Origin of the sequence: Actinoplanes sp. NPDC023714 (assembly GCF_040639855.1) — a bacterium.
Classification (GTDB): Bacteria; Actinomycetota; Actinomycetes; order Mycobacteriales; family Micromonosporaceae; genus Actinoplanes.
This window is the reverse complement of the sequence record NZ_JBFAAR010000007.1, coordinates 344159-400853: the sequence shown is the minus strand read 5'-3', so window position 1 is coordinate 400853 and position 56695 is coordinate 344159. Positions and strand designations below refer to the sequence as shown.

General features: G+C 71.5%; 49 protein-coding genes (1 of these 49 only partly in view). 23 read left to right on the top strand and 26 right to left on the bottom strand.

Going from position 1 to position 56695, the window contains the following annotated elements:
- Positions 1–500, bottom strand: the start of a protein-coding gene (ppdK, locus tag AB0G10_RS29835; protein WP_360928933.1) for a pyruvate, phosphate dikinase. It extends 2179 nt beyond the left edge of the window; only the first 500 of its 2679 coding nucleotides appear in the window; it begins with the start codon at positions 498–500; the stop codon falls past the left edge of the window.
- Positions 501–725: 225 nt separating this feature from the next.
- Here ppdK and AB0G10_RS29830 point away from each other — a divergent pair, with 225 nt between their 5' ends.
- Together AB0G10_RS29830 and AB0G10_RS29825 are read left to right on the top strand one after the other, a co-directional pair.
- Entirely contained in the window at positions 726–1247 is a 522-nt protein-coding gene (locus tag AB0G10_RS29830) for a hypothetical protein (protein ID WP_360928930.1), read from the top strand.
- On the top strand, positions 1244–2350 hold the full coding sequence (locus AB0G10_RS29825) for an MAB_1171c family putative transporter (protein ID WP_360928927.1): 1107 nt from the start codon (positions 1244–1246) through the stop codon (positions 2348–2350). Before AB0G10_RS29830 ends, AB0G10_RS29825 begins: the two co-directional genes overlap by 4 nt.
- Here the strand turns inward: AB0G10_RS29825 and AB0G10_RS29820 are convergent.
- Both AB0G10_RS29820 and AB0G10_RS29815 read right to left on the bottom strand, forming a co-directional pair.
- Positions 2301–2708: a helix-turn-helix domain-containing protein gene (locus tag AB0G10_RS29820; RefSeq protein ID WP_360928924.1), complete on the bottom strand. Its 408-nt coding sequence runs from the start codon at positions 2706–2708 to the stop codon at positions 2301–2303. The genes AB0G10_RS29825 and AB0G10_RS29820 overlap by 50 nt on opposite strands.
- A gap of 337 nt (positions 2709–3045) precedes the next feature.
- Positions 3046–3744, bottom strand: coding sequence for a hypothetical protein (locus tag AB0G10_RS29815; protein WP_360928921.1), 699 nt, complete (start codon positions 3742–3744; stop codon positions 3046–3048).
- Between the two features lie 193 nt (positions 3745–3937).
- On the opposite strand from AB0G10_RS29815, the gene AB0G10_RS29810 reads away from it, so the two are divergent.
- The 4 genes from AB0G10_RS29810 to AB0G10_RS29795 all read left to right on the top strand — a co-directional run bounded on the left by AB0G10_RS29810 (position 3938) and on the right by AB0G10_RS29795 (position 9408).
- Entirely contained in the window at positions 3938–5383 is a 1446-nt protein-coding gene (locus tag AB0G10_RS29810) for an FAD-linked oxidase C-terminal domain-containing protein (RefSeq protein WP_360928917.1), read from the top strand.
- Positions 5384–6526 (top strand): FAD-binding oxidoreductase, encoded by a 1143-nt coding sequence (locus AB0G10_RS29805; protein ID WP_360928914.1) that lies wholly within the window; start codon positions 5384–5386, stop codon positions 6524–6526.
- A 19-nt stretch (positions 6527–6545) separates the two neighbouring features.
- A complete protein-coding gene (locus AB0G10_RS29800; RefSeq protein ID WP_360928911.1) occupies positions 6546–7919 on the top strand; it encodes a heterodisulfide reductase-related iron-sulfur binding cluster in 1374 nt (457 codons plus the stop codon).
- Between the two features lie 352 nt (positions 7920–8271).
- The gene (locus tag AB0G10_RS29795; protein ID WP_360928908.1) at positions 8272–9408 is read left to right on the top strand and encodes a cellulose binding domain-containing protein; all 1137 of its coding nucleotides are present in this window, start codon (positions 8272–8274) and stop codon (positions 9406–9408) included.
- On the opposite strand, the gene AB0G10_RS29790 is transcribed toward AB0G10_RS29795, so the two are convergent.
- Positions 9394–9528, bottom strand: coding sequence for a hypothetical protein (locus tag AB0G10_RS29790; protein WP_360928905.1), 135 nt, complete (start codon positions 9526–9528; stop codon positions 9394–9396). The genes AB0G10_RS29795 and AB0G10_RS29790 overlap by 15 nt on opposite strands.
- A gap of 69 nt (positions 9529–9597) precedes the next feature.
- Here AB0G10_RS29790 and AB0G10_RS29785 point away from each other — a divergent pair, with 69 nt between their 5' ends.
- Positions 9598–10491 carry an IclR family transcriptional regulator C-terminal domain-containing protein gene (locus AB0G10_RS29785; RefSeq protein WP_360928902.1) on the top strand — a complete coding sequence of 298 codons (894 nt, stop codon included), beginning with the start codon at positions 9598–9600 and terminating at the stop codon, positions 10489–10491.
- Here the strand turns inward: AB0G10_RS29785 and AB0G10_RS29780 are convergent.
- From AB0G10_RS29780 to AB0G10_RS29770, 3 genes are read right to left on the bottom strand one after another with little or no spacing between them, the layout of a single operon-like run.
- On the bottom strand, positions 10478–11131 hold the full coding sequence (locus AB0G10_RS29780) for an iron-sulfur cluster assembly protein (protein ID WP_360928899.1): 654 nt from the start codon (positions 11129–11131) through the stop codon (positions 10478–10480). The two genes, AB0G10_RS29785 and AB0G10_RS29780, sit on opposite strands and share 14 nt — an antisense overlap.
- Complete coding sequence (locus AB0G10_RS29775; protein ID WP_360928896.1) at positions 11128–12150, bottom strand: amidohydrolase family protein; 1023 nt, start codon at positions 12148–12150, stop codon at positions 11128–11130. Before AB0G10_RS29775 ends, AB0G10_RS29780 begins: the two co-directional genes overlap by 4 nt.
- A 15-nt stretch (positions 12151–12165) precedes the next feature.
- Positions 12166–13155: an NAD(P)-dependent alcohol dehydrogenase gene (locus tag AB0G10_RS29770; RefSeq protein WP_360928893.1), complete on the bottom strand. Its 990-nt coding sequence runs from the start codon at positions 13153–13155 to the stop codon at positions 12166–12168.
- 105 nt (positions 13156–13260) lie between these two features.
- Between AB0G10_RS29770 and AB0G10_RS29765 the strand changes: the two genes are divergently transcribed.
- Genes AB0G10_RS29765 through AB0G10_RS29745 form a run of 5 tightly spaced genes read left to right on the top strand, consistent with a single transcriptional unit; the run spans position 13261 to position 16316 of the window.
- Positions 13261–13692, top strand: coding sequence for a DUF1801 domain-containing protein (locus AB0G10_RS29765; RefSeq protein WP_360928890.1), 432 nt, complete (start codon positions 13261–13263; stop codon positions 13690–13692).
- 29 nt (positions 13693–13721) lie between these two features.
- Complete coding sequence (locus tag AB0G10_RS29760) at positions 13722–14015, top strand: hypothetical protein (RefSeq protein ID WP_127553147.1); 294 nt, start codon at positions 13722–13724, stop codon at positions 14013–14015.
- 38 nt (positions 14016–14053) lie between these two features.
- The gene (smpB, locus tag AB0G10_RS29755) at positions 14054–14533 is read left to right on the top strand and encodes an SsrA-binding protein SmpB (RefSeq protein ID WP_360928887.1); all 480 of its coding nucleotides are present in this window, start codon (positions 14054–14056) and stop codon (positions 14531–14533) included.
- Positions 14534–14542: 9 nt separating this feature from the next.
- A complete protein-coding gene (locus tag AB0G10_RS29750) occupies positions 14543–15562 on the top strand; it encodes an LLM class flavin-dependent oxidoreductase (protein ID WP_360928884.1) in 1020 nt (339 codons plus the stop codon).
- Positions 15563–15572: 10 nt separating this feature from the next.
- Positions 15573–16316, top strand: coding sequence for an alanyl-tRNA editing protein (locus AB0G10_RS29745; protein ID WP_360928881.1), 744 nt, complete (start codon positions 15573–15575; stop codon positions 16314–16316).
- 54 nt (positions 16317–16370) lie between these two features.
- Here AB0G10_RS29745 and AB0G10_RS29740 read toward each other — a convergent pair whose 3' ends face one another.
- The 5 genes from AB0G10_RS29740 to AB0G10_RS29720 all read right to left on the bottom strand — a co-directional run bounded on the left by AB0G10_RS29740 (position 16371) and on the right by AB0G10_RS29720 (position 22372).
- Positions 16371–17498, bottom strand: a complete 1128-nt coding sequence (locus AB0G10_RS29740) for a substrate-binding domain-containing protein (RefSeq protein ID WP_360928878.1) — start codon at positions 17496–17498, stop codon at positions 16371–16373.
- A 187-nt stretch (positions 17499–17685) separates the two neighbouring features.
- Positions 17686–18600: a carbohydrate ABC transporter permease gene (locus tag AB0G10_RS29735; protein ID WP_360928875.1), complete on the bottom strand. Its 915-nt coding sequence runs from the start codon at positions 18598–18600 to the stop codon at positions 17686–17688.
- On the bottom strand, positions 18597–19526 hold the full coding sequence (locus AB0G10_RS29730; protein ID WP_360928872.1) for a sugar ABC transporter permease: 930 nt from the start codon (positions 19524–19526) through the stop codon (positions 18597–18599). The genes AB0G10_RS29735 and AB0G10_RS29730 overlap by 4 nt, the downstream gene beginning before the upstream one ends.
- Complete coding sequence (locus tag AB0G10_RS29725; protein ID WP_360928869.1) at positions 19523–20872, bottom strand: extracellular solute-binding protein; 1350 nt, start codon at positions 20870–20872, stop codon at positions 19523–19525. The genes AB0G10_RS29730 and AB0G10_RS29725 overlap by 4 nt, the downstream gene beginning before the upstream one ends.
- Positions 20873–20944: 72 nt before the next feature.
- Positions 20945–22372: an NAD-dependent succinate-semialdehyde dehydrogenase gene (locus tag AB0G10_RS29720; RefSeq protein ID WP_360928866.1), complete on the bottom strand. Its 1428-nt coding sequence runs from the start codon at positions 22370–22372 to the stop codon at positions 20945–20947.
- 71 nt (positions 22373–22443) lie between these two features.
- Between AB0G10_RS29720 and AB0G10_RS29715 the strand changes: the two genes are divergently transcribed.
- Positions 22444–23895 carry an alpha-amylase family glycosyl hydrolase gene (locus AB0G10_RS29715; protein WP_360928863.1) on the top strand — a complete coding sequence of 484 codons (1452 nt, stop codon included), beginning with the start codon at positions 22444–22446 and terminating at the stop codon, positions 23893–23895.
- Here AB0G10_RS29715 and AB0G10_RS29710 read toward each other — a convergent pair.
- Complete coding sequence (locus AB0G10_RS29710; protein WP_360928860.1) at positions 23854–24330, bottom strand: NUDIX domain-containing protein; 477 nt, start codon at positions 24328–24330, stop codon at positions 23854–23856. The genes AB0G10_RS29715 and AB0G10_RS29710 overlap by 42 nt on opposite strands.
- 43 nt (positions 24331–24373) lie before the next feature.
- Here AB0G10_RS29710 and AB0G10_RS29705 point away from each other — a divergent pair, with 43 nt between their 5' ends.
- Positions 24374–24994: an L-threonylcarbamoyladenylate synthase gene (locus AB0G10_RS29705; RefSeq protein WP_360928857.1), complete on the top strand. Its 621-nt coding sequence runs from the start codon at positions 24374–24376 to the stop codon at positions 24992–24994.
- Here AB0G10_RS29705 and AB0G10_RS29700 read toward each other — a convergent pair.
- The 4 genes from AB0G10_RS29700 to AB0G10_RS29685 all read right to left on the bottom strand — a co-directional run bounded on the left by AB0G10_RS29700 (position 24983) and on the right by AB0G10_RS29685 (position 33157).
- Entirely contained in the window at positions 24983–26188 is a 1206-nt protein-coding gene (locus tag AB0G10_RS29700; protein ID WP_360928854.1) for an SGNH/GDSL hydrolase family protein, read from the bottom strand. The genes AB0G10_RS29705 and AB0G10_RS29700 overlap by 12 nt on opposite strands.
- Positions 26189–26381: 193 nt before the next feature.
- Positions 26382–27485, bottom strand: coding sequence for a lytic polysaccharide monooxygenase (locus AB0G10_RS29695; RefSeq protein WP_360929014.1), 1104 nt, complete (start codon positions 27483–27485; stop codon positions 26382–26384).
- Between the two features lie 18 nt (positions 27486–27503).
- On the bottom strand, positions 27504–30425 hold the full coding sequence (locus tag AB0G10_RS29690; protein ID WP_360928851.1) for a glycoside hydrolase family 48 protein: 2922 nt from the start codon (positions 30423–30425) through the stop codon (positions 27504–27506).
- A 68-nt stretch (positions 30426–30493) separates the two neighbouring features.
- The gene (locus tag AB0G10_RS29685) at positions 30494–33157 is read right to left on the bottom strand and encodes a cellulose binding domain-containing protein (protein ID WP_360928848.1); all 2664 of its coding nucleotides are present in this window, start codon (positions 33155–33157) and stop codon (positions 30494–30496) included.
- 352 nt (positions 33158–33509) lie between these two features.
- Here AB0G10_RS29685 and AB0G10_RS29680 point away from each other — a divergent pair, with 352 nt between their 5' ends.
- From AB0G10_RS29680 to AB0G10_RS29665, 4 genes are all read left to right on the top strand, one after another.
- The gene (locus AB0G10_RS29680) at positions 33510–34862 is read left to right on the top strand and encodes a UDP-glucose/GDP-mannose dehydrogenase family protein (protein ID WP_360928845.1); all 1353 of its coding nucleotides are present in this window, start codon (positions 33510–33512) and stop codon (positions 34860–34862) included.
- A 359-nt stretch (positions 34863–35221) separates the two neighbouring features.
- Positions 35222–36589 carry an ABC transporter substrate-binding protein gene (locus AB0G10_RS29675; RefSeq protein ID WP_360928842.1) on the top strand — a complete coding sequence of 456 codons (1368 nt, stop codon included), beginning with the start codon at positions 35222–35224 and terminating at the stop codon, positions 36587–36589.
- Positions 36590–36683: 94 nt separating this feature from the next.
- Positions 36684–37661 (top strand): sugar ABC transporter permease, encoded by a 978-nt coding sequence (locus AB0G10_RS29670; protein WP_360928839.1) that lies wholly within the window; start codon positions 36684–36686, stop codon positions 37659–37661.
- Entirely contained in the window at positions 37661–38569 is a 909-nt protein-coding gene (locus AB0G10_RS29665) for a carbohydrate ABC transporter permease (protein WP_360928836.1), read from the top strand. The genes AB0G10_RS29670 and AB0G10_RS29665 overlap by 1 nt, the downstream gene beginning before the upstream one ends.
- Before the next feature lie 119 nt (positions 38570–38688).
- Here AB0G10_RS29665 and AB0G10_RS29660 read toward each other — a convergent pair whose 3' ends face one another.
- Together AB0G10_RS29660 and AB0G10_RS29655 are read right to left on the bottom strand one after the other, a co-directional pair.
- Positions 38689–40143 carry a DHA2 family efflux MFS transporter permease subunit gene (locus tag AB0G10_RS29660; protein WP_360928833.1) on the bottom strand — a complete coding sequence of 485 codons (1455 nt, stop codon included), beginning with the start codon at positions 40141–40143 and terminating at the stop codon, positions 38689–38691.
- Complete coding sequence (locus AB0G10_RS29655; RefSeq protein WP_360928830.1) at positions 40140–40754, bottom strand: NAD(P)H-dependent oxidoreductase; 615 nt, start codon at positions 40752–40754, stop codon at positions 40140–40142. The genes AB0G10_RS29660 and AB0G10_RS29655 overlap by 4 nt, the downstream gene beginning before the upstream one ends.
- Before the next feature lie 48 nt (positions 40755–40802).
- Between AB0G10_RS29655 and AB0G10_RS29650 the strand changes: the two genes are divergently transcribed.
- Positions 40803–40931 (top strand): hypothetical protein, encoded by a 129-nt coding sequence (locus tag AB0G10_RS29650; protein ID WP_360928827.1) that lies wholly within the window; start codon positions 40803–40805, stop codon positions 40929–40931.
- On the opposite strand, the gene AB0G10_RS29645 is transcribed toward AB0G10_RS29650, so the two are convergent.
- From AB0G10_RS29645 to AB0G10_RS29625, 5 genes are all read right to left on the bottom strand, one after another.
- Positions 40932–41603: an ABC transporter ATP-binding protein gene (locus tag AB0G10_RS29645; protein WP_360928824.1), complete on the bottom strand. Its 672-nt coding sequence runs from the start codon at positions 41601–41603 to the stop codon at positions 40932–40934.
- Positions 41600–42541, bottom strand: coding sequence for an ABC transporter ATP-binding protein (locus AB0G10_RS29640; RefSeq protein WP_360928821.1), 942 nt, complete (start codon positions 42539–42541; stop codon positions 41600–41602). The genes AB0G10_RS29645 and AB0G10_RS29640 overlap by 4 nt, the downstream gene beginning before the upstream one ends.
- The gene (locus AB0G10_RS29635) at positions 42538–45189 is read right to left on the bottom strand and encodes an FtsX-like permease family protein (protein ID WP_360928819.1); all 2652 of its coding nucleotides are present in this window, start codon (positions 45187–45189) and stop codon (positions 42538–42540) included. The genes AB0G10_RS29640 and AB0G10_RS29635 overlap by 4 nt, the downstream gene beginning before the upstream one ends.
- Complete coding sequence (locus AB0G10_RS29630) at positions 45186–48119, bottom strand: FtsX-like permease family protein (protein ID WP_360928816.1); 2934 nt, start codon at positions 48117–48119, stop codon at positions 45186–45188. Before AB0G10_RS29630 ends, AB0G10_RS29635 begins: the two co-directional genes overlap by 4 nt.
- A gap of 96 nt (positions 48120–48215) precedes the next feature.
- The gene (locus AB0G10_RS29625) at positions 48216–50117 is read right to left on the bottom strand and encodes a hypothetical protein (RefSeq protein WP_360928813.1); all 1902 of its coding nucleotides are present in this window, start codon (positions 50115–50117) and stop codon (positions 48216–48218) included.
- A 57-nt stretch (positions 50118–50174) separates the two neighbouring features.
- Between AB0G10_RS29625 and AB0G10_RS29620 the strand changes: the two genes are divergently transcribed.
- Both AB0G10_RS29620 and AB0G10_RS29615 read left to right on the top strand, forming a co-directional pair.
- Positions 50175–50948 (top strand): ABC transporter ATP-binding protein, encoded by a 774-nt coding sequence (locus AB0G10_RS29620; protein WP_360928810.1) that lies wholly within the window; start codon positions 50175–50177, stop codon positions 50946–50948.
- Entirely contained in the window at positions 50945–53035 is a 2091-nt protein-coding gene (locus AB0G10_RS29615) for a hypothetical protein (RefSeq protein ID WP_360928807.1), read from the top strand. Before AB0G10_RS29620 ends, AB0G10_RS29615 begins: the two co-directional genes overlap by 4 nt.
- Before the next feature lie 152 nt (positions 53036–53187).
- On the opposite strand, the gene AB0G10_RS29610 is transcribed toward AB0G10_RS29615, so the two are convergent.
- Entirely contained in the window at positions 53188–54612 is a 1425-nt protein-coding gene (locus AB0G10_RS29610) for a hypothetical protein (RefSeq protein ID WP_360928804.1), read from the bottom strand.
- An 87-nt stretch (positions 54613–54699) separates the two neighbouring features.
- Here AB0G10_RS29610 and AB0G10_RS29605 point away from each other — a divergent pair, with 87 nt between their 5' ends.
- Together AB0G10_RS29605 and AB0G10_RS29600 are read left to right on the top strand one after the other, a co-directional pair.
- Positions 54700–55842 carry a HAMP domain-containing sensor histidine kinase gene (locus AB0G10_RS29605; protein ID WP_360928801.1) on the top strand — a complete coding sequence of 381 codons (1143 nt, stop codon included), beginning with the start codon at positions 54700–54702 and terminating at the stop codon, positions 55840–55842.
- Complete coding sequence (locus tag AB0G10_RS29600) at positions 55839–56495, top strand: response regulator transcription factor (RefSeq protein WP_360928798.1); 657 nt, start codon at positions 55839–55841, stop codon at positions 56493–56495. Before AB0G10_RS29605 ends, AB0G10_RS29600 begins: the two co-directional genes overlap by 4 nt.
- On the opposite strand, the gene AB0G10_RS29595 is transcribed toward AB0G10_RS29600, so the two are convergent.
- The coding region (locus tag AB0G10_RS29595) for a hypothetical protein (protein WP_360928795.1) at positions 56480–56695 on the bottom strand (216 nt) is incomplete at its 5' end. The two genes, AB0G10_RS29600 and AB0G10_RS29595, sit on opposite strands and share 16 nt — an antisense overlap.

Genomic DNA, 56695 nt, shown 5'->3' with positions numbered 1-56695 from the left:
TCGTCCTGGACGCCCTTCGCCACCTTCGCCTCGTGCAGCGCGTCCTCGAACTCGTGGCCCGGCACCTCGCAGACGGTCTTGCCGAACATCTGGATGAGGCGGCGGTAGGAGTCCCAGGCGAACCGGTCGTTGCCGCCGGCCTGCCGGGACAGCCCGTCCACCGACTCGTCGTTGAGCCCGACGTTGAGGACCGTCTCCATCATGCCGGGCATCGAGAACTTGGCGCCCGAGCGGACCGAGACGAGCAGCGGGTCGGCCGGGTCGCCGAGACGCCGGCCCATGTCCCGTTCCAGGGTGGCGAGGTGCTCGTCGATCTCGGCGCCGAGACCGTCGACGTGCGTGCCGCTCTTGAGGAATTCCTGGCACGCCTCAGTGGTGATGGTGAATCCGGGCGGGACGGGCAGGCCGAGGTTCGTCATCTCCGCGAGATTGGCGCCCTTGCCACCGAGAAGGTCTTTGAGGTCCTTGTTTCCCTCATGGAAGTCGTAGACGAACTTCATGCCGCACCCACCTCCGGTTAAGAATCCGCGGCCGAAGTGGTTCCTGCCCCGGGATTCGTAAGGCTAAGCACGCCGAGAGTGAATAGTTAACAGTCCCGTGGCTTTTTCCACACCCCCGCGAAGAACCCTGATCGGATCACGCTCTCTCCGCGCAGATACGCGCAAGCCGGGCCGGCGACCAAGGTCGGTTACGCGGACCGCGCGGTGCGAGGTAGCGTTCCCCCAATGGGGCCGGCGACACTGAAGCAACGGTTGCGGGGCATCCGGGTGCCCGATCCGTTCGACCTCGATCTGTTCTGCGCCGAGGTGGCCGCCTCGCGCGGGCGCCCGCTGCACCGGCAGCCCCTCGCGGGCCTGGGCCCGGGCACGCCCTGCGGCCTCTATCTCGGCCTGCCCACGGCCGACTACGTCTTCTACGACCCGGAGACCTCGCCGCTGCACGCCGAGCACATCGTGCTGCACGAGATCGCCCACATGCTCTGCGGCCACGGGCAGAAGACCGGCAACCCCGACCTGGCCGCCCAGCTCTTCCCCGACCTCGACCCCTCGATGATCAGTCGCATGCTGGGCCGCGCCGCGTACTCCACCGACCAGGAGCGCGAGGCCGAGATGCTGGCCTCGATGATCCGTACGACGCGGGGGCCGTCGACGGCGCACGACCCGGACGCGGGCCGGATGTTCGGCAACGCGACGCTCGGCACCGCCGTGAACCGGATAGCCGACGCGCTGGGCGCGACGGGCACGTGATCGCCTCCGCCGCCGTCACCGTGCTGCTCTGGGTGACCGTGCTGGCCCGGCTGCCCAACCTCCGGCGCACCGATTCACCCGGAATGGGACGGCAGCGGCTGCTCTGGGCGAACCTGCTCTTCTGCGCCCTCGCCGCGAGCATCGCGCTGCCGGCGCTCGCCGGTGACCGGCCGGTGCCGGCCGCCGCCCACCTGTGCGCCCTGGTCGCCGCCCAGTTGCTGCTCAGCTTCGTCTGCCTGGTGACCGGAACCGGGCGGCCGTGGGTGCAGTGGTCGCTCACCGGCGCCATGATGACCGTCATGGTGGTCTCCGCCGTGCCGGAGACGCCGGATGATCCGTTCCGGTCACCCGCGGCGACCGAGGTGACTTACTGGGCGGTCTTCCACGGATACCTCGCGTTCCTCATGCTGCTGAACGCCCGGGCCTGCACGATCATCGGCCGGGCCGCGCCCGCCGGGTACGTCCGCCGCGGGATCCTGACGATGGGCAACGGCATCCTGCTGATCGCGCTCTACGCCCTGGTCAAGACGCTGCTGATCGGCGCGTGGGCGCTCTTCCCGGTACGGCTGGATCTGACCGCCTGGGAGCCGTGGCTCGTGACGGCGCGGACCGCCGGCGCGCTGCTCTACCTCTTCGGCGGCGCGGTGCCGGCCGCCGCGCTGCTCGGGCCGGTGCTCGCGGCGTACCGGTCGCTGATCGTGCTGCGTCCGCTGTGGAGCGCCATGCGGACCGCGTTCCCCGAGGTGGTGCTGATGCCGCCGGCCCGGGCCGCGCTCCCGCTGACCGGGGTGGGCGGCGTCCGGCTGCGCCTCTACCGCCGGGTCATCGAGATCCGGGACGGCCTGCTGGCGCTGCGCCCCTACCTCCCGGCCGGCTGCCCCGAGCGGGTCGGGGACCCGGCCGTCGAGGCGCAGCGGATCCTGGTGGCGCTCCGCCAGCGGGAGACCGGACTGCCGCCGGACGGGACGCCGGGCCGCTGGGCGCCGGTCGGGCCGAGCATGGACGACGAGGTGGCCTGGCTGTCGCAGGTGAGCAGGGCGTACCGGAAGGGCCTCAGCCGTCCGGATGCTCGGACTCCCAGACCTTCCGGATCGCCTCGGTGATGGCCTTCCGCCCGTCCGGGGAGACGTCGGCGGCGCGCAGCGCGATCTCGGTGACCCCGGCCCCGCTCAGCGACCGCAGCAGCTCCAGCTGAGCGTCGACGCGGCGGGTCACCTCGTCGTCGATGAAGTACGCCACCGGGACGCCGAAGTAGTGGGCCAGCGCTGTCAGATGCTGAACGGTCGGGTTGTCCCGGCGGCCGGTGCGCAGCTGCCAGATGTAGGTGTGCGAGATCGCCACGCCCTGGCCGGTCCGGATCGCCTCGGCCACGGTCATGTAGCTCGGCTCCGGGCGGCTCGTGGCGCGGAAGAGCCGGTCCAGCTTCCCCGCGATCGAGAAGACCCCTTCTGCACCGGACACTCCGCACCACTCCCCCGCCGGCCCACTGTTGGACCTTCCGACACAACGCACCTCATGACCGACCATGAGCAGCAGTGACGTCCCCGGAGGAACCAGGAACGACTGATGCACATCCCCCGATGCAGGCCGGCCATAAACTGAGGTTGATGGGCCGACCAGAAGCTTAGGCCATCACCGAACCATGCTCAAGAAAGTTCACCGGGTCGGTTGAGTCCGCATCGGACAGTCGGCCGACGGCGCCGGGAAGATCCGGAAAATAAGGGCGCCGCTGTGAATTCCACGGGGGAAGAACTCACAACGGCGCATGGCGAACGATAGACCACTGCGGTGCTCGTGTCTATCCCACCCGCTGGACGACCGAGCCGACCAGCTTCTGCCAGTCCGCCTCGAAGTTCGGCGAGGCGCTCGCGTTGTCCAGGCGATAGATCGCGTACGTGTCCACGAGCACCACGTTGCGACTGGTCAGCACGGCCACCGCGGTGTCCGCCGTGCCGGGGTGGGCGGCCTCGTACTTCTTGTGCCGCACGATCACGAACCCGGACCAGCCGCCCTCGTCGAGATCGCGCACCTCGACGGTCTCGGCGTACGCCGGCTCGTTGCGGTCCGCCGTCACGGTGGCCGGCACCTCGGCCGACTTCGGGCACTGGTCGGCCACGGTCCGCAGCAGCGACTGCCCGGCCTGCGCCGACGCGGCGTCCGGGTAGACGAGCGCGGTCTGGTGCAGCGTCTGCGCGCCGGTCTGCCCCTCGTCGGCGAGCGACGCCGAAACGAGCTCGGCGCCGGGCGGGATCTCCGGCGGCGTCGTGGTGCCGCCGCAGAAGCTGACCAGCTGCGCCGGCGCGGCGCTCTCCTCGGGCGCGGCCCAGGTCGGCCCGACCTCGGAGGCCTGGAGGAACGCGCCGCGCATGGTGGTCACGCTGACCAGGCCGCCGTCCGGGCCGGGATCCGGCTCGCCGGACGAGCTGCAACCGGCCACGACGGCGAGAGCGCACGCGGCGGCGAGAAGGACACGGGGAGCCCGGCCAGTCACGAACATCGGGCCATCTTGACAGACCGTAGCCGCCAAGCGAAAAGCATCGACGCTGAGTGATCCCCTGAACACCGCTCGCCGCCGTGGCCGGCGCGCGCCGATCTCACGCCTCGGGCGCACCCGTCGCGCCCGGCCTTAATCACCGTTAGCGTGACGGGAGGGCGGTGTCATCGGCGACCGGCCGCCCGGGAGGCCCACCATGGGAATCGATGTGCTCGCCGCGCGCCTGCGGGCGCGGATCGGCGCCGAGCGGGTGCTCACCGACCGGCAGCAGCTGCGGACGTACGAATGCGACGGCCTGGCCCACTACAAGGTCGTCCCCGCCCTGGTGGTGCTCGCCGGCACCGAGGACCACGTCGCCACGGCGGTTCGCGAGTGCGCCGCCGCCCGGGTGCCGTTCGTGGCGCGCGGATCCGGGACCGGGCTGAGCGGTGGCGCCCTCCCGCACGCCGACGGTGTGCTGATCGTGACGTCGCAGCTGCGCGAGATCGCCGACCTGCGCCCCGAGGACGAGCGGGCCGTGGTCCAGCCCGGAGTGATCAACCTGCAGGTCACCAAGGCCGCGACGCCGCACGGCTACTACTACGCGCCCGACCCGTCCAGCCAGCAGATCTGCTCGATCGGCGGCAACGTCGCGGAGAACTCCGGCGGCGCGCACTGCCTCAAGTACGGCTTCACCACCAACCACGTGACCGGGCTGCGGGTGGTCGCCCCGGACGGCGAGGTGGTCCGGCTGGGCGGTCTGGCGCCGGACACCCCCGGGTACGACCTGCTCGGCGCGTTCGTCGGCTCCGAGGGGACGCTCGGGGTCGCCACCGAGGTGACGGTGAAGCTGACCCGGCTGCCGGAGACGGTCCGCACGCTGCTGGCCGCCTTCGGCTCGACCGACCACGCCGGCGCGGCCACCTCGGCGATCATCGCGGCCGGGGTGGTGCCGGCCGCGATCGAGATGATGGACGCGCTCTCCATCGAGGCGGCCGAGTCGGCGGTGCACTGCGACTACCCGGCCGGCGCCGGCGCCGTGCTGATCGTCGAGCTGGACGGACCGGCCGCCGAGGTGGAGGCGCAGTTCGGCGAGGTGACCCGGCTCTGCGAGGAGGCCGGCGCGTTCGAGCTGCGGGTGGCCGCCGACGACGCGGAACGGCAGCTGATCTGGCGGGGCCGCAAGTCGGCGTTCGCGGCGGTCGGCCGGATCAGCCCGGACTACATCGTGCAGGACGGGGTGATCCCGCGGACCGCGCTGCCCGTGGTGCTGCGCCGGATCAACGAGGTGGCCGGCGAGCACGGGGTGCGGGTCGCGAACGTCTTCCACGCGGGCGACGGCAACCTGCACCCGCTCGTGCTCTTCGACGACGCGGTGCCGGGCGAGGCCGAGCGCGCCGCGACGGTGTCCGGGGCGATCCTCGACCTCTGCATCGAGTACGGCGGTTCGATCACCGGGGAGCACGGGGTCGGCGTGGACAAGGCCCGGTACATGCCGCGGATGTTCAGCGACACCGACCTGGAGACGATGCACCTGGTCCGGTGCGCGTTCGACCCGGCCAACCTGGCTAACCCCGGCAAGGTCTTCCCGACGCCCCGGCTCTGCGGTGAGCGGCCGGGCGGTCGTACCCATGAGGCTTTTCCGGGTGTGGAGGTGTTCTGAGTGTCGGCTCTGGACGATCTCGCGGTGAAGGCCGGCGACGACGACGTGGTCGGTGGCGTCCCGGCCCGGCTCGTCGCGGCGCCGGCGAGCACCGAGGAGGCAGCCGCCCTGATCGCCGCCTCGGCCGGCCTCACCGTGGTGATCCGCGGCGGCGGCACGAAACTGGACTGGGGCACGCCGCCCCGCGACCTCGACCTGATCATCGACACCCGCCGGCTCAGCGGGGTGGTCGAGCACGCGGCCGGTGACCTGATCACCGTGGTCCGGGCCGGGACGCCGATGGCCGAGCTGCACGCGCTGCCCGGCCAGCAGCTCGCGCTCGACGCCCCGGCCGCGGCGACGGCGGGCGGGACGGTCGCCGCGAACGCGAGCGGCCCGCGCCGGCTGCGCTACGGGACGGCCCGGGACCTGCTCATCGGGATCACCGTGGTCCGCCCGGACGGCCGGGTCGCGAAGGCGGGCGGCAAGGTCGTGAAGAACGTGGCCGGCTACGACCTGGGCAAGCTCTACACCGGTTCCTTCGGAACCCTGGGGCTGATCACCGAGTGCGTCTTCCGCCTGCACCCGGTTCCGGCAGCGACATCATTCGTACGGGCGGTAGCGCCACCGGGGGCGGCCGCCCGCATCCTCGCCGGGCAGTTCGCGGCGAGCGGGCTCGAGGTGCACGCCGCGCCCGGCGCCGACCCGGAGCTCGCGGTGCTGCTCGAAGGCACCGCCGCCGGCGTCCGGGACCGGGCCCTCGAGATCGCCCGGCTGCTCGACGGCGAGGTGTCCGCCGAGCCGCCGCCGTGGTGGGGCGCCACCCCGCCCGGCTCGGTCCTGGTCAAGCTGACCGGCGTGCTGTCGCAGGTGCCGGCCCTGGTCGCGACGGCCGTGGGCGCGGGCGCGACGGTCACCGGCTCGGCCGGCGCCGGGGTCCTCTACGCGGGCTTCACGTGCGATCCGCACGGCCGGGTCGAGCTGCTCCGGGCCGCCGCGGTCCGGGCCGGCGGGCACGCCGTGGTGCTGACCGCGCCGGACGACGTCCGGGACACCCTGGACATCTGGGGCCCGGTGCCGGGGCTCGCCCTGATGCGCCGGGTGAAGGACCAGTTCGATCCCGCGCACCGGTTCGCGCCGGGGCGCTTCGCCGGTGGAATCTGATCATCGAAGGGCGCTTGCTATGGCCGATGTGGACGCCACTCACGGGACCGGCAATCCGCCCGACGCCCTGCGCGCCGCGGAGAACGGTGGCCGGACCGCCTTCGACGACGACCGGCCGCCGAGTGCCGGCCTCGTGTCGGACTGCGTGCACTGCGGGTTCTGCCTGACGACCTGCCCGACGTACACGCTCTGGGGCGAGGAGATGGACTCGCCGCGCGGCCGCATCCACCTGATCGGCCAGGGCCTCTCCGGCGAACCGCTCAGCGACTCGATGGTCGGCCACTTCGACAACTGCCTCGGCTGCATGGCGTGCGTGACCGCCTGCCCGTCCGGCGTGAAGTACGACCGCCTCATCGAGGACACCCGCGCCCAGATCGAGCGCCGGCACCCGCGCACGGGACGCGACCGCGCCCTGCGATCCGCGATCTTCGCGCTCTTCCCCTACCCGCGCCGGCTCCGTCTGCTGCGATGGCCGCTCACCGCGTACCAGAGAAGTGGCCTGCAGCGACTCGTAGGCCGCACCGGCCTCCTGGAACGACTGGCACCCACCCTCGCCACCCTGGAAAGCCTCGCGCCCCGCCTGCGCCCGGTGCCTCCGCCGCCGCGCCGCGTCGCGGCACGCGGCGCGAAGAGGGCCGTCGTGGGCATGCTGACCGGCTGCGTGCAATCCGCGTTCTTCCCCGAGGTCAATGCCGCAACGGTACGAGTCCTCGCGGCCGAAGGATGCGACGTCCTCATCCCCGCGGGTCAGGGGTGCTGCGGCGCGCTCAGCACCCACAACGGCCGGCGCGCCGAGGCCCAGCGCTTCGCCCGCCGGCTGATCACCGTCTTCGAGTCGACCGGCATGGACTACTTCGTGGTCAACGCGGCCGGCTGCGGCTCCTCCCTGAAGGAGTACGGCGACCTGCTCGCCGACGACCCGGCCTACGCCTCCCGGGCCGCCGCCTTCGCGGCCAAGGTCCGCGACCTGGCCGAACTCCTCGTCGAACTCGGCCCGGTCGCCACCCGCCACCCCCTCCCGGTCGCGGTCGCCTACCACGACGCCTGCCACCTCGGCCACGCCCAGGGGATCACGGCGCAGCCGCGCGCCCTGCTCGCTGGCATCCCCGGCCTCTCCACGCTCCCGATCAGCGAGCCGGAGATCTGCTGTGGCTCGGCCGGCGTCTGGAACGTCCTCAACCCCGCCCCCGCCGCCGAACTCGGCGACCGCAAGGCGTCGGCGGTCCTCGCCACCGGCGCATCCCTCCTGGTCACCGCCAATCCCGGCTGCCTCATGCAGGTGGCGGCGGCGGTCCGGCGGCGCGGGGGGTCGATAGCGCTGGCGCATACGGCGGAGGTCCTCGACGCCTCGATCCGGGGTCTGCCCGTGTCCTCCCTGCTGGGGCGTTCCTAGGTCTTCGGGGCTGGTTGCCGGCGCGGGGCCGCGGGCGGTCCCGGCCGTAGCGCGGCGTCGGCCGTAGCGCGGCGTCGGCTGTACCAGGGAGCGGCAAAACGGGCGCGCACCCGACCTTGGCGTACAGCCACGGGCGGTGGCCGCACCGGAGAGCGACAAATCGGGCACGCACACGACCCCGGCGTACAGCCACGCCCCGCGGCTGCACAGGAGAGCGACAAAACGGGCACAAACACGACCCCGGCGTGCAGCCGGGGGTCGGGCTTAGCCCTCCCCGGCGCCGGGGTTTTTCTCGACGCATTGATGTGGGTTAATGGGAGCGCTCCCAACTCTCCCCGATTGGAGATCCCCCATGCATTCACGGAGACTGGTGGTCCTCGCCAGTGCCACCGCTGTGCTCGCCGGCGGGCTCGCGGCCGTCGCCACGCGCGCCGACGCGGCTGCCGGGTGTTCGGTGAAGTATGCCGTGTCCAGTCAGTGGCCCGGCGGCTTCGGCGCGAACGTCGAGGTCACGAACCTCGGCGATCCGCTCGCGTCGTGGTCGCTGACCTGGTCGTTCGGGGCCGGACAGACGATCACGCAGCTGTGGGGCGGGACCGTCGCGCAGTCCGGGGCCGCGGTCACCGTCAAGAATGCCGCCTGGAACGGTTCCGTCGCCACCGGCGGGTCCGCCTCGTTCGGCTTCAACGGGTCGTGGACCGGGTCGAACCCGGCGCCGGCGGGCTTCGCGCTCAACGGCGTGGCCTGCACCGGCGGGGTGACCCCGTCCGGATCGCCGAGCGGCAGCGCGAGCCCCAGCACGTCACCGAGCACGAGTCCCAGCCCGAGCACGAGTCCCAGCGCGAGCACCAGCCCCAGCCCGAGCACCAGCAATCCGCCGACCGGCGGGCCCACGAAGATCATGGCGCTCGGTGACTCGATCACCGGCTCGCCCGGCTGCTGGCGCGCCCTGCTCTGGCAGAAGCTGCCGGCCGCCGCGGTGGACTTCGTCGGCACGCTGCCGGCCCAGGGGTGCGGCTTCGCCTACGACGGGGAGAACGAGGGGCACGGCGGGTATCTCGCCACCAACGTCGCCAGTCAGAATCTGCTGCCGGGCTGGCTCGCGGCCACCGACCCGGACGTCGTGATGATGCACTTCGGCACGAACGACGCGTGGAGCAACCTGTCCACCGCGACGATCCTGAACGCGTACACCACCCTGGTCGGCCAGATGCGCGCCAGCAACCCGAACATGAGGATCCTGGTCGCCCAGATCATCCCGCTGAACCCGCCCACCTGCACGGACTGCGGGCAGCGCGTGGTCAACCTGAACGCGGCGATCCCCGGGTGGGCCGCCGGCCTCTCCACCGCCGCGTCCCCGATCACGGTCGTCGACCAGTGGACCGGCTTCGACACGGCGACGGACACCTACGACGGCGTGCACCCGAACAGCGCGGGCGATGCCAAGATCGCGAACAGGTGGTACCCGTACGTGTCAGCCCTTCTCTGATCCTCCGGGCCGGACCGCCATCTCTCCCGGCTCGGACCAGTCCGCTTGATCGATGGACTGGCTGACGATGCGAGGGGTGGCGGCCGGCTTGATCAGGAACTCGGCGGTTATGAAGATCATCGTTGATCAGCTTTCGCGCTATCCGGTCGGACGGTTCCCCGCGGCCGGGAACCGCAGCACGCTGGGGGCATGACCGGCAGGAACACCGGCGTTCTGCAGTCCGTCGAGCGGGCGATGCGCGTCCTCGACCACGTCGCCGCGGCGGGCGGGCCGGTCGCGGCCCGGGAGGTGGCCCGCGATCTGGGTCTGACGCTGCCCACCACCTACCACCTTCTCACCACGCTGGTGACCGGCGGCTATCTCGTCCACCTCCCGGAGCGGCGGGCCTACGCGCTCGGCCACCGCCTCGACGATCTGGCCCGGGCGCTGCACCGGCAGATCGCGGTGCCGCCCGGGGTGTGCCGGGTCGCCGCCGTGGTGCACCGGGAGGCGCACGCGGCGGCCTACTACGCGAGCCTCCGCAACGCCGAGATGATCGTGGCGCACGTCGACGAATGCCCGGAGCACCCGCGGATCCGTACCCTCGGGGTGGGTTTTCACGAAGCTCCTCATGCGACCGCCTTCGGCAAGCTGATGCTCGCCACGCTGGCGCCGGCCGACCGCGATGCGGTGCTGGACCGGACCGGGACTCCCGCCGTCACCGCCTCCACGGTGACCGATAGGGATCTCTTGGAAAGGCAACTTCATCAGGTACGGGGTACCGGCCTCGCCGTCGAGGTGAACGAGTTCCAGCCGGAGCTGTCCTGCATGGCCGCGCCGGTGAACGACGCGGCCGGCCGGTTCGTCGGCGCCGTCGCGGTCTCCCTGCCGACGGCCCGGATGCGCGCGGACCGCTGGTCGGTGGAGCGCGTCGTCCGGCTCGGCGCGGTGCGGGCGAGCCGGGCCGTGGCGCTCGAGACCGCAACCCGGACCGGCCGGGCCGCAGCGCTCGAGACCGCGACCCGGACCGGCCGGGCCGTGGCTCCGGAGACCGCGGCGCGATCCGGCCGGACCACGGGAAACGGCCGGCTCAGGAACGGCTGACGCCATATCTCGTCGCCAGCAGGCCCCGGCAGAGCTCGGCGTTCCCGTCGACGCTCACGCGTACCGTGCGGGCCGAGCGCAACCACCCACCCAGATCCTCCGCCGCGATCGGCGCGCCCCGGTCGTCGCAGATCGCGTGATCACTGACCAGGCCGAGACGCTCCCGGCGCCGGGCCACCGCCGCGGCCGCGTCCGGCGCGAGCCGGGACGCCTCGGCCAGGGTGAGCCCGCCGAGACGGTCGCCGGCGAGCGGCATCAGCTGCCGGGCGAGCCGCTCCTGCGCCGCCGTGTGCGCCTTGCGGTCGAACGCCGAGCGCAGTTCCGCCAGATCGCCGTCCTGACCATCCGTCTGAAAGTGATCAGCGAAGGCGGCCGCTGAGTTGATCTCCGAGGCGGCGAAGTGGTCCACCAGGGTCACGGTGACCGGGCCCGCGCCCGGGATCGCGGCGAGCGCGTCCCGGGCGTCGGCGACCATGAGCCAGGCGAAGTTCGGCGCGCAGAAGTACGTCGGCAGCCGCAGCTCCACCCGGATCCCGTCGTCACCGGCGTCGAGCGCCGCCACGAAGCCCAGGTCGGTGATCGGCTGATCGAGCTCCGGATCACGGACGTCCGCCAGCGCCCGCCAGGCGAGATCCCTCATGCCGCGGTCCCGGACGCGATCGCCGGCCCGGAGTCGACCGGCTCGTCCGGCACGTCGAATTCGCCGGGCACCTTGATGTCGTAGAGGCGGGCGGCGTTCAGGCCCAATATCTTCCGTTTGATCTGCGGGGTGAGGACGCCGTACTCGCCCTGCATGTCGTCCGGGATCTGGAACGCGGCGAACTTCTCGATCAGCCATTTCGGCTGCCAGATCGCATAGTCGCTGCCGAACAGGATGCGGTTCTCGTCGAGCCAGTAGAGCAGCTCGCCGATGATCTGCGCGAAATATCGGGGACGGCTGTGGATGAACGGCATGGCGACGGCGAGGCCCCCGTACACATTGGGCTCCTGAGTCGCTATCCAGCAGAAGTCCTCGAGACGCGGGAGCCCGACATGTTCGACGATGAAGTTGAGCCCCGGGAATGCGGTGGCGGCGTCGTCCACGTCGGCCACGTCGAAGGCGTCCCGGTTCATCGGGTAGACGGTCGGGCCCTTGTGCACGTGGATGTTGCGGATGCCCAGCTCCTGGCACTTCTCGAGGTATCGGTAGGACCACGGGTCGGACAGTTTCCAGCCCTTCGAGTCGCCTTTCCACTCGGCGGTGTAGAGCTTCACGCCGCGCAGTTGCCAGCGTTCGTGCAGCCGTTCCAGCTCGCCGATCCCGGCCTCGCCGTCGCGCGGATCCCAGCGGCCGTTCACGATGAACCGGCCGGGGTGGCGCTCGGCCATCCGGCCGTTCTGCTCGGTCGTGTTGAAGCCGTTCACGTACCAGTCGGTCAGATAGGTGGACTGCAGGATCGCGACGTCGTCGTAGCCGTTCTCGAACAGGTCGCGGATCATGCGCTCCTCGCTGTACCGCTCGAACTCCTCGAGCGGCCATTTGTACTCGTCCGGCGAGAGGTTCGAGTGGTAGTCGTGGAAGCATTTGATGAAGCCCTCGCCGTACCGGTTGATCTGATTGGCGGGGCTGCCGTCCCAGAAATGGGTGTGCGCGTCGACGACGAAGTAATTCTGATACATTCTCGGGCCCCTTTCTCACGGTACGAGGATCGCCCTGCCCGCCAGCCGTCCGGTCTCGAGGTCGTCGATCGCCTCGTTGACCGCGGCGAGCGGGTAGGACCTCGTGTGCAGGGTGACCCGGCCCTGCGCGGTGAGCGTCATCAGCTCGTCGAGGTCGGTGTAGGAGCCGACCAGGTTGCCGACGATGTTGCGCTCGGTGGAGATCAGGTCGATGGTCGGGATGTTCACCGCGCCGCCGTACCCGATCACGTAGTAGCTGCCGGCCCGCCGCGTCATCGCCAGCCCGGCCCGCTCGGAGCCCTGCTCGCCGACGAAGTCGAGCACGACGTGGGCCTGGCCCGGGAAGGAGTCGGTCACCTCGTGCGCGCCCAGCTCCCGGGCCAGCGCGCGGGCCCGCTCGCTCGGGTCGACGACGATCACCCGGGCCGCGGTCATGGCGAGCAGGCACTGGATGCCGATGTGCCCGAGACCGCCGGCGCCGATCACGACGCAGGTGGTGCCGGGGTGCAGCAGCGGCACGGCCTTGCGGACCGCGTGGTAGGCGGTGAGCCCGGCGTCGGCGAGCGCGGCCACCGCGGCCGGCTCCAGGCCGGGCGCCAGCTTCACCACGGCGCGGGCGTTGGTGAGCAGCAGGTCGGCCATCCCGCCGTCGCAGTCGATGCCGGGGAACCGCGAGTTCTCGCAGTGCACGTCGTCGCCGCGCCGGCACGGCCGGCACAGCCCGCAGGTCGCCAGCGGATGCAGGATCACCGCGTCCCCGGCGGCCACATCGGTGACGGCGGCGCCCGTCTCGCGCACCCAGCCCGCGTTCTCGTGACCGATCGTGTACGGCAGCCGCACCCCCGACTTCTCCGCCCACTGCCCCTCGGCGATGTGCAGATCCGTACGGCACAGACCGGCCGCCCCCACCTGCACGAGCACGTCGAACGGCCCGGTCACCCGGGGTTCCGGCACCTCGTCGACGCTCGGCCGCTTCCCGTAGGAGTGAACCCGGACAGCCTTCATCCGCCTCTCCCTTCACTGAGAGTCCCTCTCCGGAGGACTCTGCGTGAGGGGAAAGCGGCACGTGAAGAACGCGTTCAGACTGTGACAACGGCCTATGGTGTACGAATGGCGGAGCCGAAGACCTCGCGGACCGGGCAGAGCGTGGCGGCGTTCCTGGCCGCCGTCCCCGATCCGGTGCGCCGCGCCGACACGCAGGCGGCGGCCGCGCTGATCCAGGAGGTGACCGGGGCCGAGCCGGTCATGTGGGGATCGTCGATCGTCGGGTTCGGGGTCTACCACTACCGCTATGCGACCGGCCGGGAGGGCGACTGGCCGGCGGTCGGGCTGTCGCCCCGCAAGCAGGCCCTCACGCTCTACCTGTCGGCGGGCTTCGCCTCGTACGCGGACCTGCTCGCCCGCCTCGGGCCGCACCGCACCGGGAAGTCGTGTCTTCTCCTCAAGCGCCTCGCCGACGTCGACCAGGACGTGCTGCGGGAGCTCGTGGCGGCGGGTTACGAGCACCTGAACGGTGAAACGGTGATCTCCGACGGGGTGTAGGTGTCCGAACCGGACGGCATAATCATCCGGTGGACAATTGGGAATACGCGCGGCTCGAGTACCGCGCGGCGGGCTCGCTGGGATCCGACCGCTTCATGGACTGGACGGCGACGTTCCACCATCCCGGCGGCGTGCTGCGCTGGGGGACGGACGAGCGCTTCGACGACATCCGGCATCTGAACCGGGCCGGGGCGGCCGGCTGGCAGGCCTACGACCGGTCGGTGATCCACGTGATGGGCGAGCCGCACCGGCTGTCCAGCGTCACGTACTCGATGCGCCGCCCCATCCCGGTCGACCCGCCCGCCGTGCCCGGGGTGTCCTGAGGAACCGTGAAATCTCCGGGTGGCTCTAAAATCTCCGGGTGGCCAAGGAGACCGGGACCAAGCTGATCACCTCGAACAAGAAGGCGCGTCACGACTACGCGATCCTCAAGACGTACGAGGCGGGTCTCGTGCTGGCCGGCACCGAGGTCAAGTCGCTGCGCCTGGGCCGCGTGTCACTCGTGGACACGTTCGCCCAGGAGCACAACGGCGAGCTCATGCTCTACGGGCTGCACATCGCGGAGTACGGCTTCGGCAGCTGGACCAACCACTCGCCGCGCCGCACCCGCAAGCTGCTGCTGCACAAGGACGAGATCATCAAGATCCTCAACAAGCTGAACGAGGGGTCCGGTCTCACCCTGGTGCCGCTGTCGCTCTACTTCAAGGACGGCTGGGCCAAGGTCGAGCTCGGTCTGGCGCGCGGCCTCAAATCGTACGATAAACGGCAGGTCATGGCGAAACGCGACGCCGAGAAGGAGATCGCGAGGGAGATGGGCCGCCGCCTCAAGGGCCGCCGCTAGGCTCGGGGCGTGGAATTCGGTCTTGACACCTTCGGCGACGTCACCGTCGGCGAGGACGGTAAACCCCTCCCCTACGCACAGGTCATCCGCAACGTCGTCGAGCAGGCGGTGCTGGCCGACCGGGTCGGCGTCGACGCGTTCGGCGTCGGTGAGCACCACCGCGACGACTACGCGATCTCCTCGCCGGAGATCGTGCTCGCGGCCATCGCCGCGAAGACCGAGCGGGTCAAGCTCGGCACGGCGGTCACGGTTCTGAGTTCCGACGATCCGGTACGGGTGTTCGAACGGTTCGCGACGCTCGACGCCGTCTCCGGCGGCCGCTCCGAGATCATCCTCGGTCGCGGCTCGTTCACCGAGTCGTTCCCGCTGTTCGGCTTCGACCTCACCGACTACGAGCAGCTCTTCTCGGAGAAGCTCGACCTGATGTCGCACCTGCTCACCGAGGAGCCGGTGACCTGGCAGGGCTCGGTCCGGCCGCCTCTCAAGGATCAACAGGTCTACCCGAAGACCGAGTCCGGCCGCATCCACGCGTCGATCGGCGTCGGCGGCAGCCCCGAGTCGGTGGTCCGCGCCGCCCAGTACGGCCTCCCGCTGGTCCTCGCGATCATCGGTGGCGAGCCGGCCCGGTTCGCGCCCTACGTCGACCTCTACCACCGCGCCCTCAAGGAGCTGGACCAACCGGAGCAGCCGGTCTCGGTGCACTGCCCGGGCTTCGTCGCGGAGACCGACGAGGAGGCGATCGAGGTCCTCTGGCCGCACGCCCGGCGGATGCTGGACCGGCTCGGCCGCGAGCGCGGCTGGCCCCGGACCAGCAAGGACCGCTTCGTCGCCGACATCACCGAGGGCGCCTGGCACGTCGGCTCACCGGAGACGGTGGCCCGGAAGATCGCCTCGACGGTCCAGGCGCTGGGCATCCAGCGGTTCGACCTCAAGTACGCGCACGGCACGCTGCCGCACGACCGCCTCATGACGTGCGTCGAGCTCTACGGCACGCAGGTGATCCCGCGGGTGAGGGAGTTGCTGGCCTAGAGTTCGGTTCATGACCGAACGTCTGGACTGGGCCGATCCGACGGTACGCGAGTGGGACTGCACGGTGGTGTGGTCGGATCCGGGCGATCCCGAGGCGGGGATCGTCCTGGACCGCTCGGCGTTCTACCCGGGCGGCGGCGGGCAGCCGCCGGACCACGGGGTGCTGCTCTGGGAGGGCGTCCAGACCCGGATCGTGGACGCCCGCCGCTCTCCGGACGAGCTCTATCTGCTGCCGGCGCCGGGCGACCCGGTGCCGGCGGCCGGCACCACGGTGCGCGGGGCGATCGACGACGCGCGGCGCAGCAGCCTCATGCGCACCCACTCCGGGCTGCACATCCTCTGCGGGACGGTGTTCCGCGACTTCGGCGCACTGGTGACCGGCGGCAACATGCAGCCCGGCGAGGCGCGGATGGACTTCAACCTGCCCGAGGTGCCGCAAGCCAAATCGGGCAAGCCCTGGAAACAGGCCCTCGAAGACGCCGTGAACGCGGAGATCGCCGCGGACCGGAAGATCGTGGCGAGGGTGCTGCCACGCGAGGAGGCGCTCGCGATCCCGACGCTGGTACGCACCCAGGACGCGCTGCCGCCGCTGGAGAGCCCGGAGATCCGGGTCATCGACATCGTGGGCCTGGACGTCCAGGCCGACGGCGGCACCCACGTGGCGTCCACGAAGCAGGTGGGCCGCGTCGAGGTCGTGAAGGTGGAGAGCAAGGGCCGCCAGAACCGCCGCGTCCGCATCAGGCTCACGGACTGAGCCCCGCCGCCCCTGCCCGGGCGGGTCGGGAGGGGCGGGCGGGTGGTGCCGGGGCTAGCTGATGCCGGCCTTGTTGCAGGCGGTCTTGAACTTCGCGGTGCAGAGGTCCTTCACCGTGACGAAGCCGCTCTGCACGACCTCCTTGATGTTCGCCTTGGTGATCGCCTGCGGGGGCAGCTTCACGAACGGCACGTAGGCGCCCGACTCCGGGTCCTTCAGCTTGTCGTCGACCGGCGTCTTGACGTTCTTGTACAGGTTGATCGCGAGCTTGGCGGCGGCGTCCGCCTCCTTCTTCACGTCCTTGTACACGGTCATGCACTGGTCGCCGGCGAGGATGTTCTGCAGGCCCTGGGTGGTGGCGTCCTGGCCGGTCACCGGGACGGCGCCGGCCATGTTCTTCTCGCGCAGCACCTCGATGGCCGCGTTGCCGAGGCCGTCGTTGGCGGCGAGCACGCCGTCGATGTTCGGGTACTGCTTGATCATCTGGGCGAAGATCTCGCGGCCCTCGTCGTTGTCCCAGTCCGGCACGTACTGGTCCGGGCCCTTGGTGAACTCGGCCTGGTCGAAGTACGGCTGGAGGATCCGGTCGTAACCGTTCTTGAACAGCGTCGCGTTGTTGTCGGTCAGCGACCCGTTCAGCGAGGCGACGATCGGGTTGTTCTTCTTCTTCGCCTTGAGGCAGCTGACCAGGCCCTGGGCCTGCAGCTCGCCGACCTTCTCGTTGTCGAAGCTGACGTAGTAGTCGGCGCCGCCGTTGAGGGTGAGCCGGTCGTAGTCGATGACCGGGACGCCCCGGGACTTGGCGTTGTCGATCACGGCCTTGCCGCTCGCGGCGTCCAGGTTCGCGATGATGAGGACCTTGGCGCCCTCGTCCAGCATCTTCTCGCCGAGGCGCTTGAACTGCTCCTTGTCGCCCTCGGCGTTCTCGATGGTGAACGGCACCTTCGCCGCCTCGAACGCGGCCTTCAGGTACTTCGGGTCGTCCGAGCCCCAGCGCTGCGAGCTCTTGGTGTCGGGCAGGATCACGCCGACGCCGCCGTTGCCGGAGGACTGGCCGCCACTGCTCGTGGTCGCCGAGCCACTGTCGCCGGAGTCACCGGGATCGGTGCCGTCGTCACAAGCGGTGAGTGTGACCGAGGTCAACAGGCCTGCGGCGACCAGGGCGAGCAGAGACTTGCGCATGGCGATCTATGTCCTCTCAGGGGGTCCCGAGCTGCGGTGGGGCGCTGAACGGCCCGCCTAGTATCGGCCAGCGCGGAACCGGGACAGCGTCGGGTGGGGGCCAGAGCAACAAGATTATTCATTTCTCTGCGGTTACTGCCAAACAATCACTCGGCGTAACCGCTTGATGACCGCCCCGTACCGGTCGTCACGCTTTCTCGGCGCCGGCCGTCAGCCCTTCGGTGAGCAGACGCTCGGCCGCGAAGAATAGGATCACAATGGGCACCGTCAGCACAACGGAACCGGCCATCAGGACGGTCTTGCTGACCTCGATGCCACCGGAGAGCTGCGCCAGGCCGAGCGAGACCGTCCAGTCGGCGCGGTCCTCCACCAGGAACAGCAGCGCGAAGAGGAATTCGTTCCACGCGATCATGAAGACGTACAGGGCGTTCGCCATGACGGCCGGGGCGGCGAGAGGGAGGACCACCTTGCGCAGCGTCTGCAGCCTGCTGTACCCGTCGACGGCCGCGGCCTCCTCGAGGCTCTGCGGGATCGTGCCGAGGTAGTTGCGCAGCATGTAGATCGAGACCGGCACGGTCTGCGCGATGTAGACCAGCGTGAGGCCGCCCAGCGAGCCGCGCAGCCCGAGCCGGGTGAAGAGCACGAAGAGCGGGATCGCCAGCAGGATCGACGGGAACAGGTAGACCGACAGGAACAGGAAGTGGATCTGCCGGCGGCCGGTGAACCGCAGGCGGCTCACGGCGTACGCGCCGGGGATCGAGACGAGCAGGGTGAGCCCCATGGCGGCGATCGAGACGATCGCGGAGTTCGCGAGGAACTTGAGGAAGCCCTGGCCGCCGTCCTCGGCCGAGGCGAGCACCTCACGGTAGGTGCTGGTGGTCCACTCCGAGGGCGCGATCCAGAGCTGTCCCGGGTCCTGGAGGAGCTGCTCGATCGGGCGGATCGAGAGCAGCAGCATGTAGAGGAACGGGAAGAGCGTCGTCACCAGCAGCACGATGATCACGATCGGGCGCAGAACCGCGAGGACCCGCGCCTCGACGGTGGCGCGGTCGAAAGAGGTGCCGCGGCCGGAGGCGGTGCCGCGGCCGGAGAAGAAGCTCATTCCTCCACCTTCGGGGCGAAGAACCGCAGATAGATCACCAGGAGCACGACCAGGCCGGCCGCGAGGACGAGGGCCTGCGCCGCGGCCGCGCCGACGTCGAAGCGGGCGGTGAGGAACTCGTAGACCCGCACGCTCACCACCTCGGTGCCGGCCTGGCCGCCGGTCAGCAGGTAGACGTCGTCGAACTTGTTGAACGTCATGATGAAGCGCAGCACGCAGAGCAGCGCGATCACGGCGGAGAGCTGCGGCAGCAGGATGTGCCGGAAGACCTGGGTGGGCGCCGCGCCGTCGACCCGGGCCGCCTCCTCGAGGTCCTGCGGCACGGCCTGCAGCCGGGCGAGCAGGAAGAGGAACGCGAACGGGAAGTACCGCCACGACTCGAACGCGATCACGGTGAGCAGGGCCAGCGGGATTTCGACGTGCCAGCCGAGCAGGTCGAGGGCGTACTCCCGCTGGCTCAGGAACGCGATCGGGCGATCCCACCCGAGGAACCGGGCGCCCCAGTCGTTCACGAGACCGAACTGCGGGCTGAGCAGGACGGTCCAGACGAACGTCATGGCGACGACCGGGGCCACGTACGGAAGAAGGACCGACGCCCGGACCAGGGTCCGGCCGCGGAAGCGGCCCCGCAGAGCCAGCGCCGCGACCAGGCCGATGGCGATGGATCCGAACGTCGAGCCGATCGTGTAGACCACAGTGGTCCACAGCGACGACCAGAAACCGGGCGAGGTCAGCACGGTCTCGAGGTTGGCCAGGGTGTACTCGCCGAAGACGCCCGCGCGCCGCAGGTTGATCAGCCGGATCCGCTGGAAGGCCAGCATGACCGTCCAGAGGATCGGCAGCACCACGACGACCAGGACGACGATCAGCGTGGGTGAGAGGTAGGCGAGCCCGGCGCGGTTCTCCTGTTGCCGCAGGGTCCTCACTCGAGGGACTTCTGGATCGTCTTCACGTCCTCGGCGGCCCGCTGCGCCGCGGCCGGCGGATCGAGCTCCCCGGTCGTCATGCCGTTGATCGCCTTGGGCACCGGCAGCTCGCCGAGGGTGGCGCCGACCAGGGCGCCCTGCTTCTGCGGGAAGCCCCACCGCTGGAAGGTGTCCGGGCTGGACTCGAGCGCGTCCAGGAAGTCGGCCGGGTAGATCTCGGCGAGCGGCTTCCTGGTGTCGACGCCGGCCGGCAGCGACTGCCAGGCCGTCTCCGAGGACCGCACCGGGATCTTGCCCTCGGGCGCGATGCCGAGCCAGTCGCCGTAGCCCTCGTTCAGCATGTAGGCGACGAACCGCTTGGCCGCGTCGGTCTGCGCGCCGCCCGCCGTGATCGCCCAGCTGGTGATCTCGCCGAACTGGGCGGGCTTGCCCCGCGGGCCGGACACCGCGGTGACCACGCCGGTGTTCTTCGCGAGCCAGGCGGGGTCGCTCTCGCACTCGGCGCAGGTCGGCAGGGCGTCGTTGCGCAGGCCGGCCAGCTCGTCGAGGAGGAACGAGGACCAGACCACCATGGCCGCCTTCCCGGCGAAGTAGGTGGCCCGGGTCGTGTCGACGTCCTGCGCGCCCGGCACCGACCACTGCCGCACCAGGTCGTCGTAGAGCTGGAACGTCTCGACGCACTGCGGCGAGTCGAGCAGCACGTTCTTCGCGTCGTCGACGAGCTGGCAGTCGTTGCCGAGCGCGAGGTTCTCGAACGTCTGCTGGGTGAAGGCGTCGTTCCCGACGGTGGCGAGGGCGATGCCGGCCACGTCCTTCGAGTTCAGCTTCTGGGCGGCCGCGCGGATGGCGTCGTACGACGACGGCGCCGCCAGCCCGGCCTTCTCGAACAGGTCCTTGCGGTAGAACAGCAGCTGCGCCCAGCCGTCCGAGGGCACCGCCCACTGGTCGCCGTCCTGGCCGGTCAGCGCGAGCGCCGGGGCCGAGAACGAGTCGGCGCCGAGCTGGTCGACCACGCCCTTCGCGGCGGCGGTGTCGAGCAGCTGCTGGCTCGCCATCTGCGCCACCGCGGCGAGCGGCAGCGCGCCGACCACGTCGGGCAGCGTCCCGGCCGCCGCGGCCGAGGTGATCAGGCTGCTGAACTGGTTCTCGTCGGTCGCCACGATCTTCACCGGGATGCCGGACGACTTGGTGAACTCGTCGGCGATCCGCTGCGTGGCCTGGACCCGGTCGGTGAGGTTCTCCAGGCTCCAGACGGTCAGCGTGCCGTCGTCGCCGGAGTCGTCGTCGCCGCAGGCGCCCATGGCGAAGAGCAGGAGAAGGGCGGCGGCGGCTCGTCGGGCAAGCATGATGTCCTCCCCGTTACGCATCGATAACGAAGAACGTAAGCCCGCCGCCGCCCTTCCGCTACTCGACAAGCCCTACCAGGTGACGGCGATGTACTTGGACTCCAGGTATTCGAGCAGCCCCTCGTGGCCGCCCTCCCGGCCGATGCCGCTCTGCTTCACCCCGCCGAACGGCGCCGCGGGGTCGCTGACCAGGCCCCGGTTCAGGCCGACCATGCCGGCCTCGATCGCCTCGCTCACCCGCAGGCCGCGGGCCAGGTCGCCGGTGTAGAGGTACGCCACCAGGCCGTACTCGGTGTCGTTGGCGAGCCGGATCGCCTCCTCCTCGCCGGTGAAGGTCACGATCGGCGCGACCGGGCCGAAGATCTCCTCGCGGAGGATCGCCGCGTCCGGGCCGACGCCGGTCAGCACCGTCGGCGGGTAGTAGAAGCCCGGGCCGTCCGGCCGGCTGCCGCCGGTGACCGCCGAGGCGCCGGCGTCCAGCGCGGACTTGACGAGCCCGTCCACCTTCGCCACGGTGTCCTCGTTGACCAGCGGGCCGACCTGCGTCTTCTCGTCGGTGCCGGGGCCGACCACGAGGCCGGACATCCGCTCGGCGAGCTTCCGGGAGAACTCCTCGGCCACCGGGGCCTCGACGAAGAACCGGTTCGCCGCGGTGCACGCCTCGCCGCCGTTGCGCATCTTCGCGATCATCGCGCCCTCGACCGCGGCGTCCAGGTCGGCGTCCGCGAAGACCAGGAACGGCGCGTTGCCGCCCAGCTCCATCGAGGTGTTCACGACGCCCTCGGCGGCCTGGGCGAGCAGGATCCGGCCGACCTCGGTGGAGCCGGTGAAGGACAGCTTGCGGACCCGCGGGTCCTTCAGCATCGTCGCGACGACCTTGCCGGAGCTGCGCGACGGCAGCACGTTGACGACGCCCTCGGGCACGCCGGCCTCGGCCAGGATCGCGGCCATCGCGAGCGCCGTGAGCGGGGTGTCGCTGGCCGGCTTGAGGACGACGGTGCAGCCGGCCGCGAGCGCCGGGCCGATCTTGCGGGTGGCCATCGCGGCCGGGAAGTTCCACGGCGTGACGAGCACGCACACGCCGACCGGCTGGCGCACCACGAGCAGCCGGTTCGCGCCGGACGGGGCGGTCGCGATCGTGCCCTCGCCGCGGACGGCCTCCTCGGCGAACCAGCGGAAGAACTCGGCCGCGTACGTCACCTCGCCCTTCGCGTCGACGAGCGCCTTGCCGTTCTCCAGGCTGATCAGCTTCGCGAGCTCCGTGGCGCGCTCGGTCATCAGCTCGAACGCCTTGCGCAGGGCTTCCCCTCGTACCCTCGGCGGGGTCTTCGCCCAAGCCGGACCCGCCGCTGCGGCCGCGTCCACCGCGGCGATCGCGTCCGCCTCGCCGCCGTCCGCGACCGAGGCGATCGTGTCGCCCGTCGCCGGGTCGAGCACGTCGAAACGGCTTCCCGAGCCGGCCGGCACCCACTTGCCGCCGATGAACAGTTCGGTCTCCACAACGGGCTCCTTCGCTCGTGCTGTCTCGCCTCAGCTTGCTCTCGATCGCCCCGTCCCGCCACGCTGATGGTATGACCGGCGACTGGTGGCAGAGCGGCGTCGTGTACCAGGTCTACCCAAGATCATTCGCGGATGGCAACGGGGACGGGGTCGGCGACCTCGCGGGCCTGACGGCCCACCTCGGTCATATCGCCGGGCTGGGTGCCGACGCGATCTGGATCACGCCCTTCCAGGTCTCACCGCAGAAAGATCATGGGTACGACGTGAGCGACTACACGGACGTCGATCCCCTCTTCGGCTCGCTCGACGACTTCCGCGCGCTCCTCGGCCGGGCGCACGAGCTCGGCCTCCGCGTGATCATCGACATCGTGCCGAACCACTGCTCGTCCGAGCACCCGATCTTCCGGGCGGCGCTGGCCGGCGACGAGTCGGCCCGGCAGCGGTTCCACTTCACCAGCACCCCGAACGACTGGCCCAGCGTGTTCGGCGGCCCCGCCTGGGAGCCGGCCGGGGACGGCACCTGGTACCTGCACCTCTACGCCCCGGAGCAGCCGGACTGGAACTGGCGGGACCCGCGGACCGCGCCGTTCTTCGACGACGTGCTGCGGTTCTGGTTCGGCCTCGGGGTCGACGGCATGCGGGTGGACGTGGCGTACGGGCTGTTCAAGGCCCCCGGCCTGCCGCCGCTGCCGCCGGACGTCACGCCGTCGCCGGGCCGGCTGCGGTCCAACCCGCTCGCCTGCGACCAGCCGGAGACGCCGGAGGTCTACCGGCGCTGGCGGGAGATCGCCGACGGGTACGACCCGCCGCGCGTGCTGATCGGCGAGGTCAACCTCGAGCCGGCCCGGGCGGCGCGGTACACCGGGCCGGACCGGCTGCACCAGGCGTTCGCGTTCGGCTTCGTGGTGGCGCCCTGGGACGCCCGGGCCTGGCTCGCCGCCGGCACCGCGCTGCTGGAGCACCCGCCGGTCACCTGGGTGGCCGAGAACCACGACGTGGTCCGGGCCCCGACCCGGTACGGCACCCCGGCCCGCGCCCGGGCCGCCCTGCTCACGATCCTCGGCCTGCCCGGCGCCGCCTACCTCTACCAGGGCCAGGAGTACGGCCTGCCGGAGGTCGACGTGCCCGAGGCGGACCGGCAGGACCCGGCGTGGCGCCGCTCGGGCATGTCCCGGGACGGCTGCCGGGTGCCGCTGCCCTGGCCGGAGGGCTTCGCCGCGCCGCCCTGGCTGCCGGCGCCGGACGGCTGGGAGCGGTACCTGGACTCGCCGTCGCTGCCGCTGACCCGGGCCGCGATCGCCCTGCGCCGCGATCTGCGCCCGGACCCGGCCGATCCGGTGGAGTGGTCGGTCGACGGCGACGACCGGCTGATCGCCCGGCACCGCGCGTTCACGCTGGTCGTCGCGATGGGCGCCGGCCCGGTGCCGCTGCCGGACGGCGAGGTGCTGATCAGCAGCGATCCGCTGACCAGGGACGGGCTGCTACCGGCCGGCGCCGCCGCCTGGGTCCGCCCGGTCGCGTAGCCGGTCGATCACCGCGGCCAGGCCGGGCGGCTCCACCTGGTCGGGCAGGCCCGGCAGGTCGGCGGGCGCCACCCAGCGGTGCTCCAGCAGATCCATCTGCTCGTAGTCCATCAGCCCGTCCCGGACCACCGGCGGCCGCGCCGTGCCGAAGAAGGCCGCGAAGAACTGCTCCGGGCCGGCGAAGAGCCGGCCCTTCCAGGTGAACTCCCGGTGCACGTCGAGGCTGGCCGGGCGGATCGCGGCGCCGTCCAGGCCGGTCTCCTCGGCCAGCTCGCGGCGGGCCGCCTCGAGGGGCGTCTCCCCCGGGTCGATGCCGCCGCCGGGCGGTTCCCACAGGCGATGGCCGTCGGTCGGATCCTCCCAGCGCAGCAGCAGGATGCGGCCGTCGGCGTCGAAACACACGATGCGTACGGCTGGGCGGTGCACGCTACTCATGATCGGACTCTAAGCTGAACCGAGTGGCCCTAAAATGAATCAAGTGGCCAAGTACTTCGACGTGCACCCGGACAACCCGCAGCCGCGCAGCATCCACCAGATCGCCGACCTGATCCGCGCGGACGGGCTGATCGCCTATCCGACCGACTCGTGCTTCGCGCTCGGCTGCCGGATGGGCAACAAGGACGGCCTGGACCGGATCCGCGCGATCCGGCATCTGGACGACCGGCACCACTTCACCCTGATGTGCCACGACTTCGCCCAGCTCGGCCAGTTCGTGCAGATCAACAACGCGCTGTTCCGGGCCGTGAAGGCGTCCACGCCGGGCCCCTTCACGTTCATCCTGCCCGCCACCAAGGAGGTGCCACGGCGTCTTCTCCACCCCAGGAAGAAGACCGTCGGGGTACGGATCACCGGCCACGTCACCGCCCAGGCCATCCTCGCCGAGCTCGGCGAGCCGCTGGTCTCCAGCACGCTGCTGCTGCCCGGCGAGCCGGAGCCGATGACGCAGGGCTGGGAGATCAAGGAGGCGCTCGACCACAGCGTCGACGCGGTCGTCGACTCGGGTGAGTGCGGCACCGAGCCGACCACGGTGGTGGACCTGTCCGACGGGGTTCCGGAGATCCTGCGGGTGGGCGCCGGTGACCCCGCGCTATTCGAATAGATCCAGGTCGACCGCGTTCGCCAGCGCCTCCATGCCGGCGTCGTTCGGGTGCAGGTGGTCGCCGCTGTCGTAGGCGGCGAGCATCCGGTGCCGCGCGGCCGGGTCGCGCACGGCCGCGTCGAAGTCGGCGACGGCGTCGTACTCCCCCGATCCGCGCACCCAGGCGTTGAACGCCTCCCGCTTCGCGCGCTTGTCCGGGGTGTCGAAGGCCGGCCGGTACCCGCCGAACGGCAGCAGCGTCCCGCCGATCATGGTGAGACCCGCCTCCCTGCCCTTCGCGATCAGCTTCCGGTGCCCGGCGATCAGGTCGGCCGCGGTGGCCGAGGTGGCGTGCCCGAAGTCGTTCACCCCGAGCAGGACGATCACGTGGCTGACCGCGGGGTGGGCCAGCACGTCCCGGTCGAAGCGGCGCAGGCCGGCCTCGCCGGACCAGGCGTTGGCGCCGGCCCGCCCGGTGCGGCCGAACGGCCCGGCGAGCAGGCGGTTCCCGCTGATCCCGGCGTTCAGCACGGCACGGTCGGCGCCGCCGGCGCGCAGCCGGCCGGCCAGCAGGTCCGGCCAGCGGTGGTTGGCGTTCTCGACGGTGCTCACGCCGCGGGTGATCGAGTCGCCGAACGCGACGATCGCCGTGGTGGTGCGGCGGGCGCGGACGCTCACGCCGGTCAGGAACAGGTACGTGCCGAACGGCTTGCCGACCGGGTTCACCTCGGCCGTGACGTCGCCGGGGACCACCGTGTTGGTCTGGAAGGACCGCGGGGTGATCGTGCCGATCTCGGTCCGCTCCGGCAGGTAGAGGCTGATCACCAGGTCCGCTCCGGGCGGGACGATCAGCGGGGCGGCGTCGCTGAGCAGGGTGCCGCCGGCCGGGATGACCGCCTCGGCGCGGCCCGCGAAGGTGAGCCGCTGGCCGGTGCCGGGGACGATCGCGCAGCTCGTCCCGGTGCCGTCGCGCAGGCCGAGGCTCGCCGCGCCGACCCGTACCGGCGTGCTGCCGAACTCGTTGCTGAAGCGGACCTGGGGCTGGTCGCCGCCGACGCTGGTGTGGACGACCTGTCGTACCGTCTGGTCCTCGAGGCTGTAGCGCTGCTTCTCGCTCTGCGCGGTGACCGGCGCCGACCAGGTGGCGGCGCGGGCCGGGACCCGGACGGTCGGATGCCGCTGGCCCGCCGTGCCGGGGGTGGCCGCGAGCACCACCGCGCCGGCGCCGCCGAGCAGCAGGGCACGGCGGCTGGTGGCCCGGGCCGCCCGAACCAGGCCGGGGCTGACGAGAAAGTTTTTCCGCTTTATCCCGGTAAGCTAAATAACTCCCCCGGGCCCCGTCAAGTCGTCGATTGCGGGACCGCCACCCGGCGGTGCGACGATAGCCACACCGCCGGGTGACCCCCTGTCAGCCCGTCGTGCAGGTGAGGTTCTGCACTGTGGCCGCGGTCGAGCCCGAGGCCAGGAATCCGAAGGTGGTGTGACCGTTCGCCGGGACCGCGGCGTTCCAGGTCTCGTTCGTCACGGTCGTCAGCGACCCGCTCGACGTGGCCTTGCCGCTCCACGCCTGAGCCAGGGTCTGGCCGCCCGGGAAGGTCCAGGAGACCTTCCAGCCGTTCACCGGCGTCGTGCCGGCGTGCACCATGACCTCACCCTGGAAGCCGCCCGACCAGGACGACGTCACGGAGTACATCGCGGTGCAGCCGCCGGGGTTCGACGGGTTGCTCGGTGACGGGGAGCCCGGGTTGCTCGGTGACGGCGAGCCCGGGTTGCTGGGCGACGGCGACGCCGGGTTGCTCGGCGACGGCGAGGACGTCCCGCCCCCGCCGATGCCGGTGACCTCGCCGTTGCCGCCGTCGAAGACCACGTCCGAGCAGCCGTAGAAGGTCTCCTGGCTGTCCGAGCGCGACCACACCGAGTAGATCAGGTGCCGGCCGGTCTTGCCCGAGGGCAGGGTGCCGTTCCAGTAGTAGTGACCGTCGTCGGTGCCCGGCCCGCCGTTCGCGGGCGGGTTGGTGACCTGGTCGAACGGGGTCGGCTCGAGGTCACCCCAGGCGAGCGGCTTGGTCGGGTCGTACCCGTTCTTGGTGATGTAGAGCGAGAACGTGCCCGGGTGCTTGGCCCAGTTGTTGTACTTGAACTGGACGTTCCGGCCGGCCGTCAGGTGGGTGACCGGCCAATCCGTGCGGGCCAGGTTGAAGCCGGTGAAGTTGTACGGTCCACCGGTCCCGCCGCTGCACAGCTGGCCGTCCGGGAGGAATCCGTTCACCCGGCCGGCGCCGTCCGAGCGGAGCACGGCGAACCAGTTGTAGAGCGAGGTCACCCCGCTCTGCGCCACCGCCGCGGCACAGGCCGCGTTCTTCGGCTCGATCGCGCCGGTCTGCGGGTTGCGGCCGTCCTGGTAACAGAACCAGGTCCGGCTGCCCGGGACCTGGATGGCCCCGTGTGCCTGCGCACTGCTCTGCACGGCCAGGATCCCGGCCGCCGCGGCGAAGAACACCACCGCCAGCATTCTCAGATATCGCATTCGTCAGCCCTCCGGGAACAGCCGGGCGTAGTCGGCGTAGCCGGTGGCCACGTCGACCTGGGCCCAGAATCGGTGGTAGTTGAACGTCGGCGCCGCGCCGCCGTTCAGGTAGGCCTGGACCTTCGGGAAGTCCGGGTCGCTGCGGTAGAAGGACCGGATGTCGAGGAACGAGACGCCCGGCTTGATCACGTCGCCGTTCGGCATCGTGCCGGTCCAGCCCTGCGGGATGTAGATGCCCTGCCCGGTGGAGGCGTTGTAGGCGTCGTCCATCCGGTTGTAGTCGGCCCGGGTCTCGGTGACCGAGACGCCCTTCGCGTCCTTGTACGCCCAGATCGCGTCCAGCAGGCCCTTCGCGGCGGTCTTGGCCTGCGCGTTGCCGGACTTGGCGGCGTAGTAGGCGAGCAGCTTGGCGAACGAGCCCGCCACGCCCAGGTCCTGGCCGTGGCCGGTGACCGTGACGTGCAGGTTGGTGTTCGCCTGCGGGTTCGACGCGTTCCAGGTGTTCGGCGCGCCGGACCACTCCATCTCCGACGGGATCGAGAAGCTGGTCGCCCCGATCGTGGAGTTCGCGAGCGCCCACGGCACCCACTTGTCGAGCACGGCCTTGGCCTTGGCGTTGCCGGTCACGTAGTAGTACTCGGCCAGCCGCTCCAGGGACCAGGTCTGCATGCCGAACCAGCGGTTCGACGGCGGGTCTGCGTAGACCGGGGCCTCGACGTACGCGAGACCGTAGAACGTCGGCGTGCCGGCCGGCCGCGCCGAGTAGTTGCCGTTCCAGCTGTTCGTCGCGCCACCGGCGATGGCGCCCTCGGAGGACTGCAGCCACTGGTAGAACTCGAGCTGCCGGTCCAGGCTGGCCTGCCAGTCCGCCTTCGCGGTCGGCGACTTCGGCGTGAACGCGCTGACGTTGGACAGGATGTACGCCGCCATCGGGTTCTGGTAGCCGAAGTGGCTGGTGCTGGAGCCGATCCGCCACGCCCAGCCGGCGCTGGTGTCGTACGCGCCGCCCCAGGCGTAGTACCAGGACATCAGGTTGCTGGAGCTGTTCTTGCCGGTGCCCGCCGGGCAGCTGGTGGACGCGCAGCCGGGCTGCTTGAAGTACTTGTCGTAGAACGAGTACCGCAGGTAGTCACCCATCTTGGCGGCCTTCGCCACGGCGTCCGAGATCTGCGACGCCTTGCCCTGCTGGGTGGCCCAGGTGTACGCCCAGTACGCCGCCTGCACGGCACGCGCGTCGGCGTCCGGCGCGTTGGTGTACTTCCACTGCTTCGCGTACGACGAGTCCTTGGTGAACAGGTCGAGGAAGCCGTTCGTGCCGCCGTGCGCGAACGTGTCGCAGGACGGCTGCGGCACGGTCTCGAACACCGACTCCTGCGGGCCGCGCTGGAAGGTGTTGATGTAGACGACCCGGCTGGTCTCGTCGCCGCAGTGGCCGAAGCCGTAGGTGTTGTCGACGTCGAGCAGCCAGTGCATGCCGTAGATGTCGTCGGTGCCGTACGCCGCCTTCAGCTCGGCCGCGAGCGGGTCGGTGCCGACCGAGACGCCCTGGTCCAGCTGGGACGGGTACTGCGACGGCGACGGGTACTCGGCCGCGTAGGTGGCCGGCTTCTGCGCGTTGTAGTTGGCGTTCGTCGGCTGGTCGGCGTGCGACGGGATGATGTACTTCTCCATCGTCGCCCAGGCGTTGTTGAACGGCGCCCAGTCACCGCTGGCCTGCCCGTGCTCGGCCTCCAGCCAGAGCCAGTAGCTGAACGCCTCGCTGGTCGTCTCGTGGCCGTGGTCGGGCGCCTCGTTGATCAGCGTCTCGATCGAGTGGTACGGCACGCCCTCCGGGCTGAAGTACCCGTTGGCCGGGTTCTTCAGGTCGTTGTAGAGCTGGGTGAACCGGGCGTCGACGGCGCCCTCCTCGACCACCGAGACGCTGAGCTGCGCCGCGGTGTAGCCGCTCGCCGTGGCCGCGATGGTGGCCGTCGAGCCGGCCGTCGCCGAGCTCGCCGCCGCGACCGTGACGGCCTGGCCGGTGTTCCAGTTCGACGGCGTGAAGGTGAGCGAGGCCGGCGTCGCGGTGACCGCCGTGGTGCCGGCGCTGCGGGCCACCGCCACGGTGACGTTGGCGGCCGGCGCCTTGCTCAGCGCCAGCTTGAACGAGCCGCTCGCGCCGGGGGAGATCGCCAGCGAGGTGGCGTCCGCGACGATCGACGGGGTGGTCGCCGCGTCGACGAAGACCGGCACGTCGGCGGTGCTGCTCTTGACCCCGGCGTTGTCGTAAGCGACGGCCTGGAGGTGGTAGGCCGCCGACTGCGCGGGCACCCCGTCCCAGGTGTACGCGTAGGGCGCCGTGGTGTCCGAGCCCAGCAGCAGGCCGTCGTGGTAGAACTCGACCCGGCTGATGGTCTGCCCGCTCGCCGCGGTGGCGGTCGCCGCGATCGGGATCGAGGCCGGCGCGGTGTACCGGGTGTTCGCGGCCGGGCTGCTGATCGACACGGTCGGCACGTTCGCGGTCCGGTTGCAGGCCGTGCCGTTCAGCGTGAACGCGGTGGGGACCGGGTTCGCCGAGGTGAACGTGCCGTTGAAGCCGGTGCCCACGGTGGCGTTCGTGGCGAGGCCGCCGTTCCAGGCGGCGTTGCTCACGGTGACGTGCTGCCCGGTCTGGCTGTAGACGCCGCTCCAGCCCTGCCCGGCCTTCTGCCCGGCCTCGGGGAAGTCGAACTCGAGCTTCCAGCTGGTCAGCGGGTCGCCGGTGTTCTTGATCTGGATGTCGCCGGTGAAGCCGCCGGGCCACTGGCTCTGCACCTTGTAGACGACGGTGCAGCCGGCCGCGGCATAGGCCGGTGCGCCGGCTGCGAGAACCGCGCCGGCGCCGAGAACGGCGGCGCCGGTGACGGCGAGTCTGCGGCGCAGACTCTCTCCTGGGGGTCTGATCACGGGGATCCTTTCCGCTGCCCCGGGCGGCGCCCGGTCCCGCGGGACCGGGCGCCGCCGTCAGGGACGGGCTACGGGGTGGTGGAGCAGGTGATCGGGGAAGGGATGGGGTTGGTGGTGCCGGTGGTGCCGCCGAGGAATCCGAAGGTCGTGGAAGCCCCGGACGCGAGGACGCCGTTGTAGCCGGCGTTCACGACGGAGACCGCGGTCCCGGACTGGGTGGCGGTGCCGCCCCAGCCCTGGGTGACGGTCTGGCCGCCGGTGTAGGTCCACTTGACGGTCCAGCCGGCCGTGGCGGCCGGGCCGGTGTTCTTGACGGTCACCTCGCCCTGGAAGCCGCCGGTCCACTGCCCGGTCACCCGGTAGGTGGCGGTGCAGCCCGCGCCCGCGCTCGGTGAGGTGGACGGCGAGACCGAGGGGGATGACGAGGGGGAGGAGGACGGGGAGGACGAGGGCGACGAGGAGGACGCCGAGGGAGTGGGGCTGCTGGGCCCGCCCTGCCGGTCCGCGTAGAGGATCCCCCGGCCGTTGGTGCCGAGGTAGACCCGGCCGTAGATTCGGGGGTCACCGGCCAGCGCGTCGCCCGCGTTGCCGTACTGGTGGGCGTCGTCGTTGATCCGTACCCATGCCGCCCCATCGTTGTCCGAGCGGAATACCCCGTCCACGCCGTCGACCGTGCCGACCAGGAAGACCGCGGGACGGGTCGCGCCCGGGGCGGCCTTGCCGAACGCCACGTTGATCCCGGACGCGACGGTCGGGACGGCGGTGAAGGTCGCACCGGAGTCCGTCGAGCGCAGCAGCCCGGTCTCGCCGGCCAGCCACACCTCACCGGCGACGCCCGGGACGGCCTTGAAGTTGACCCGCCCGGTGCCCGGCATGGCGGCCGGCGACGCCGCGAACGTCGCCCCGCCGTCGGTGCTGGTGTAGAACCTGCCTCCGGCGTACCCGTAGAAGGTCTTGGGGTCGACCCTGTCGGATTCGACCTTCGCGCCCGCCGGAATCCCGGTCGAGGCCGTCCAGGTGCTGCCCCGCGTGGTCGAGTAGTGCACGCCGGTGCCGGCCGGCGACCAGACCACCGCGTTCGCGTCGGCGCCCACCGCCACCGAGCCGCCGCCGGTCACGCCCGACGGCTCCTGACCCTGGTACCAGCTCTTGCCGCCGTCGTTGGAGATCCCGATGTGCGGCGCCGTCTCGGCGTTGCCGACCCGGACGAAGAACGACGGGCTCAGCTCGGCGAAGTCGAGGCCGGTGTTGCTGCCCAGCGCCGGGGTGTCGTGGAAGCTCGCCGGCACCGTGTCGAGGTCGGCGTGGTGGAAGCCGCCGATGTCGCCGAGCGCGCTGACCAGCGGCGCCCCGGTCGGCGGGCTGGCGAGGTCGAGGACCGCGGTCTCCTCGAGCCCCTTGGCGAACGGCTTGATCGTGAAGGACGTGCCGGCGTCCCAGTTGGTCAGCTGCGTGGTGCCGTAGAGGGTCGCGCCGGTGCCGTAGAACATCCGGTTCGAGTCGAACGGGTCGATCGCGAGGGACTCGTTCATCCAGCCGAGCTTCGGGCTCTCCTCGGGCGGCTGCGCGGTGCTGTTGAAGTCGAGCCACGGGTTCGCCGAGATGTCCATGGTGTAGCGCTTGGTCCGGCTCGGGTAGCCGTTCCAGTCCCAGGCCCGGGTCCAGGTGGCGCCGTAGTCGGTGCTCCGGAAGAAGATCGCGTCCGGCCACCAGGAGATCTGGGTGGCGACCATCAGGGTGCCCGGCTTCTTCGCGTCCACGGTGAGCCCGGAGTAGCCGAAGTAGCGGTCCGCCACGGGCATCGGCGAGATGTCGGTCCAGACGCCGGTCCCGGTGTCCAGCCGCGCGACCTGGCCGGCCCCGCCGTCGTACGGGCCGCCGGTGTCGCTCGTCGCGATGAACAGGTACCTGCCCTGCACCACGCCCTTGTGCGCGAGGTACCCGGTCGGCTGGCCGGGGATCCGCTCCCAGGTGGCGCCGCCGTCGAGCGAGCGGTAGACCGGGTTCTCCTTGTCCGCGACGCCCACGTAGATCCTCGGCGAGGCGGGGTCGAAGGTCACCCAGGTGAGGCCCTGGTTCTGGCTCTGGTAGCCGCTGGTGTCCGAGGGGTCGGCCACGTAGTTCCCCACGTTCGGGAAGTTCGCGACCTTCGCCCAGGTCACGCCGTGGTCGGTGCTGCGCCAGAGGCCGTTGCCGCCCTCGGCCGCGAAGTAGACGTTGCGGTTGTCCCGCGGGTCGACGGCGAGCCGCTCCCCCATGCCCCGGCCCGGCATGTTGCCGCCGACCTTGAACGGCAGGACGGTCTTCTGCCAGGTGGCGCCCTTGTCCGAGGAGCGCAGGATCGCGCCGTTGTTCGGATCCCAGCCGTTGGTGTACATCCCGGCCGCGGCGTAGACCCGCTTCGTGTCGACCGGGTCCGGCGCGATGCTGAGCACGCCGTTGTAGCCCCAGTCGTCCTGGCCGACCCAGTCCAGCAGCGGGGTCCAGCTCTGCCCGGACTGGTTCCAGCGGTACGCGCCGCCGATGTCCGTGCGCGCGTAGACGAGGTTCTGCTCGCCCGGGTTGAAGACGACGCCGGGAACGAATCCGCCACCGTCGATCCGGACGTTCTTCCAGGTGTAGGGCTCCGCGGGAGCGGCGCTGGCGGTCCGCGGGCCGGCCACCACGACCGCCACGGCGGTGGCCACGAGCGCGAGGGCGGCGACCACGGCGCCGCCGGGGGACCTTCGCATGCGATGCCTTTCATAGACAGGCTTTTATGTGGGAGCGCTCCCAGAAGCGTGGGTCCCCGTCATCGCCGTGTCAAGAGCCGGAAACTCCGCGTTGACATGGTGCGAAACCACGCGATCACTCAGAGTGATCGCGTGGATTGATCGTTCAGCGGCGGGGGAATTCCGCCGATCCGGGTCGGGCAATCGGCGGGATGAGGGGCGCATAGATGGACAAATCGCCGGGAATTCGGCTGTGTATCATTCGGCGGAACGCGCAGCCCGGCGCCACCCCAGACGCCGGGCACCGTGGAGGCGGGCCGCAACCCGGGTACGTGGCGTAACCACGTTCCCGTGTCGCGGCGGAGGAGATCGCATGAAGGTTTGTGTTGTCGGTACCGGCTACGTCGGCTTGACCACCGGGGTGAGTCTCGCCTTCCTGGGGCACGAGGTGACCTGTGTCGATCTCGACCAGGCGAAGGTGGACATGCTGTCGGCCGGCCGCTGCCCGATCTACGAGCCCGGCATGGAGGATCTGCTCGCCGAGGCGGCCTCCAACCTGACGTTCACCACCTCCTACGCCGACGCCGTCCCGGGCGCCGACGTGGTCTTCGTGGCGGTGCAGACGCCGTCGGCCGCCGACGGCAGCCCCGACCTCCGCTACCTGCGCAGCGCCGCGGAGAGCGTCGCCCGGGCCCTCGACCACGACTTCACCGTCGTGGTGAACAAGTCCACCGTGCCGATCGGCAGCGGCAACTGGGTCGACGCGATCCTGCGCGACTCCTTCGAGGGCCGCGCCGGCGTGGAGTTCGCGGTCGCCTCCAACCCCGAGTTCCTCCGCGAGGGCAACGCCATCGCCGACACCCTCTACCCCGACCGGATCGTCATCGGCTCGGACAACCCGCGCAGCCTCGAGGTCCTCAACCGCCTCTACCGGCCGATCATCAACCAGACGTTCACGCCGCCGACCTTCCTGCCGCGGCCCGAGGACGTCAACGCGGTGCCGCTGGTCTCCACCGATCTCGCCTCGGCCGAGCTGATCAAGTACGCGGCCAACGCGTTCCTGGCCCTGAAGATCAGCTACGCGAACGAGATCGGGCAGCTGGCCGCGAAGGTCGGCGCCGACATCACCGAGGTGGCCCGGGGCATGGGCCTCGACCAGCGGATCGGCTCGCGGTTCCTGCAGCCCGGCGTCGGCTGGGGCGGCTCCTGCTTCGGCAAGGACACCAAGGCCCTGATCGCGACCGCCTCCGAGTACAACCTCGAGATGCCGATCGTGAAGGCGGCCCGCGACGTCAACCAGCGGCAGCGCGCCATCGCCGTGGAGCGCCTCCAGGACGAGCTGCGCATCCTCAAGGGCCGCAAGATCGGCCTGCTCGGCCTCGCGTTCAAGCCGAACACCGACGACCTGCGCGACGCGCCGGCGCTGGACATCGCGAACTCGCTGATCGCCCGCGGCGCCCGGGTGAAGCTGCACGACCCGGTCGCGACCGAGCGGTTCCGCACCGAGCAGCCGGAGCTCGCGCCGTTCCTGACGCCGAGCATCGACGAGCTGTTCGCCGACTGCGACGCCGTCGTGCTGGTGACCGAGTGGGCGCAGTACCTCGAGCTGGACTGGTCCAAATTCGTCGGCCTGATGCGCACCCCGATCCTGCTGGACGGCCGGCACGTGCTCGACGCCGAGCGGATGCGACGAATCGGTTACAAGTACCTCGCCGTCGCCGGCTGACCCGCCGTACGTCCTTACCGCCGCGGTGGCCGAGAGGCCGCCGCGGCGGTTCGCATTTGCGGCTTAAGCGCGTTCCGACGGACCTCAGCAAAACCGACTCATCGCCGGTTTACGGGTGGAAAAATCAGGGTAAGGCCGGATATAGGAACCGACTCGAAGTAGACTCTTCCGTCAATCTCCTTAACCGGTTAAGGTGCCAGGGTGTCGCAGCGATATCGTTACCGACTCGATCACGACGAAATCATTGCGCAACTTGCTGGTTACCTCTTGACTGTTGGTCAAGAAGCGCTTCGGACGGCGGCGTCACTCCGGGATCAAACGGTGGGACGCCGGAGGCGCTATATGACATAGGGAGCGGTATGTTCGGTCAACGTGGGAGTTCGCGATCCCGGGTCGCGCTCGCCGGTGCCCTCAGCGTCGGTCTGGCGTTCAGCCTGACCGCCTGCGGCGACAGCGACGATTCCGAGAGCGGTACCACCGACAGTTCGGCGGCAGCGATCGACTGCGCGCCTTACACGGCGTTCGGCGACATCAAGGGTAAGACGGTCACGATCTACACGGGCATCGTGACCCCGGAGGACACCCCGCACAAGGAGTCCTACAAGCCCTTCGAGCAGTGCACCGGCGCCACCATCAAGTACGAGGGCGACAAGGCCTTCGAGACCCAGGTCCTGGTCCGCGCGAAGGCCGGCAACCCGCCGGACCTCGCGTTCGTGCCGCAGCCGGGTCTGCTCCAGCAGCTCGTCGCCACCGGCAAGGCCGTCGAGGCTCCGGCCGAGACCGCCGCCAACGTCGACAAGTGGTTCGGCGAGGACTGGAAGGCGTACGGCACGGTCGACGGCAAGTTCTACGCCGCGCCGCTCGGCGCCAACGTGAAGTCCCTGGTCTGGTACTCCCCCTCGGAGTTCAAGGACAGCGGCTACACGGTTCCGACCACCCTGGCCGACCTGCAGACGCTGACCGACAAGATGGTCGCGGACGGCAAGAAGCCGTGGTGTGCCGGCATCAGCTCCGGTGAGGCGACCGGCTGGCCGCTCACCGACTGGGTGGAGGACTTCGTTCTCCGCACCGCCGGCCCGGAGACCTACGACAAGTGGGTCAAGCACGAGATCCCGTTCAACGACCCGCAGATCGCCGCCGCGTTCGACGCCGTCGGCGGGTACCTGAAGAACGAGAAGTACGTCAACGGCGGTCTCGGCGACGTCAAGAGCATCGCGAGCACCACCTTCCAGGACGCGGGTCTCCCGATCCTCGAGGGCACCTGCTCGCTGCACCGCCAGGCCAGCTTCTACGCGGCGAACTTCTCGAAGGACACGAAGGTGGCCGAGGACGGCGACGTCTACGCCTTCTACCTGCCGGGTCAGGACGCCTCCTCGAAGCCGGTCCTCGGTGGTGGCGAGTTCGTCCTGGCGTTCGCGGACCGTCCGGAGGTCAAGGCCTTCCAGACGTACCTGTCGAGCGACGTGTGGGCCAACACCAAGGCGAAGCTGTCGTCCGGCTGGGTCAGCGCCAACAAGGGTCTCGACCCGAACAACCTGACCAACCCGATCGACAAGCTGTCGGCGACCATCCTGCTCGACCCGAACGCGACCTTCCGCTTCGACGGCTCGGACATGATGCCCGCCGCGGTCGGCTCGAACGCGTTCTGGAAGCAGGCGACCAGCTGGATCACCGGCCAGGACACCAAGACGACGGTGGACAACATCGAGAAGGCTTGGCCGCAGTAATGGGCTGATGCACCACCAGGGCCGGTCGGGTCTCCCCGACCGGCCCTACCAGTCTCTTTTATCGGTCACTGCCGCCCAGGGAGGAACGGGCAGAGTGTTCACCACCGCCTCCACCACCGCCGACAAGCTCGTGCAGATGTTCGCGGCGATCCTGTTGTTCGCCGCCGTCGTCGGGGTGATCCTGTTCATCGCCGGTCGTTTCACCGGCAAACGCGACAAGTTCGTCGCGTACCTCTACCTGGCCCCCGTCGTGCTGATGCTCAGCGTGGGCCTCCTCTACCCCGGTCTTCGCACCATCTACGAGTCGTTCTTCAACGCCGCAGGTGATGCGTTCATCGGGATCGACAACTACAAGACCATCTTCACCGACTCGGAGCAGCTCGTCGTGCTCCGGAACACGGCGTTCTGGGTGCTCCTGACGCCGTTCGTGGCGACCGGCGTGGGCCTGCTCTACGCCATCCTGGTCGACAAGGCGCGGATGGAGTCGTTCGCCAAGGCTCTGATCTTCCTGCCCATGTCGATCTCCTTCGTCGCCGCGTCGGTGATCTGGAAGTTCATGTACGAGTACCGCCCCGACCAGGGCAACGTGAAGCAGATCGGCCTGGTCAACCAGGTCATCGTCTGGCTCGGCGGCAAGCCGGTCCAGCTGCTGATCGACTCGCCGCTGAACACCTTCCTGCTCATCATCGTGATGATCTGGGTCCAGGCCGGCTTCGCGATGACCGTGCTGTCGGCCGCGATCAAGGCGATCCCGGACGACATCGTGGAGGCCGCCCGCCTCGACGGCGTCACCCCGTGGGGCATGTTCCGCTTCGTGACGCTGCCGGCGATCCGCCCGGCGGTGGTGGTCGTGCTGACGACCATCGCGATCGCCACGCTCAAGGTCTTCGACATCGTGCAGACGATGACCGGCGGCCGCTTCGACACGAGCGTGATCGCCAACGAGTTCTACAGCCAGAGCTTCCGCAGCGCCAACCAGGGTCTCGGCGCCGCGCTCGCGGTCGTGCTGTTCGTCCTCGTGATCCCGATCGTCGTCTACAACATCCGGCAGCTTCGCCGTTCGGAGGCGTGATGACCACCGTCACCCCAATCACCACCACGCCATCGGTCACCCCGGAGAAGGTCTCCGCGGCGGCGAAGGCGAAGAAGAAGCTCACCTCGCCGTGGGCGTCGCTCGTCGCGCTGGTCATCGCGGTGCTGTGGACGCTTCCCACGTTCGGTCTGCTGGTCTCCTCGTTCCGGCCGGAGCGGGCGATCAAGACGACCGGCTGGTGGACGTTCTTCTCCGACCCGAAGGTGACGTTCGAGAACTACCAGGCGGTCTTCGACCCGGACAGCATCAACCTGGCGAACTTCTTCCTGAACACGATCGTCATCACGCTGCCGTCGGTGATCATCCCGCTCTGCCTGGCGTCGCTCGCGGCGTACGCGTTCGCCTGGATGAACTTCCCGGGTAAGAACTTCCTGTTCATCGCGATCTTCGCCCTGCAGATCGTGCCGCTGCAGGTCACCCTGATCCCGCTGCTGACGCTCTACGTCGACATGGGGATCGCGAACACCTTCTGGACGCTCTGGCTGTCCCACTCGGCGTTCGCGCTGCCGCTGGCGATCTACATCCTGCACAACTTCATCAAGGAGGTGCCGTCCAGCCTGATCGAGGCGGCACGGATGGACGGTGCGGGACACGTGGCGATCTTCTTCCGGGTGCTGCTGCCGCTGCTCACCCCGGCCCTCGCCGCGTTCGGCATCTTCCAGTTCCTCTGGGTCTGGAACGACCTGCTGATCTCGCTCACGTTCGCCGGCGCGCCGGAGATCTCCCCGATCACCGTCCAGCTGTCCAACCTGAGCGGCACCCGCGGCACGGCCTGGCACCTGCTCTCCGCGGGCGCCTTCGTCTCGATCATCGTCCCGGTGACGGTGTTCCTGCTGCTCCAGCGCTACTTCGTCCGCGGCCTCCTGGCCGGTAGCGTCAAGGGCTGACGCCCGAGCTCCACCGAAGGCCGCGCCACCCGCCCGGGGGCGCGGCCTTCGCCTTTCCCACCCTCTTTTCCCGGTACGCCGGAAGCACCGCTCTTCCGGCGCCTGGCGGCACCAGCGGGTCACCCACCGGTTGCCGGGACGCCGGCCCGCACCGGATCCGGGGCCGGGCGCAGCGATCGGACGGCGATCGTCGCGCTCACGGCCAGCAGCGCCACCGGCAGCAGGAAGGCGCCGCCGACCGCCAGGGCCAGGTCCGGGCGCAGCGCATCCCGGGCCGCCGGGTCGAGCGCGAGCATCCCCGCCACGCCGTCCGGGACGTGCGCCGTCACCAGCGCGCCGAGCAGGACCGCCACGGCGGCGCCGCCCACGGCCGCGGACAGCTGGGACGACAGGGCGAAGAGGCTCGTGCCCTTCGGCGTGGTGGCGTTCTCCAGGTCGCGCAGCGCGATCGTCATGGTCGGCATCAGGGTGGCGCCGGATCCGGCGCTGAGGACCACCCAGGCCGCCACGATCCACGGGTATCCGGCGCCGGTCATCATCGCCGCCGCGAGACCGGCGCCGCCGAGCAGGCCCAGCGAGGTTCCGGTCAGGACGATGCGGCGGGGCGGCACCCGGTCGACCAGGCGGGTCGCGACCTGGGCGACCAGCCCGACCGCCACGGCCTGGGGCAGCGCCAGCACGCCGACCAGGGAGGCCGGGTCGCCGTTGACGGCCTGGACGTACAGGGGCAGCACCGCCATCGACCCGAAGTAGCCGGCGGCGAACGTGGCCAGCACCCCGAGACCGGCCCGCAGCAGTGGCCGGGACAGCAGACCCAGGTCGACGATCGGCTCCGCCACCCGCCGGGCCCGCCGGACGAACGACGCCAGCAGGACCAGGCCGGCGGTCAGAACCAGGACGGCCGTGGATACGGGGGTGCCGGGGCGATCGAGGAGCGTTCCGCCGTACACGAGAAGGATCGCACCGCCGGAGAGCCCCATGAGACCCGGCCAATCGACGCCCGGCGTCTCCGCGGACGGGACCGAGCGGGGCAGGAGACGGGCGCACACCGCGACCGCGACCAGGCCGAGCGGGATGTTGATCAGGAAGATCCAGCGCCACGACGCCGACGAGATCAGCCAGCCGGCCAGCGGCGGCCCGAACACCGGGCCGATCACCAGGGGCAGCACCAGCAGGCTCATCAGCCGGCCGCGCTGCTCCCGCGGGACGGCCCGCAGCCCGATCGCCTGGCCGACCGGGTTGAGCAGCCCGCCGCCGAGACCCTGGAGGAACCGGAAGACGGCGAGGGAGGCGACGCTCCAGGCCAGGCCGGCGCACGCGGAGAAGACCGTGAACACCAGCAGCGCGGTCAGGTAGACCCGGCGGGCGCCGAACCGGGACGACGCCCAGCCACTCAGCGGGATCACCGCGACGAGCCCGAGCAGATACCCGGTGGTGACCCACTGCGCCGCCGCGAGCGGCGCGTCCAGCCCGGCCACGATGGCCGGCACCGCCACCACGGTGACGGTCGTGTCGACGACGACCATGAGGCCGCCGAGCGCGAGGGTGAGCCCGAGGGCCCGTACCGGCCTCATCGTGCGAAGGGGCGCTCGCGGCGGGCCGTCCGCAGCAGGCTCCCCCACCAGGTGAGCTCACCGACCGCCGCGTCGAAGGCGGCGTCCACCCCGTCCGGCGCGGTGTAACCGGCCGGGCCGAGATCGTTCCACGGCTGCCGCAGACCGACCACCCGCCGGGTCGTGACCATGTGCAGCTCCGCGAGGACGCCCCGCAGGTGCTCGGTGGCGAGCAGGCCGCCCTGGACGCCGTAGGACACCACGGTGGCCGGTTTGAACATCCACTCCCGGTAGTGCCAGTCGATGAGTCGCTTCAGAGCGGCCGGGTAGCTGTGGTTGTACTCCGGCGTGACCAGCACGAACGCATCGGCCGCGTCGATCCGCTCGGCGACCGGTGAGCCGGAGCCGCCGCCGGGCCGCAGATCGGCGTCGTCCGGGAGCGCACAGTCGGCGCAGTCGATCAGGTCCAGTTCGGCAGCGCCGCCCGCGGCCGCCCGGAAAGCCGCCCATTCGCTGATCGCGCGGCCCATCCGCTGGTTCCGCACGCTCCCGCTGATCACCACGATCCGCAGCGGGTCGGCCGGCCGCTCCCCGGTCGCCGCGGGCTCGGAGGGCAGACTAGTCGTCGTCATGTGGCCCAGCGTCAGCGTTCAACATATGTTGAAGTCAAGGAGGCACCCATGAGCGTCGCAGCACTGCCGTTCGTCCTGACCGTCTCCGAGGTGGCCGCCGCGAGTGGCGTCGCCTCCTCGGCCGTCCGGTTCTACCTCGGCGAGATGCGCTCGGGCGCCCGGCTGTGTGAGCTGTAGTCAGGCGAGGCGGCCGTCCCGCAGGGTGATGACGCGGTCGGCGCGGTCCATCAGGGCCGGGTCGTGGGTGGCGACGAGAGCGGTCATGCCGCGGGCGTCGACGACGGCGCGCAACAGGTCCATGATGGCGCGGCCGGTGTCCGAGTCGAGCTGGCCGGTCGGCTCGTCGGCGATCAGGAGTTCGGGGTCGTTGGCCAGGGCGCGGGCGACGGCGACGCGCTGCTGCTGGCCGCCGGAGAGTTCGCCGGGACGCTGGGCGGCCTGGCCGCCGAGGCCGACGAGCTCGAGGAGCACCGCGACCCGTTCGTCACGGTCGGCGGGGCGGCGCCTGGTGAGGCGCATCGGGACGCTGACGTTCTCGGCCGCGGTCAGGATCGGGATGAGGCCGAACGACTGGAAGACGAACCCGATCACGTCGCGGCGCAGCTCCAGCAGCTCCTGCTCGCCGGCGCCGGTGACCGGGCGGCCGGCCACCGTGATGGTTCCGGTGGTCGGGCGGTCGAGGCCGCCGATCAGGTTGAGCAGGGTGGTCTTGCCGGCGCCGGAGCGACCCCGGACCGCGATCAGCTCACCCTTGGCGACCGTGAACGACACGTCGCTGAGCGCGTGCACGGTCCGGTCCCCCGAGCCGAACTCCCGGCCGAGCCCGGCCACCTCGACGACGTCGCTCACCGCTGCTGCTCCCCCGGCTGATCGGGACGGACTTCCACGTGGTCGGGCTCCAGGTCCAGCCGCACTCGGTCGCGCAGGCTCAGGGCCTCCACGAAAGCGGCCGGCAACTGCAGGCGACCGGCCCGGTCGAGGACCGCGTACTCCTCCGAGACGTGCTCCTCGGAGCCGTCGGCCGCGATGCGCGCGGAACGTCGTACCTCGGAAGCGGTCTTGCCGTCCCGGATGGCGACCGCGCGGCGCACCTGGCCGGCGACGTTCATGTCGTGGGTGACCACCACGACGGTGACGCCCAGTTCGGCGTTGACGGTGCGCAGCGCGCCGAAGACCTCGTCGGCGGTGGCCTCGTCGAGCTCGCCGGTGGGCTCGTCGGCGAAGAGCACCTCCGGGTCGTTGGCGAGGGCCACCGCCACGGCGCACCGCTGCTGCTCGCCGCCGCTCATCTGGGCCGGGCGGTTGCCGGCGCGGTGGGCCAGGCCGACCATCTCCAGGAGCTCGCCGGCGCGTTCCCGGCGGCGGGCGCCGGCCAGTCTCATCGGCAGCTCGACGTTCTCCCGGGCCGACAGGTAGGGCAGCAGGTTCCGCGCGGTCTGCTGCCACACGAACCCGACGATCTTCCGGCGGTACTCGAGGCGTTTGCGCGCGTTCATGCCGAGCAGGTCGTACCCGGCCACCCGGGCCACTCCGGCGGTGGGCTCGTCGAGGCCGGAGAGGATGTTGAGCATGGTCGACTTGCCGGATCCGGACGCGCCGACGACCGCGAGCAGCTCGCCCCGATCGACGACGAGATCAAGACCTTGAAGAGCCACAACCTCAACACCTTCGGTACGGAAGATCCGCACCAGCCCGTCGCAGACGATGTGCCCGCTGAGCCGGTCGGCGCCTCCAGCACGGGCCGCGGCCCGTTCGGCGGCCCGCGACTCCAGGTCGGCCAAGCTCATGACTGCTCCTCTCCGAGCCGCAGCACCGAGCCGAGGCGCAGGCGGCGGTTGGCGACGTCCTCGACGACCAGGGCGGCGATCACGGCGAGGACCGTGACGGCCAGGACCCCGGCGGCGAGCCACGGGTCGGCGCTGACGTCGGCGGGCACTCCGGCGGTGAAGTCGTCGAGGCCCAGCGCCGGCGCGATGATCGCGGGCAGCGCGGCCCCGGCCAGGGCGCCGGCGAGGACGGCGACCCCGAGCAACGGTACGAGCTCGTACACGAGCAGCCGCCGCCCCTGCCCGGTGGACAGCCCCAGGGTGCGCAGGCGGGACAGGGTCCGGCCGCGGGCGGGCGCGCCGGCCAGCACGGTCAGCGCCACGGCGAGCAGGGCGAGCGCGGCCGCCGACACGAGACCGGCCACGAAGGTGAGGCTCAGGACCCCGTCGACGCCGCGTTCGTCGAGCGAGCTCCGGTAGGCCTCGCGGGTGGTGACGGTGGCCGGCATGTTCAGCTCGAACGCGTCGACCTCCCGGCCGGTGGCCTTCAACGTCTGCGCCTTCTGCCCCTCGTCGGCTACCTCACGCACGGTGGCGGCGTCCCAGCCACTGCCGTCGACGAGGATCCGGTTGGGGACGAGCGGCTGGAAGTCCGGCACCGGCATGGCCTGGCTCGGCAGCACGATGAACTCGCGGACCGCGGTGCTCAGCCCCGGCGCGGTGTCCTGGACGGCGGCGACCGTGAACTCGTACCGGCGTCCCTGGATGTCGACGGCGCCGCCCTGGCCCACCCGCTGGGCCAGCCGCGGCGAGACGATGGCCGGCACGACGTCCGACCTCGGCGCGGTCGTGAAGCCGGCCGGCAGGTCCAGCCCGGAAGCCGGGTCCACGACCATCGCCTGGACCTGGGCGATCAGCGTGCTCTGCGCGGGGCGTACCTCGGCAGCCGACACCAGCAGCAACGGCGTGGCCCTCTCGACGCCCGGCAGCCCGGCGATCGTCGCCGGCGTGTCGACGGCGAACGAGAAGCCGGTGACCACGGCGTCGGCGGGCACCGCCAGGTCGGCGGCGCGGTCCCGGCCATGGCTCACCGTGGTGGCGACGGTTCCGGCGAAGATGCCCGTCGCGATCGCCACGACCAGCACGCTGAGCGGCCAGGACCGCAGCGGCGCGCCCCGCCCGGCGCCGGCCAGCCCGAGGAAGGCGACCGCGCCGCGGGCCCGGGCGGCGAGCCGGCCGGCCACCCGTAGCGGGTACGGGATGAGCCGCAGCGCGATCAGCGAGGCGGCGACGGCGAGCAGCACCGGCACGGCGACCAGGTACGGGTCGACGCCCGCCCCGGCGTCGATGCCCCGCTGCCGGACCAGGTAGGCGCCACCGGCCGCCAGCGCGATCAGGAACACCTCGAACGTGATCCGGCGGGGCGAAGGCCGGCCGGCGGTCAGGTCCCGCCGGTGGCCGGTGAAGTCGGGGCGGCGTGCCCCGGCCGCCGCCAGCACGGCCGGCGCCAGCAGGCCGAGCAGGGCGAAACCGACGATGAGCAGCGGCTCCCCGGTGTCGGCGCGGCCGGGGACCAGTGTCCCGGCCAGCCGGCCGAGCAGGGCCGCCGGCAGCACGACGACCAGGGTCTCGGCGACGGTCCGGCCGGCGATCGCGAACACCGAGCCGCCCCGGGCGCGGATCAGCGCGTACTCGCCGCGCCGCCGGTCGGCGGCGAGCCGGGCGGCCAGCAGGATGAGCCCGGCCATGGTGGCGAGGATGCCGGCCCTGATCACGGCGAGGACGGCCTGGACCGAGCGCAGCCGCTTCTCGAACTCGGCGAGCGTGGTGTCGACGCCGCTCTGGAAGCCGGTGTTCTCCGGCGGGTGCCGGCGGGCCTCGGCCACCGCCGTGGTGAGCGCGGTGACCTGGTCGGCGGTGAGACGCCGCTCGTCGATCCGGTAGCGCCAGGTCTGGTTCAGCTCCTTGGCATCGGCGCGGACCCGTTCGGCCCCGGCGAGATCGGTGAGCAGGGTCGCGCGGTACCGGGTGTCCTCGTCCGCCGACGGGCAGGCGACCCGGGCCAGGCGCATGTCGTCCCAGAACGGCGATGCCGGGTCGACGGGGTCGTAGCGGCCCACCACCCGTACCGTGGCCACGCCGGACCTGGTGTTCAGTGTGACCGAGTCGCCGATCTTCAGCTCGAGGGCCTTCGCCTCGTCGGTGCCCACGATCGCCTCGGCCGAGGTCCGGGACGACCGCGGGAGGCGGCCCTCGACGATCCGGGTCATCTCGCCGCCACGCAGGCTGACCTGCCGACGGACCCCGACCAGTGTCGGGCAGGCCGCGAGGTACTGCCCCGCGATCGCGGCGTTCGCCGGGGCGACCTGATCGGCGAACCAGCCGTCGCTGATCAGCGCGGGCAGCGGCGCGGGCAGGCCCGAGCGGATCTCCTCGAGCAGCCGGCTGCGGTCCGGGCCGCCGAACGGCTGCGGCTCCAGGTCGGGTGTCCAGCGGAACGTGAGGTCCCGGGAGCTGTACGCCAGCTTCGCGATGTCGGCCCGCAGACCCTCGTCGGTGGCGCCGTTCGCGAGGCGGCCGGGCCCCGACGCCAGGAAGGCGGCGAGCGCGACGAGTGCCGCGAGCAGCGCCAAGTGTCCGGCGTACGCCCGTACACGGCCAAGGATCATCGGTCTGCCCCCAAGCGCAACCGCGCCGCCGGAAGCCTGCGTGCCGCCGAGGCCGCGGTGCTCGCGCTCAGCGCGAGCGCGATCGCCACCAGCAACGCGACACTGCCCGTGGTGGCGAGCCAGGCGACGTCGAGCACCGGCACCGGAACCGGGCGGACCGCGGTCGGCGTCAGGATCAGCAGCGGCGCCATCGCACCGGCCACCAGCAGGCCGACGCCGAGACCGGTGAGCGCGCCGACACCGGCGAGGAACGCCTGCTCGATGACGAGCGAGCGGGCGAGCAGGCGGGGACCGGCGCCGAGCGTGTGCAGGATCGCCAGCTCGCCGGCCCGGCGGGCGGCGGTCGCGCGGGAGTCGGCGGCGATGCCGGCGGCCGCGAGCAGGACAGCGCCGAACGCCGCGAGGAACAACGCCACCCGGGCGCCCGCGCCGAACGGGTCCTCGGCCGCCGACCGGGCCAGCTCCCGCCGGTCGAGGATCTCGGCGCCGGCGAGACCCGCGGTGCCGGCCGGATTCCCGCTGATCCACCACTCGGAGGTGCGCGGCGCGATGCCGTACGCGGTGAAGAGGGACGCGTCGAGCGCCGGTCGATCGGCCAGGATCGCCGCTCCCCCGCCGGTCCCGGGCACGCGATCGATCACGGCGACCACCTGGATCGGCACGCTCGCGCCACTCACCGACATGAAAGCGGGCCGGCCGGGCTCGACGTTGAGCTCGGTGTACGCGTTCCGGGTCATCGCGACCGGCACCGGTTCGCGCACCAGCGCCGGGGTCACCGCGAAGCCGCCGGTCATGCGCAGCGCGCCGTCGTCATCGGCCACCCGGCTGGTGCCGCCGCGGGTGATCGCCGACCACGTGCCCTCCTGTCCGGTGATCCGCCAGCTGATATCGGTGTCCGGTGGTCCCTGGACGAGGAAGCCGGCGAGTCCCTGCTCCGTGGTGGTGATCGTGGACTTCTTCCGGTCGGTGCTCACTCCGAGATCTCGGCGGCGGCCGTCCTTGAACACGGCGAACGTCCGCACCGGACCACCGGTCGTCGTGATCACGCCAGGGCGGAGCTCCCTTTCGGATATCTCCGATTTATGGGTACGGGCCAACGCGTCCAGAAGCCTGCCGGGCGGGCCGCCCATCGCGTCCTTCCGGGCGATCATCACGGACCTGGCCGCGGCCGTGTCGATCGCGACGAGATCGGCCGGATCGCTGCCGGCGGTCAGCGGGACCGACTCCCGCCACGCCGGAACCACCTCGCGGACCCCCGCCAGCGCCCGGAGTTGCTGCTCCCGGTCGTCGGGGGCGGCACCACCCTCCTCGACGACCCGCACATCCGCGCCGACCCGCTGCTCCGCCTGGTCCTGGATCGAGCCCTCGGTGGTGCCGGCCAGCGTCCACGAGACCGTCGCGGCGGCCACCGCCAGGGCCAGCATCACCATCGGTCCGGCGTGGGTACGGCGACCGGCCTGCCAGGTGCCGAGCAGCCCCGCGCGGCTGACCCCGCGGCCGAGCCGGGCGGCCACGAACCGGGCGATCGGCGGCAGCAGGCGTACCGCGAGGACCGCGCCGGTCAGCACGCCGAGCGTCGGGGCGGCCGCGAGCAGCGGGTCCACGCCGCCGAAGCCCGCGCCGACCGGAGACGAGTACTGTCGCAGCTGGAGCCAGCCGAGCACGGCCAGCGCCACCACGACGACGTCGAGGCCGGCTCTGCGGAACATCGAGAGGCGGCCGCGGCCCGCCGTCTCGGTGACGTAGGTGCCGGCCTTGCGCAGCGCCGGGACGGTCAGGGCCAGGACGCCGCCGGCCGCCGCCAGGGCCGCGATCAGCCACACCGGGGCGGTCAGCCCGGGTTCCAGGGTCGTGCCGGGGATCGGGATCCGGCCCACCAGCAGGACCGCCAGCGGCGGGGCGATCAGGGCGGCCGGCAGCACGAGCACGAACGCCTCCGCCGCGGCGAACCCGGCCAGCTGCCGCCGGGACGCGCCCCGGGCCCGCAGCAGGGCGGTCTCCGGGCGGCGGGCCTCACCGAGCAGCAGCGCCACCAGGGTGAGGGCGTATCCGCCGAGGACGGCCAGCAGGAGCACCGGCGTGACCAGGGCGGATCGGCGTACCAGGTCGGCGCGGTCCAGCCGTTCGGCGAGGGCCGGCAGCCCGGTCGTGATGGTGGCCGAGGCGCCGAGCCCGGTCTCCGCCGGCAGGCGCGCACCGACGGCGGCGGCCTCGTCGGCCGTACGGGCGACGAGCTCCCTGGTCGCGCCGGTCAAGTCCGGCCGGGCCAGCCAGCCCGCTGAGGCGCCCTGGGTGAAGCCGTCGTCGAAGGCCTCGCGGGTCACCACGATCGGGCCGTGCGTCGAGGTCTGCGGCAGGCGGCCGGCGAAGACGTCCGGCAGGAGCAGCCAGAACGGGTCGGCCTGGTCCCTCGGGCGCCAGACGCCGGACACCTCGATCGCGACGATGCGGTCGGTGCGGCGGTCCACCAGGCGCAGGGTGTCGCCGGCGGACACCCCCAGCAGCTGGGCCACCGGTTCGGCGAGGGCCGCCTGCCTGCCGGTCGGCCACTGCCCTTCGCGCAGGTCGGCGTGCCCGGGAAGGTCGTCGAGGCTCACCACGTCGGCGTAGACGACGCCGTTCGCATCGGGGGACGTCCCGGCGCCCGGGTCGGCGATCGCCCAGCCCGAGGCGTAGGAGGCGCTGCTCACCGTGGCGGTGCCATAGGCCCTGCGGACGGCATCGTCGCGGCCCTCGGCGGCGGCCCCGCGGATCAGCACGGAACGCTCGGCCGGGGCGGCGGACGCCACGGCCGCCTGCACGCCCGCCTCGGCGGCGGCGCCCGCGTACGCGGTCAGGCCGGCCAGCAGCAGGGCGGCGATGAACATGACGGCCGCGCCGGCGGCCAGCAGGCCCTTGGCGGCGGCGGCGCGCCGGAGGATCAGCGCCATGGGCGGCCGGGGTCGAGCATGGTGACGGATCTTGCCACATGGGAAGGGAGCCGGTGTGTCCCACCGGCTCCCCTGCCCGCTTTTGCTTCTTTTCCGTTACGGCTGGCTTCGGGGGCTCTCCGGGACCAGGGTGTCGATGAACTCGTGCGGGTCGTGCGCGTCGGTGGTGCGCCGGGCCTCGTCGGCCTCCGCCTTCAGGGTGCTCGCCACGCCCGCGCCGTCGACGCCCGGAATGCCGGACACCGTGTCGTACGCCTTCTCGGCGAGCGCGTAGGCGGCCCGGTATTCGTGCGACGCGAAAGCCTTGGAGGCGAGCCCGAGCAGAGCGTCCGCCGTACGCAAAGCGGTCTTGCCCTTGCCCTGTGGCACCGTCGCGGCGAGCCGGTTCGCGGCCTCCCAGTAGGCGGCGGTCAGGAAGCGGTCGCTGTTGTCCCGGTCGAACTGGCTGAAGTCCCAGTTCACGTCGATGTAGCTCATGATCGAGTTGTTCTCGTCGCCGGCGTTGACGAAGTAGAACTCGCCGCCCGGGCCGTAGGCGACGCCGGTCGTGCTGTCGTAGCCGTCGTGCGGGTGGCTCATGCCCAGGTGGTGGCCGACCTCGTGGATCTGCGTGGTGGTCAGGCCGTAGCCGCTCTCGACCACCTCCGGGGAGATGAACGAGAACACGTAGGACTGGTCGCCGGTCGTGTAGTCGTCGTCGGCGAACCCGAGCGCCGGCACGCCGACCCCCTCGCCGACCGCGTAGTTGAACAGCGGGATCTCGTAGTCGACCTTGCCCTGGTCGTCGAGCGCGCGGTCCAGGTTCTCGCGGTTGTAGAGGTAGAGGTTCGCGAACGCCGGGTAGCCGCTGCCGGGGTAGCAGGAGACGTCCTCGAGCAGGCCCAGGTAGCACTCCTCGGCCCGCGCGTCGTACGGAAGATCCTGCGTGTCGTAGCTGAACCTGTTACGCCAGCGCAGCTCGGCGAGCTCGGCCTTGAGCAGGCTCGGCGTCGTGTACTGCTCGCTCGCGTCGACGCCCGGCCAGCCCTCGTAGGTGTTGTCGTCGAGGTTCAGCGTCTTCGGCGGCTCGGCCGTCGGCAGCTCCACCGGGTAGAGCGGCGACGTGGTGAAGAGCAGGTTCAGCGCCACGTACCGGGTGATCTTGCCGAGGTCGCCGGCCAGCGCGGCCGGGCTACGGAACCCGTCAGCCGCGTACTCCCAGGTCGGCGGCATCCGGTAGTCGACCACGCCGTCGCCGTCGAGGTCCGGGTTGTCGACGTCGTAGTTGCTGGTCCACGACTCGGGGCCGGCCGACAGGTCGTGGAACCAGACCCGCCGGGTCGCGCCCAGGCCGGTCTCCTCGTCGTCGGCGGTCGTGCCACCCCACGCGATGACCTTGCGGGAGTCGCGGATCGCGCCGAAGTCGTAGCCGGTGTCCGGATCGGGCTCGCCGGTCTTCGTGTAGACGTGGTGCTTGAAGTCGGAGCGGCCGTACCAGTTGATGAAGTAGACCGTGTTGCGGCGGGTGTCGACGCCCTTCGGCGGGTTGAAGGCGAGCCACTTCTCGACGCTCGGCGCATCGATGAAGTTGTTGTCCGCGATGTCCAGCACATTATTGGCCTGGTCGTTGTAGGCCTGCTGGTAGGTGGTGAGCGCGGCGGGTTCGGCGAGGCTGCTCAGCTTCCCGAAAAACCTATTTTCGTACGATTTATCAGCATAATTGACTTTGTAGTCGTACTTGTAGGTGATGCCGAGTTTCTCGGTCACGCCGTAGGACAGCCGGGATCGCACCACCGGCTCGTAGGACGGGGCCAGCTCGGCCAGGAAGTCGCTCTTGGCGACCTGCGACTGCTCGTAGCCGACGAAGACCACGTTGACCGGGACCTTCTCGACCAGGCGGGGCTGGCCGCCGGGATTCAGGTAGGCCAGGCCGGGCTTCGAGTGCGCGCCGGCGGGTCCCGCCGAGGCCGCTACGAGAGCCGCGACGAGAGCTATCACGAACGGGCTTCTCCTTCTCATGTGGACACGCTGCCATCTACCCCCACCGATGTGAAGAGGGTCGGTACAGTCACCTGCGTGTCGATCAACGCCCTCGAGATCCGCCGATTGGTCAAGACCTTCGGGACGTACCGGGCGGTGAACGAGGTCGATCTCACCGTCCGCGCCGGCACCTTCCACGGCATGGTCGGCCCCAACGGCGCCGGCAAGTCCACGACCATCGGCATGGCGGTGGGCCTGGTCGTCCCCGACGCCGGCACGATCCGCATCCTCGGCCACGACGCCCTGCGCGACCGGGGCACGGCCCGCGCCCTGACCGGCGTCCTCCCCGACGGCCTCGACCTGCCGGAACGTCTCACCGGCGCGGAACTGCTCCGCTACAGCGCCGGCCTGCGCGGCCTCTCCCGCCGTGCCGCGGCCGCCCGCGTCGACGAGCTCGTCGAGGTCCTCGGCCTGGCGAAGGCCGCCGGCACACCCCTCGCCGACTGCTCGACGGGCACGCGCAAGAAGGTCGGCCTGGCCCAGGCGCTCCTGCACGCTCCGCGCCTGCTGATCCTCGACGAGCCCTTCGAAGCCGTCGACCCGGTCTCCGCGGCCACCATCCGCCGGGTCCTGGCACGCTTCGTCCAGGGCGGCGGCACCACGGTCCTCTCCACCCACTCGATGCTCCTGGTCGAGCAGATGTGCGACGACGTGACGGTCATCCACCAGGGCCGCGTCGTGGCAGCCGGCCCCGTCACGGAGGTGTCAGCGGGCCGCCCCCTGGAGGACCGCTTCGTCGAACTGGTAGGAGCCGACCAGACAGGCGAAGCCGGCCTCGACTGGCTGACAACCCCGAGCGAGCCCCGGTGACCCACTCCCCCGACCCCCACCCCGCGGCGTCGCCCCCAGCCCAGCCCTCCCCCGACCCCCACCCCACGGCGTCGCCCCCAGCCCAGCCCTCCCCCGACCCCCACCCCGCGGCGTCGCCCCCAGCCCAGCCCTCCGCGGCTCCTCGACCGGCCTCCTTCCCGCCCGGCTCTCAGCAGGCCCGGCTCTCACCCGGCCCCCTGGTCACCGCGCTGAGCAAGGCCACCGTCCCCGCCCGGATGCGCGCGACCATGCTCCGCCGCTCCCTCCGCGAGAACCCCGGCCCCGCGGTAGCCGGCCTGGCAGGCCTGGTGGCGGCCGCCTGGCTGATCAGGTACGCCCACACCGGCGACCAGCACACCCTCTCCATCCTGGCCGGCAGCTGGGTCCTGGGCTGGATCGTGCTGCCCCTGCTCCTCGGCGGCGGCCGCGGCCGGGTCCGCCCCACCCACCTCCGCCTCGAACCGGTGGGCAGCCTCACCGCCTCGACCGGGCTCCTCGCCGCCTCAGCGGTCGGAATCGGCCCCGCCGTCTCCCTCCTGGCCCTCTCGGCTCTGCCGGTCCACGCCGCCCGGTACGGCCCGGACTCCCTCCTCCTGACAACGTTCGGCGCCCTCCTCCTCTGGCTGTTCGGCCTGATCGGCTCGGCGGTGGCCCTCGAAGCGGTGGGCCACGCCGGCGGCCCGGCAGGCGCCCTCCTGACCGGCACGTTCACCGGAGCCGTGATGGGCGTTCTGGGCTCGGTCTGGGCCGTGGCGCCCTGGGTCACCTTCCTCCTGGCCGTAGGCCCACCCGGCGAGGTCGTCCAAGCCCTCGAATACGTCCCCAGCAGCTGGCCCGTCTCCGCAGTCACCGGCCCGCCCGACCGTGCGGCCCGGATGCTGACCGGCCTGCTCCTGCTCGTAGCCCTGGCCTTCCTCACCTACCACCTCCTGGTCCGCCGGGTCCTCAGCACAGGTCTCCCCTTCCGCCCCCGCCTGGCGCGCGCCTCCTCCCCGGCCACCGATGCCGCCGGCACCCCTTCCCCAGCCGGTCGCCCCGGCCCGCCGGCGGCCACCACCACGCCACCCACCCGATTCGCACTCCCGGCACCGACCCGCGCCGTGGCCGTCCGCGAACTGCGCACCTGGCTCCGCCATCCCCTGCGCCTGCAATACCTCGCCTTCGCCGTCGTCTACGGCGCCCTGCTCGCCGGCCTCCCCGTCCTCGCCCAGATCGACTTCCTCCTCCCCTGGGCCGGCCCGCTCGCCGTCCTCTGGGGCGCCGCCATGTCGTCGGGCATGGCCGGCCTCGACGGCACCGCCCTCTGGATGCCACTGACCACTCCGGACGGTGAGCGCGCCGAGGTACGCGGCCGCGCCCTCGCCTGGCTCCTCCTCTTCACCCCGATCGGCCTCCTCCTCACCACGATCGGCGCCCTGGCGGCACCCGGCACCAGCGCCCTCCTCGCCTTCACCGCCCTGCCGGCGGTCCTCGGCGCGGGCACCGCCGTACCGGTCTGGATCGCCCTGCTCCGCATCCGCCCGGTGGCCGACCCGCGCCACCCCACCTCCGCCGACAACCCGACCGACATCGTCAGCGTCCTGGTCGCCGCCGGAGCCGGAGTCATCGCCGCGGCCCCCGCATTCGCCCTCCAGGTCTGGGGCCCCGACGTCCTCCGCGGACCGGCCCTGCTGCTCGGCGTGGCCTGCGGCGTAGCCGCCTGTTACGGCGGCCTCTGGCTGGCCGACGATCGGCTCGGCCGGCACGGCGCCGAGGTGCTGGCCGCGGCCGGCCAGCGCACCAGGCCGCCCACCGAGGCGATCCCGATGAGGTGGGACGCCGACTGGTACCGCGAGAACCGGGCGACGGCCTGGGCTCTGATCCTGCTGACCGCGGGCTGGATTCCGGTGATGCCGCAAGGTGTCATGGTCGTGGCCTTCGGTGTCGACGGTGGCTGGATCATCGCCTCCCACTTGCAGGGCGGCGCCAGGACGGCGGTGGCCCTCGCGATGATCGCCCTGGGCGGCGCCATGCTGCTGGCGGGCCTCGTCCTCTGGGGAAGGCGATCATCCGGTCCGGCAGTGATGAGTGCCGGAAGCGGTCGGTGACGTGTTCCTGGTGAAGCGGCAACGTGCCGGGCGAACCGGGGCTTGCCCGCGGCCGCCCGGCAACGCCGCCCGCGCCGAGATCGGCGTCCTGGCGGGGTCATCGAACAGCGGGTGGTGATGGCGATCGGCCGGAGCCGGTCGCCGGGTCGTCGTCACCCATCCGCGGAGCGTCTCGGCGAGCGGTCGAGCGAAGACGCCCGGCGGGCAGCCGGCGGCCGGCCCGGCGACCGTCGTCTTCGGAGGATCAGGGCGAGAAGGACCGGATAGGCGCAGAGCACCAGCAGCCCACCCCACCACGGCAGCGGGAAGTAACCGGCGGAGGGCGCGTAGTGCGCGGTCACCTGCGGGAAAGCGACAAGGGTCTGCCCGGCCGCGAACCCCGCCGCCGGAGTGACCCGCAACAGCCACTGCGCGAGCGGGTCGGGCAGCAGCGGGACCGCGGTGACGGCGTAGGGCACGACGACCAGCACCACGCCGGCCAGCACGGCCGCCCAGCGCCGCCGGAGCAGAACCCGCAGCTGCCACGCGAGGACCGCACACGCCGCGAACACCACCCCGAGGCCGATCGCCACCCGGGGCACCGGGACGACGACACCCACCCCGATCAGGCCCGCGAGGAAACTCGCGCCCGCGAGGAAACTCGCGCCCGCGAGAGCGAGCAGACCCCGCCCGCCCCCGCCACGCCGGTCGGGCCGGCCGCGCGGGCTGCCGTACCCGATCCACGACGGCACGCCCGGCGGCGCCGCCGAAGCGGCGGCCACCAGCACGACGACGATCGCGACCGGCAGGCCGAGCAGCGCCGACCGGGACGCGGGCGGTCCGTCCTCGCCGAGCGGGCCGATGTCGCCCGTGCCGCTGACCGTGATCACCCCGCCCGCCTCGACCGCCCCGGACGCGCGATGGAACCTCTCCCAGTCGGTCCGGTTCATCTCGCCCACCGCGTCGCTGCGCCACGGGCCGCCCGGGCTGACGTTGTCGAAGACGCCGACGGCCTGCGTGAACCGGACCTCCTCGACCGCGCCGCCGAGCATCACCCCACGCAGGGTGAGATCGCCGGGCGAGGTGGCGAAGAGCCCGATCCGAGCCGTCTCCGGCAGCCCGCCGATCCGGGCCGAGCCCACCGTCTCCCACCGCTCGCCGTCGGCCGACTCGAAACCGGTCACGGTCTCACCCGAGCGGGTCAGCCGCAGCCATCGCGGCGCCTGCTCGGAGACGCCACCGGGCCGCCCGGCGACGTCATGGCGATAGTCGTGCTGGAACCGGACGCCGTGGTCGCCGGTCATCATGACGGCCGCGTAGGGCGAGCCCCGGCGCACGCCGTCCTTCACGATGATCCCCACCTTGGCCCAGGGCACCAGCCCGGACACGATCTCGTCGTGATCCGGAGGTGGATAGGTGATCGTCCCCGTCATCCCGGTCAGCCGGACGGTGAGGCTCCCCTCCGGACCGACATCGCGATGCAGGAACCAGAACCGGTCGGCGACGCCTTCTTTCTCTCTCCCGCTCGCGGAGAGCAGACCCGGCACGACGACGGCGAGAACCGCGACGGCCAGTGCGACGATGCTCCTCTTCCTCATGCCGATCGTTTGTACGCACCCCGGCATGACACCAGCCGAACAAACTCTGTCATGCCCCTGTTATGTCCCTCCGGGCATCCTGGTGCCATGTTCAGCCTCCGCGGCGGGACCGTGAGCGCCCGCTTCACGATCCTCTACGCCACCGCGTTCCTCGGCTCCGGCGCCACTCTGCTGGCGCTGGCGTTCCTGCTCGCCGGCACCCGGGTCACCAGCGTCGCGCCCACCGGCAGCCCCATCGCGCCGCCCTCCGTGCAGGATGATCGCCAGCTGGCGCAGAGCGCGGCGGTGGCACTGCTCATGATGGCGGCGGTCTCACTGGTGAGCGGCCGCATCCTGGCCGGGCGCGTGCTGCGGCCGCTGCGCACCATCACCACGGCGACCAGGCGCATCACGGCGGAGAGCCTCGACCGTCGCCTGGCCGTCGCCGGTCCGGCCGACGAGGTGAAGGCGCTGGCCGACACCATCGACGACCTTCTGGAGCGTCTCGAGGCCTCGTTCACCGCGCAGCGCCGGTTCGTCGCCAACGCCTCCCACGAGCTGCGCACTCCGCTCGCGACCATGCGCGCCTCACTGGACGTCGCCGAGGCCAAACCCGATGCCGCGCCCTCGACCGTGGCGCTGGCCGGCCGCCTGCGCACGCAACTCGACCGCGTCGATCACCTCCTCGACGGTTTCCTGGTCCTGGCGAGAGCCCAGCACGGCGTCCTTGCGGACGCCGACACCGTCGATCTGGGTGAGTTGATTGCTGCGGCTTTGAGACAGCGAGATTCAGACGTACGAGGGAAGCACCTCACCGTCGACATCGAAGTCCCGCCCTCGACCACCACCCGGGGCAGCCCCGCCCTGCTCACCCGGCTCGTCGAGAACCTGATCGACAACGCCGTACGCCACAACGAAGCCCACGGCTGGATCCGCGTGACGGCAACCCGGCTCAGCAGCGCGAACGGCGCGTCCCGTGCCGACGCGGCGGCGTCGGGGAGGGCGGAGTCGGTGGTGCTGACCGTGGAGACGGGCGGCCCACGGCTCGACCAGCACGAGGTGGACCGCCTGACCCAGCCGTTCGAGCGACTGAGACGGGACGGTCCGCGGCACGACCGGGCGGGCGGCGGCTCGTCGGGGCTCGGACTGTCCATCGTGGCCGCCGTGGCGGCGGCGCACGGCGGCGACCTCGGACTGACCGCGCGAGCCGGCGGCGGCCTCCGGGTCACGACCACCCTGGCGGCGTCATGAGGGTGCTCGTCGTGGAGGACGATCACGACCTCGCCGAGGTGGTGACGGAGGGGCTGACCGACACCGGGATGGCCGTCGACGTGGCGTACGACGGGCTGGCCGCAGCGGAGAAACTGGATCTCGCGCCCTATGACGTCGTCGTGCTTGATCGCGATCTGCCGGGGCTGCACGGCGACGTGCTCTGCCAGCAGATCACCGACCGCGCGGAGCGGCCGATGGTGCTGATGCTCACGGCGGCCAGCGCGCCGGGTGACCGGGTCAGCGGGCTCACGCTCGGGGCGGACGACTACCTGTCGAAGCCGTTCCACTTCCCCGAGCTCATCCTCCGGATCCAGGCCCTCGCCCGGCGTCGCCCCGACGCCCGGCCACGCACGCTGCGAGTGGCCGGAATCGAGTTGGATCCGGTACGCCGGACAGTGTTCCGAGATGGGAGGAGACTCGCGCTCTCGGTGAAGGAGTTCGCGGTGCTGGCCGAGTTGTTGCAGGCCAGCCCGGGCTTCCTCAGTGCGGAGACGCTATTGGAAAAGGTGTGGGACGAGAACGCCGACCACTTCACCAACACGGTCACCGTCACGGTGGGCCGCGTCCGCCGCAAACTGGGCGAACCGCCGGCGATAACAACCCTGCCCGGAGTCGGCTATCGCGTGTCCTGACCACCAGCCCAGCGGCCCAGCCCGGCGCAGCCACCCAGCCGGGCGCAGTCACCCAGCCGGGCGCAGTCACCCAGCCGGGCGCGGCCACCCAGCCGGGCGCGGCCACCCAGCCGGGCGCGGCCACCCAGCCGGGCGCGGCCACCCAGCCGGGCGCGGCCACCCAGCCGGGCGCGGCCACCCAGCCGGGCGCGGCCACCCAG

What these genes read in the sequence shown, in the direction of transcription:
- AB0G10_RS29830 (WP_360928930.1), top strand. Translation starts at nt 726, where the DNA reads ATGGGGCCGGCGACACTGAAGCAACGGTTGCGGGGCATCCGGGTGCCC.
- AB0G10_RS29815 (WP_360928921.1), bottom strand. Translation starts at nt 3,744, where the DNA reads ATGTTCGTGACTGGCCGGGCTCCCCGTGTCCTTCTCGCCGCCGCGTGC.
- AB0G10_RS29810 (WP_360928917.1), top strand. Translation starts at nt 3,938, where the DNA reads ATGGGAATCGATGTGCTCGCCGCGCGCCTGCGGGCGCGGATCGGCGCC.
- AB0G10_RS29800 (WP_360928911.1), top strand. Translation starts at nt 6,546, where the DNA reads ATGGCCGATGTGGACGCCACTCACGGGACCGGCAATCCGCCCGACGCC.
- AB0G10_RS29795 (WP_360928908.1), top strand. Translation starts at nt 8,272, where the DNA reads ATGCATTCACGGAGACTGGTGGTCCTCGCCAGTGCCACCGCTGTGCTC.
- AB0G10_RS29790 (WP_360928905.1), bottom strand. Translation starts at nt 9,528, where the DNA reads ATGATCTTCATAACCGCCGAGTTCCTGATCAAGCCGGCCGCCACCCCT.
- AB0G10_RS29785 (WP_360928902.1), top strand. Translation starts at nt 9,598, where the DNA reads ATGACCGGCAGGAACACCGGCGTTCTGCAGTCCGTCGAGCGGGCGATG.
- AB0G10_RS29780 (WP_360928899.1), bottom strand. Translation starts at nt 11,131, where the DNA reads ATGAGGGATCTCGCCTGGCGGGCGCTGGCGGACGTCCGTGATCCGGAG.
- AB0G10_RS29775 (WP_360928896.1), bottom strand. Translation starts at nt 12,150, where the DNA reads ATGTATCAGAATTACTTCGTCGTCGACGCGCACACCCATTTCTGGGAC.
- AB0G10_RS29770 (WP_360928893.1), bottom strand. Translation starts at nt 13,155, where the DNA reads ATGAAGGCTGTCCGGGTTCACTCCTACGGGAAGCGGCCGAGCGTCGAC.
- AB0G10_RS29765 (WP_360928890.1), top strand. Translation starts at nt 13,261, where the DNA reads ATGGCGGAGCCGAAGACCTCGCGGACCGGGCAGAGCGTGGCGGCGTTC.
- AB0G10_RS29745 (WP_360928881.1), top strand. Translation starts at nt 15,573, where the DNA reads ATGACCGAACGTCTGGACTGGGCCGATCCGACGGTACGCGAGTGGGAC.
- AB0G10_RS29740 (WP_360928878.1), bottom strand. Translation starts at nt 17,498, where the DNA reads ATGCGCAAGTCTCTGCTCGCCCTGGTCGCCGCAGGCCTGTTGACCTCG.
- AB0G10_RS29735 (WP_360928875.1), bottom strand. Translation starts at nt 18,600, where the DNA reads ATGAGCTTCTTCTCCGGCCGCGGCACCGCCTCCGGCCGCGGCACCTCT.
- AB0G10_RS29725 (WP_360928869.1), bottom strand. Translation starts at nt 20,872, where the DNA reads ATGCTTGCCCGACGAGCCGCCGCCGCCCTTCTCCTGCTCTTCGCCATG.
- AB0G10_RS29715 (WP_360928863.1), top strand. Translation starts at nt 22,444, where the DNA reads ATGACCGGCGACTGGTGGCAGAGCGGCGTCGTGTACCAGGTCTACCCA.
- AB0G10_RS29710 (WP_360928860.1), bottom strand. Translation starts at nt 24,330, where the DNA reads ATGAGTAGCGTGCACCGCCCAGCCGTACGCATCGTGTGTTTCGACGCC.
- AB0G10_RS29695 (WP_360929014.1), bottom strand. Translation starts at nt 27,485, where the DNA reads ATGCTGGCGGTGGTGTTCTTCGCCGCGGCGGCCGGGATCCTGGCCGTG.
- AB0G10_RS29685 (WP_360928848.1), bottom strand. Translation starts at nt 33,157, where the DNA reads ATGCGAAGGTCCCCCGGCGGCGCCGTGGTCGCCGCCCTCGCGCTCGTG.
- AB0G10_RS29680 (WP_360928845.1), top strand. Translation starts at nt 33,510, where the DNA reads ATGAAGGTTTGTGTTGTCGGTACCGGCTACGTCGGCTTGACCACCGGG.
- AB0G10_RS29675 (WP_360928842.1), top strand. Translation starts at nt 35,222, where the DNA reads ATGTTCGGTCAACGTGGGAGTTCGCGATCCCGGGTCGCGCTCGCCGGT.
- AB0G10_RS29665 (WP_360928836.1), top strand. Translation starts at nt 37,661, where the DNA reads ATGACCACCGTCACCCCAATCACCACCACGCCATCGGTCACCCCGGAG.
- AB0G10_RS29660 (WP_360928833.1), bottom strand. Translation starts at nt 40,143, where the DNA reads ATGAGGCCGGTACGGGCCCTCGGGCTCACCCTCGCGCTCGGCGGCCTC.
- AB0G10_RS29655 (WP_360928830.1), bottom strand. Translation starts at nt 40,754, where the DNA reads ATGACGACGACTAGTCTGCCCTCCGAGCCCGCGGCGACCGGGGAGCGG.
- AB0G10_RS29650 (WP_360928827.1), top strand. Translation starts at nt 40,803, where the DNA reads ATGAGCGTCGCAGCACTGCCGTTCGTCCTGACCGTCTCCGAGGTGGCC.
- AB0G10_RS29640 (WP_360928821.1), bottom strand. Translation starts at nt 42,541, where the DNA reads ATGAGCTTGGCCGACCTGGAGTCGCGGGCCGCCGAACGGGCCGCGGCC.
- AB0G10_RS29635 (WP_360928819.1), bottom strand. Translation starts at nt 45,189, where the DNA reads ATGATCCTTGGCCGTGTACGGGCGTACGCCGGACACTTGGCGCTGCTC.
- AB0G10_RS29630 (WP_360928816.1), bottom strand. Translation starts at nt 48,119, where the DNA reads ATGGCGCTGATCCTCCGGCGCGCCGCCGCCGCCAAGGGCCTGCTGGCC.
- AB0G10_RS29625 (WP_360928813.1), bottom strand. Translation starts at nt 50,117, where the DNA reads ATGAGAAGGAGAAGCCCGTTCGTGATAGCTCTCGTCGCGGCTCTCGTA.
- AB0G10_RS29610 (WP_360928804.1), bottom strand. Translation starts at nt 54,612, where the DNA reads ATGAGGAAGAGGAGCATCGTCGCACTGGCCGTCGCGGTTCTCGCCGTC.
- AB0G10_RS29605 (WP_360928801.1), top strand. Translation starts at nt 54,700, where the DNA reads ATGTTCAGCCTCCGCGGCGGGACCGTGAGCGCCCGCTTCACGATCCTC.
- AB0G10_RS29600 (WP_360928798.1), top strand. Translation starts at nt 55,839, where the DNA reads ATGAGGGTGCTCGTCGTGGAGGACGATCACGACCTCGCCGAGGTGGTG.